Annotated in this window: 55 protein-coding genes, 3 tRNA genes and 2 riboswitches (1 of these 60 cut by a window edge); of the genes, 37 read left to right on the top strand and 21 right to left on the bottom strand. The window is 63.6% G+C overall.

Annotation, left to right across the window (positions count from 1 at the left end; genetic code table 11):
• Positions 1-202 precede the first annotated feature (202 nt).
• Positions 203-293, top strand: a riboswitch (glycine riboswitch).
• Positions 294-409: riboswitch (glycine riboswitch) on the top strand.
• 65 nt (positions 410-474) lie between these two features.
• Genes gcvT through gcvPB form a run of 5 tightly spaced genes read left to right on the top strand, consistent with a single transcriptional unit; the run spans position 475 to position 5,576 of the window.
• Positions 475-1,587 carry a glycine cleavage system aminomethyltransferase GcvT gene (gene gcvT, locus ACTIGC_RS06265; protein WP_439633599.1) on the top strand — a complete coding sequence of 371 codons (1,113 nt, stop codon included), beginning with the start codon at positions 475-477 and terminating at the stop codon, positions 1,585-1,587.
• A 33-nt stretch (positions 1,588-1,620) separates the two neighbouring features.
• The gene (gene gcvH, locus ACTIGC_RS06270; RefSeq protein WP_439633600.1) at positions 1,621-1,986 is read left to right on the top strand and encodes a glycine cleavage system protein GcvH; all 366 of its coding nucleotides are present in this window, start codon (positions 1,621-1,623) and stop codon (positions 1,984-1,986) included.
• 16 nt (positions 1,987-2,002) lie between these two features.
• The gene (locus ACTIGC_RS06275) at positions 2,003-2,647 is read left to right on the top strand and encodes an FMN-binding negative transcriptional regulator (protein ID WP_439633601.1); all 645 of its coding nucleotides are present in this window, start codon (positions 2,003-2,005) and stop codon (positions 2,645-2,647) included.
• Positions 2,647-3,993, top strand: a complete 1,347-nt coding sequence (gene gcvPA / locus ACTIGC_RS06280; protein ID WP_439633602.1) for an aminomethyl-transferring glycine dehydrogenase subunit GcvPA — start codon at positions 2,647-2,649, stop codon at positions 3,991-3,993. Before ACTIGC_RS06275 ends, gcvPA begins: the two co-directional genes overlap by 1 nt.
• Before the next feature lie 2 nt (positions 3,994-3,995).
• Positions 3,996-5,576, top strand: a complete 1,581-nt coding sequence (gene gcvPB, locus ACTIGC_RS06285) for an aminomethyl-transferring glycine dehydrogenase subunit GcvPB (RefSeq protein WP_439633603.1) — start codon at positions 3,996-3,998, stop codon at positions 5,574-5,576.
• A 2-nt stretch (positions 5,577-5,578) separates the two neighbouring features.
• On the opposite strand, the gene ACTIGC_RS06290 is transcribed toward gcvPB, so the two are convergent.
• Positions 5,579-6,709, bottom strand: coding sequence for an acyltransferase family protein (locus ACTIGC_RS06290; RefSeq protein WP_439633604.1), 1,131 nt, complete (start codon positions 6,707-6,709; stop codon positions 5,579-5,581).
• A 340-nt stretch (positions 6,710-7,049) separates the two neighbouring features.
• On the opposite strand from ACTIGC_RS06290, the gene ACTIGC_RS06295 reads away from it, so the two are divergent.
• Entirely contained in the window at positions 7,050-7,325 is a 276-nt protein-coding gene (locus ACTIGC_RS06295; RefSeq protein ID WP_127566139.1) for a hypothetical protein, read from the top strand.
• Between the two features lie 68 nt (positions 7,326-7,393).
• Here ACTIGC_RS06295 and ACTIGC_RS06300 read toward each other — a convergent pair whose 3' ends face one another.
• The 7 genes from ACTIGC_RS06300 to ACTIGC_RS06330 form a co-directional block, all read right to left on the bottom strand.
• Positions 7,394-7,888: a F0F1 ATP synthase subunit B family protein gene (locus ACTIGC_RS06300; protein ID WP_439633605.1), complete on the bottom strand. Its 495-nt coding sequence runs from the start codon at positions 7,886-7,888 to the stop codon at positions 7,394-7,396.
• Entirely contained in the window at positions 7,885-8,418 is a 534-nt protein-coding gene (locus ACTIGC_RS06305; protein WP_233352543.1) for a F0F1 ATP synthase subunit B family protein, read from the bottom strand. Before ACTIGC_RS06305 ends, ACTIGC_RS06300 begins: the two co-directional genes overlap by 4 nt.
• A gap of 139 nt (positions 8,419-8,557) precedes the next feature.
• Positions 8,558-8,785, bottom strand: a complete 228-nt coding sequence (locus ACTIGC_RS06310; protein ID WP_127566146.1) for a F0F1 ATP synthase subunit C — start codon at positions 8,783-8,785, stop codon at positions 8,558-8,560.
• Positions 8,786-8,847: 62 nt separating this feature from the next.
• On the bottom strand, positions 8,848-9,624 hold the full coding sequence (locus ACTIGC_RS06315; RefSeq protein ID WP_127566148.1) for a F0F1 ATP synthase subunit A: 777 nt from the start codon (positions 9,622-9,624) through the stop codon (positions 8,848-8,850).
• 95 nt (positions 9,625-9,719) lie between these two features.
• Positions 9,720-10,022: an AtpZ/AtpI family protein gene (locus ACTIGC_RS06320; protein ID WP_127566150.1), complete on the bottom strand. Its 303-nt coding sequence runs from the start codon at positions 10,020-10,022 to the stop codon at positions 9,720-9,722.
• Between the two features lie 121 nt (positions 10,023-10,143).
• On the bottom strand, positions 10,144-13,581 hold the full coding sequence (gene smc, locus ACTIGC_RS06325; RefSeq protein WP_439633606.1) for a chromosome segregation protein SMC: 3,438 nt from the start codon (positions 13,579-13,581) through the stop codon (positions 10,144-10,146).
• Positions 13,582-13,660: 79 nt separating this feature from the next.
• On the bottom strand, positions 13,661-14,392 hold the full coding sequence (locus ACTIGC_RS06330; protein ID WP_439633607.1) for a DsbA family protein: 732 nt from the start codon (positions 14,390-14,392) through the stop codon (positions 13,661-13,663).
• A gap of 159 nt (positions 14,393-14,551) precedes the next feature.
• On the opposite strand from ACTIGC_RS06330, the gene gatC reads away from it, so the two are divergent.
• The 11 genes from gatC to ACTIGC_RS06385 all read left to right on the top strand — a co-directional run bounded on the left by gatC (position 14,552) and on the right by ACTIGC_RS06385 (position 24,121).
• Positions 14,552-14,839 (top strand): Asp-tRNA(Asn)/Glu-tRNA(Gln) amidotransferase subunit GatC, encoded by a 288-nt coding sequence (gene gatC / locus ACTIGC_RS06335; protein ID WP_439633608.1) that lies wholly within the window; start codon positions 14,552-14,554, stop codon positions 14,837-14,839.
• A gap of 6 nt (positions 14,840-14,845) precedes the next feature.
• The gene (gene gatA / locus ACTIGC_RS06340) at positions 14,846-16,324 is read left to right on the top strand and encodes an Asp-tRNA(Asn)/Glu-tRNA(Gln) amidotransferase subunit GatA (protein ID WP_439633609.1); all 1,479 of its coding nucleotides are present in this window, start codon (positions 14,846-14,848) and stop codon (positions 16,322-16,324) included.
• A gap of 224 nt (positions 16,325-16,548) precedes the next feature.
• Complete coding sequence (locus ACTIGC_RS06345; protein ID WP_439633610.1) at positions 16,549-16,815, top strand: hypothetical protein; 267 nt, start codon at positions 16,549-16,551, stop codon at positions 16,813-16,815.
• A complete protein-coding gene (locus ACTIGC_RS06350) occupies positions 16,808-16,951 on the top strand; it encodes a hypothetical protein (RefSeq protein WP_371394139.1) in 144 nt (47 codons plus the stop codon). The genes ACTIGC_RS06345 and ACTIGC_RS06350 overlap by 8 nt, the downstream gene beginning before the upstream one ends.
• Before the next feature lie 30 nt (positions 16,952-16,981).
• Positions 16,982-17,209 carry a hypothetical protein gene (locus tag ACTIGC_RS06355; RefSeq protein ID WP_439633611.1) on the top strand — a complete coding sequence of 76 codons (228 nt, stop codon included), beginning with the start codon at positions 16,982-16,984 and terminating at the stop codon, positions 17,207-17,209.
• On the top strand, positions 17,206-18,198 hold the full coding sequence (locus tag ACTIGC_RS06360; protein ID WP_439633612.1) for an NADPH:quinone reductase: 993 nt from the start codon (positions 17,206-17,208) through the stop codon (positions 18,196-18,198). The genes ACTIGC_RS06355 and ACTIGC_RS06360 overlap by 4 nt, the downstream gene beginning before the upstream one ends.
• 312 nt (positions 18,199-18,510) lie before the next feature.
• Positions 18,511-20,016 (top strand): Asp-tRNA(Asn)/Glu-tRNA(Gln) amidotransferase subunit GatB, encoded by a 1,506-nt coding sequence (gene gatB / locus ACTIGC_RS06365; RefSeq protein WP_439633613.1) that lies wholly within the window; start codon positions 18,511-18,513, stop codon positions 20,014-20,016.
• A 6-nt stretch (positions 20,017-20,022) separates the two neighbouring features.
• Positions 20,023-20,508 (top strand): GFA family protein, encoded by a 486-nt coding sequence (locus tag ACTIGC_RS06370; protein ID WP_439633614.1) that lies wholly within the window; start codon positions 20,023-20,025, stop codon positions 20,506-20,508.
• A gap of 192 nt (positions 20,509-20,700) precedes the next feature.
• Complete coding sequence (locus tag ACTIGC_RS06375) at positions 20,701-21,663, top strand: LysM peptidoglycan-binding domain-containing protein (protein ID WP_439633615.1); 963 nt, start codon at positions 20,701-20,703, stop codon at positions 21,661-21,663.
• A gap of 61 nt (positions 21,664-21,724) precedes the next feature.
• Positions 21,725-23,596: an ABCB family ABC transporter ATP-binding protein/permease gene (locus tag ACTIGC_RS06380; RefSeq protein ID WP_439633616.1), complete on the top strand. Its 1,872-nt coding sequence runs from the start codon at positions 21,725-21,727 to the stop codon at positions 23,594-23,596.
• Between the two features lie 99 nt (positions 23,597-23,695).
• Positions 23,696-24,121, top strand: coding sequence for a hypothetical protein (locus ACTIGC_RS06385; RefSeq protein ID WP_439633617.1), 426 nt, complete (start codon positions 23,696-23,698; stop codon positions 24,119-24,121).
• A gap of 3 nt (positions 24,122-24,124) precedes the next feature.
• On the opposite strand, the gene ACTIGC_RS06390 is transcribed toward ACTIGC_RS06385, so the two are convergent.
• Positions 24,125-24,916 carry a metallophosphoesterase family protein gene (locus ACTIGC_RS06390; RefSeq protein WP_439633618.1) on the bottom strand — a complete coding sequence of 264 codons (792 nt, stop codon included), beginning with the start codon at positions 24,914-24,916 and terminating at the stop codon, positions 24,125-24,127.
• Positions 24,913-25,806: a diacylglycerol/lipid kinase family protein gene (locus ACTIGC_RS06395; protein ID WP_439633619.1), complete on the bottom strand. Its 894-nt coding sequence runs from the start codon at positions 25,804-25,806 to the stop codon at positions 24,913-24,915. The genes ACTIGC_RS06390 and ACTIGC_RS06395 overlap by 4 nt, the downstream gene beginning before the upstream one ends.
• Positions 25,807-25,905: 99 nt before the next feature.
• Here ACTIGC_RS06395 and ACTIGC_RS06400 point away from each other — a divergent pair, with 99 nt between their 5' ends.
• A complete protein-coding gene (locus tag ACTIGC_RS06400) occupies positions 25,906-27,003 on the top strand; it encodes a hypothetical protein (RefSeq protein ID WP_439633620.1) in 1,098 nt (365 codons plus the stop codon).
• Positions 27,004-27,025: 22 nt separating this feature from the next.
• Here the strand turns inward: ACTIGC_RS06400 and ACTIGC_RS06405 are convergent.
• Positions 27,026-27,101, bottom strand: a tRNA-Asn gene (locus tag ACTIGC_RS06405).
• A 336-nt stretch (positions 27,102-27,437) separates the two neighbouring features.
• Here ACTIGC_RS06405 and ACTIGC_RS06410 point away from each other — a divergent pair.
• Positions 27,438-27,824: an Mpo1-like protein gene (locus ACTIGC_RS06410; protein WP_439633621.1), complete on the top strand. Its 387-nt coding sequence runs from the start codon at positions 27,438-27,440 to the stop codon at positions 27,822-27,824.
• A 26-nt stretch (positions 27,825-27,850) separates the two neighbouring features.
• On the opposite strand, the gene ACTIGC_RS06415 is transcribed toward ACTIGC_RS06410, so the two are convergent.
• Positions 27,851-27,924 (bottom strand) — tRNA-Cys (locus tag ACTIGC_RS06415).
• A gap of 165 nt (positions 27,925-28,089) precedes the next feature.
• Between ACTIGC_RS06415 and ACTIGC_RS06420 the strand changes: the two genes are divergently transcribed.
• From ACTIGC_RS06420 to ACTIGC_RS06450, 7 genes are all read left to right on the top strand, one after another.
• Positions 28,090-28,743: a protein-L-isoaspartate O-methyltransferase family protein gene (locus ACTIGC_RS06420; protein ID WP_439633622.1), complete on the top strand. Its 654-nt coding sequence runs from the start codon at positions 28,090-28,092 to the stop codon at positions 28,741-28,743.
• A 112-nt stretch (positions 28,744-28,855) separates the two neighbouring features.
• Positions 28,856-30,208 carry a TolC family outer membrane protein gene (locus ACTIGC_RS06425; RefSeq protein WP_439633623.1) on the top strand — a complete coding sequence of 451 codons (1,353 nt, stop codon included), beginning with the start codon at positions 28,856-28,858 and terminating at the stop codon, positions 30,206-30,208.
• A gap of 103 nt (positions 30,209-30,311) precedes the next feature.
• Entirely contained in the window at positions 30,312-30,938 is a 627-nt protein-coding gene (locus ACTIGC_RS06430) for a DUF2497 domain-containing protein (protein ID WP_439633624.1), read from the top strand.
• A gap of 91 nt (positions 30,939-31,029) precedes the next feature.
• On the top strand, positions 31,030-31,995 hold the full coding sequence (locus ACTIGC_RS06435; protein ID WP_439633625.1) for a DUF3137 domain-containing protein: 966 nt from the start codon (positions 31,030-31,032) through the stop codon (positions 31,993-31,995).
• Between the two features lie 153 nt (positions 31,996-32,148).
• A complete protein-coding gene (locus ACTIGC_RS06440) occupies positions 32,149-33,033 on the top strand; it encodes an alpha/beta fold hydrolase (protein ID WP_439633626.1) in 885 nt (294 codons plus the stop codon).
• Positions 33,034-33,052: 19 nt separating this feature from the next.
• Positions 33,053-33,457: a hypothetical protein gene (locus ACTIGC_RS06445; RefSeq protein WP_439633627.1), complete on the top strand. Its 405-nt coding sequence runs from the start codon at positions 33,053-33,055 to the stop codon at positions 33,455-33,457.
• 9 nt (positions 33,458-33,466) lie between these two features.
• On the top strand, positions 33,467-33,661 hold the full coding sequence (locus ACTIGC_RS06450) for a helix-turn-helix transcriptional regulator (protein WP_439633628.1): 195 nt from the start codon (positions 33,467-33,469) through the stop codon (positions 33,659-33,661).
• Positions 33,662-33,667: 6 nt separating this feature from the next.
• Here the strand turns inward: ACTIGC_RS06450 and phhA are convergent, their stop codons facing one another.
• The 4 genes from phhA to ACTIGC_RS06470 form a co-directional block, all read right to left on the bottom strand.
• On the bottom strand, positions 33,668-34,552 hold the full coding sequence (gene phhA / locus ACTIGC_RS06455) for a phenylalanine 4-monooxygenase (protein WP_439633629.1): 885 nt from the start codon (positions 34,550-34,552) through the stop codon (positions 33,668-33,670).
• A 96-nt stretch (positions 34,553-34,648) separates the two neighbouring features.
• Positions 34,649-35,608, bottom strand: a complete 960-nt coding sequence (locus ACTIGC_RS06460) for a beta/gamma crystallin-related protein (protein WP_439633630.1) — start codon at positions 35,606-35,608, stop codon at positions 34,649-34,651.
• A gap of 93 nt (positions 35,609-35,701) precedes the next feature.
• Complete coding sequence (gene ggt, locus ACTIGC_RS06465) at positions 35,702-37,474, bottom strand: gamma-glutamyltransferase (RefSeq protein ID WP_439633631.1); 1,773 nt, start codon at positions 37,472-37,474, stop codon at positions 35,702-35,704.
• 111 nt (positions 37,475-37,585) lie between these two features.
• Positions 37,586-39,580 (bottom strand): AsmA family protein, encoded by a 1,995-nt coding sequence (locus ACTIGC_RS06470; protein WP_439633632.1) that lies wholly within the window; start codon positions 39,578-39,580, stop codon positions 37,586-37,588.
• 156 nt (positions 39,581-39,736) lie between these two features.
• Between ACTIGC_RS06470 and ACTIGC_RS06475 the strand changes: the two genes are divergently transcribed.
• The 3 genes from ACTIGC_RS06475 to ACTIGC_RS06485 all read left to right on the top strand — a co-directional run bounded on the left by ACTIGC_RS06475 (position 39,737) and on the right by ACTIGC_RS06485 (position 41,573).
• Positions 39,737-40,555, top strand: a complete 819-nt coding sequence (locus tag ACTIGC_RS06475) for a M48 family metallopeptidase (protein ID WP_233352547.1) — start codon at positions 39,737-39,739, stop codon at positions 40,553-40,555.
• 107 nt (positions 40,556-40,662) lie between these two features.
• Positions 40,663-40,739 (top strand) — tRNA-His (locus tag ACTIGC_RS06480).
• A 159-nt stretch (positions 40,740-40,898) separates the two neighbouring features.
• Positions 40,899-41,573 (top strand): hypothetical protein, encoded by a 675-nt coding sequence (locus ACTIGC_RS06485; protein ID WP_127566208.1) that lies wholly within the window; start codon positions 40,899-40,901, stop codon positions 41,571-41,573.
• Between the two features lie 8 nt (positions 41,574-41,581).
• On the opposite strand, the gene ACTIGC_RS06490 is transcribed toward ACTIGC_RS06485, so the two are convergent.
• Positions 41,582-41,989, bottom strand: coding sequence for a DUF6491 family protein (locus ACTIGC_RS06490; protein WP_127566210.1), 408 nt, complete (start codon positions 41,987-41,989; stop codon positions 41,582-41,584).
• Positions 41,990-42,057: 68 nt separating this feature from the next.
• On the opposite strand from ACTIGC_RS06490, the gene ACTIGC_RS06495 reads away from it, so the two are divergent.
• The 3 genes from ACTIGC_RS06495 to ACTIGC_RS06505 are packed head-to-tail and all read left to right on the top strand — an operon-like array spanning position 42,058 to position 45,310.
• A complete protein-coding gene (locus ACTIGC_RS06495; protein WP_439633633.1) occupies positions 42,058-43,179 on the top strand; it encodes an NAD(P)/FAD-dependent oxidoreductase in 1,122 nt (373 codons plus the stop codon).
• A 42-nt stretch (positions 43,180-43,221) separates the two neighbouring features.
• The gene (locus tag ACTIGC_RS06500; RefSeq protein WP_439633634.1) at positions 43,222-44,052 is read left to right on the top strand and encodes a hypothetical protein; all 831 of its coding nucleotides are present in this window, start codon (positions 43,222-43,224) and stop codon (positions 44,050-44,052) included.
• Between the two features lie 55 nt (positions 44,053-44,107).
• Positions 44,108-45,310: a DUF2336 domain-containing protein gene (locus tag ACTIGC_RS06505; protein WP_439633635.1), complete on the top strand. Its 1,203-nt coding sequence runs from the start codon at positions 44,108-44,110 to the stop codon at positions 45,308-45,310.
• A gap of 27 nt (positions 45,311-45,337) precedes the next feature.
• Here ACTIGC_RS06505 and ACTIGC_RS06510 read toward each other — a convergent pair whose 3' ends face one another.
• From ACTIGC_RS06510 to ACTIGC_RS06520, 3 genes are all read right to left on the bottom strand, one after another.
• Positions 45,338-45,832, bottom strand: a complete 495-nt coding sequence (locus ACTIGC_RS06510; protein ID WP_439633636.1) for an Hpt domain-containing protein — start codon at positions 45,830-45,832, stop codon at positions 45,338-45,340.
• Positions 45,833-45,856: 24 nt separating this feature from the next.
• Positions 45,857-46,342 carry a response regulator gene (locus tag ACTIGC_RS06515; protein ID WP_439633637.1) on the bottom strand — a complete coding sequence of 162 codons (486 nt, stop codon included), beginning with the start codon at positions 46,340-46,342 and terminating at the stop codon, positions 45,857-45,859.
• Positions 46,343-46,446: 104 nt separating this feature from the next.
• The gene (locus ACTIGC_RS06520; protein ID WP_439633638.1) at positions 46,447-47,205 is read right to left on the bottom strand and encodes an NAD kinase; all 759 of its coding nucleotides are present in this window, start codon (positions 47,203-47,205) and stop codon (positions 46,447-46,449) included.
• A 179-nt stretch (positions 47,206-47,384) separates the two neighbouring features.
• Here ACTIGC_RS06520 and egtB point away from each other — a divergent pair, with 179 nt between their 5' ends.
• From egtB to ACTIGC_RS06545, 5 genes are all read left to right on the top strand, one after another.
• Positions 47,385-48,656 (top strand): ergothioneine biosynthesis protein EgtB, encoded by a 1,272-nt coding sequence (gene egtB, locus ACTIGC_RS06525; RefSeq protein WP_439633658.1) that lies wholly within the window; start codon positions 47,385-47,387, stop codon positions 48,654-48,656.
• A gap of 84 nt (positions 48,657-48,740) precedes the next feature.
• The gene (locus ACTIGC_RS06530) at positions 48,741-49,505 is read left to right on the top strand and encodes a class II aldolase/adducin family protein (protein ID WP_127566223.1); all 765 of its coding nucleotides are present in this window, start codon (positions 48,741-48,743) and stop codon (positions 49,503-49,505) included.
• A 26-nt stretch (positions 49,506-49,531) separates the two neighbouring features.
• A complete protein-coding gene (locus tag ACTIGC_RS06535; protein WP_439633639.1) occupies positions 49,532-50,167 on the top strand; it encodes a hypothetical protein in 636 nt (211 codons plus the stop codon).
• 252 nt (positions 50,168-50,419) lie between these two features.
• On the top strand, positions 50,420-51,559 hold the full coding sequence (locus tag ACTIGC_RS06540; RefSeq protein ID WP_439633640.1) for an efflux RND transporter periplasmic adaptor subunit: 1,140 nt from the start codon (positions 50,420-50,422) through the stop codon (positions 51,557-51,559).
• Positions 51,556-54,696 (top strand): efflux RND transporter permease subunit, encoded by a 3,141-nt coding sequence (locus ACTIGC_RS06545; protein ID WP_439633641.1) that lies wholly within the window; start codon positions 51,556-51,558, stop codon positions 54,694-54,696. The genes ACTIGC_RS06540 and ACTIGC_RS06545 overlap by 4 nt, the downstream gene beginning before the upstream one ends.
• 5 nt (positions 54,697-54,701) lie before the next feature.
• Here the strand turns inward: ACTIGC_RS06545 and ACTIGC_RS06550 are convergent, their stop codons facing one another.
• Positions 54,702-55,155, bottom strand: partial view of a c-type cytochrome gene (locus ACTIGC_RS06550; protein WP_439633642.1) — the 3' portion only. 44 nt of this gene lie beyond the right edge of the window; 454 of the gene's 498 nt are visible here — the last part of the coding sequence; its start codon lies beyond the right edge, outside the window; it ends in the stop codon at positions 54,702-54,704.

Raw genomic sequence — 55,155 nt, forward strand, 5'->3', positions numbered from 1 at the left:
CTGTAGTTTGTAATCTGAGAGGCTTACGCATGGGTTATTATTTCGGTTCCGGTGAGAATTCTTTTGGTTGTGCCTGGAATGGTTCCAGATGGAATGAGATGGCCGATCCCGTTCGAATGATGAAAGTGTTTGCCGGGGCCGATTGACTCACGCGCGTGCCGGACTAGTTTGCGCGTCGAACGGGGAGACCTGTTCGACATAAGGCACCCAAGCGGGAGAGACCGGCCGAAGATGCCGGCGCCGAAGGCGCAACCGCCCCGGAAACGCTCAGGCCGCAGGACCGCTGGGATCGCCGACGCTGGAAAGAGGATTTTGCCTTAGGGCAGTATCCCACCGAAGGAGCAAGCGGCACGTGGGGTCAGCCCCGTTGCCGCGGGAATCTCTCAGGTCACGGGACAGCGGGGGCAGGGCTGCCACGCGAGGCAACTCGCGCACGGCAGTGATTGCAAACCCGCGTTCAGGATTTCGTGACCCATGGCCGACACAGCAGACCTTCTCAAAACCCCGCTTTACGATTTGCATGTCGAGCTTGGCGCGCGCATGGTCGAGTTCGCTGGCTACGCCATGCCGGTTCAGTATCCGGCAGGCATCATGGCCGAGCATCTGCACACGCGCGAATTGGCTGGCCTGTTTGACGTCTCCCACATGGGTCAGGCGCACATCACCGGCGATGAAGCCGCGCTGGAAGCGCTGATTACGGCAGACCTCTCGGTGCTGGGCGCTGGCGAGCAGAAATACACCCTCCTCCTGAACGCCGAGGGCGGGATCATGGACGATCTCATGGTCTCGCGGCCCTTCGGCGCGGATGGCGGCATTTTCGCCGTCGTGAACGCGGGCACCAAGGGCAAGGATTTCGCCCATATGCGCGCTGGCTTCGCCGGGCGGGGCACCACTCTCACCGAACTGTCGGATCGTGCTCTGCTGGCCCTTCAGGGCCCCGCAGCGGCGGCTGTGTTCACCGGCCTGGTGCCAGAGGCCGCAAAGCTCGTCTTCATGCAATGCGGCGTGTTTACGCTGGACGGGGTGGAGATCTACGCCTCGCGCTCTGGCTATACCGGTGAGGACGGGTTTGAAATTTCCATTCCGGCAGACAGGGCCGTGCATATTGCGCGCCTGCTGCTCTCTGATGAGCGGGTGAAGCCCATTGGCCTTGGCGCGCGTGACAGCCTGCGCCTTGAAGCCGGACTCTGCCTTTATGGCCACGACATGGACGAGGACCGCACACCGGCCGAAGCGGCGCTGACCTGGGCGATTGCCAAGGTGCGCCGCGAGCGCGCGGACTTTCCGGGCGCGGCCAAAATCCTCAAGCAGATCACGGATGGACCGGCGCAAAAGCGCGTCGGTATCAAGCCGCATGACAAATCGCCCGCGCGCGAAGGCGCCGAGATCGTCCATGATGGCGAAGTCGTCGGCATGGTCACCTCTGGCGGGTTTGGACCGAGCTATGGCGCGCCGGTTGCCATGGGCTATGTCCGCGCAGACCTTGCCAAGCCCGGCACCCCGCTGGAGCTGATGGTGCGCGGCAAGGCGCGCGCCGCCGAAGTCGCCAGCCTGCCCTTCACGCCGCACCGCTTCTACCGGGGCTGATTTTTTCTTTCTTTCTGACGGGGAGTTACCGCCATGACCACACGCTTCACCAAAGACCATGAATGGGTCCGCCTCGAGGGCGATATCGCCATTATCGGCATCACCCAGTACGCAACCGAACAGCTGGGCGATGTGATCAGCGTGGAGCTGCCTGATGTGGGCAAGAGCTTCAAGAAGGGTGACGAGATCGCCGTGGTGGACTCGGTGAAAACCGCTGCCGAGGTGTATGCGCCGGTCTCTGGCGAGGTTGTCGAGGTCAATGACGGCATTGAGGACGCGCCCCAGATCGTCAATGACGAGCCGCTGGCCGGTGGCTGGTTTGCCAAGCTGAAGATCGCTGACAAGGGCGAGCTGGACGGGCTGATGGACGAAGCCGCCTACGCCAAGCATATCGGCTAGGGGTGCGCGCAAGCTGATGGTCTACCCGCCTCGCCACTTTGCCGTAACGGACCGGGCCGAGGCCGAAGCGGTGATGGCGGCCTATCCGTTTGCCACTCTGGTGGCGAGCGGAGCAGGCGGGCTGGTGACGGCGCGCACGCCGGTCGTGCTGGAGCGGGATCGCGAGGGGCGTGTAACCGCGCTGCTCGGCCATGTGTCCCGCGCCAATCCGGTCTGGCAGGCGTTGGGCGAGGGGGCTGAGGCTGTCGCGCTCTTTTCAGGGCCGCACGCCTATGTCAGCGCGTCGGCCTATCCGTCCAAGTCCGAGCATGGCCGGGCGGTGCCGACCTGGAACTATGTGGCCGCCGAAGCCCATGGACGCCTGACGGCCTTTGACGGTGCGGACGATCTTCGGGCGCTGCTGGAAGCGCTGACGGGCCGGTTCGAGGACGGACGGGCCGAGCCCTGGGCCGTGTCGGACGCGCCGCAGGACTATGTCGATGCGCTGCTGCGCGGGATTGCCGGCCTGCGGCTGGCGGTCAGCAGCGTGACGGCGGTGAAGAAGCTCAGCCAGAACAAGGCTGGGAAAGATTTTGACGGGGTTCTGGCGTTTCTGGACGCCGAACCTGAACCCGATGCCCGCCAGACGGCGGGCCTGATGAGAGAGTTGGAGCGAGGTTGATGCGCTATCTGCCGCTTACCCCTGAAGACCGCACCGAAATGCTTGGCGTGATCGGCGTCAGCTCGGTCGATGCGCTGTTTGCCGACGTACCTGAGGCTGCGCGCCTGGATGGCCCGGTCAATCTGCCCCGCCGGGCGACCGAGCTGGAGGTGGAGCGCGCCTTCGCGGCCATGGCGAAGAAGAATGTCGCCGCCAGCGACACGGCTTTCTTCGTGGGGGCAGGGGCCTACAAGCACCACATCCCGGCCAGCGTGGATCATCTGATCCAGCGTTCGGAATTTCTCACCGCCTACACACCCTATCAACCGGAAATCAGCCAGGGCACGCTGCAGACCCTGTTCGAGTTCCAGACGCAGGTGGCGCGCCTGACTGGCATGGATATCGCCAATGCCTCCATGTATGACGGCTCGACCGCGTGCGCGGAGGCCGTGCTGATGGCGGCGCGGGTGACCAAGCGTTCGCGTGCGGTGCTCTCTGGCAATCTGCATCCGCACTATGCCGAGGCGACGCGCACGCTCGCGCGCTACATGAATATCGACGTCGCGGCAGACGCGCCGGTGCCGGGCGGTCTCGATGATGTCATCAGCCAGATCGACGATGAAACCGCCTGCGTCGTGGTGCAGAACCCGGACGTGTTTGGCGGCATCCACGATCTGCGCCCGATTGCCGAGGCGGCCCACGCCAAGGGCGCGCTGCTGATCGCTGTATTTACCGAGATCGTCTCGCTCGGCCTGATTGAAAGCCCCGGCGCGATGGGCGCGGACATTGTGGTCGGCGAAGGCCAGTCCATCGGTGTCGGCCTGCAGTTTGGCGGACCTTATGTGGGGCTTTTCGCCTGCCGCAATGACAAGAACTTCATCCGCAACATGCCGGGCCGTCTGGCGGGTGAAACCATCGATGCCGACGGACGGCGCGGCTTCGTGCTCACCCTCTCCACGCGCGAGCAGCATATCCGCCGCGACCGGGCCACCTCCAACATCTGTACCAATTCCGGGCTGATGGCGCTCGCCTTTACCATCCACATGACGCTGCTGGGGGAGAAGGGCCTGAAACACCTTGCCGCCCTCAATCACGAGCGGGCGGTGGAGCTGGCCGATGCGCTATCCGCCGTACCGGGCGTCACGGTCGAGACCGGCGCCTTCTTCAACGAGTTTACGGTGAGACTGCCGAAAAATGCTGCTGCCGTAACAGAGGCGCTGATCGCCAAGGGCGTGCTGGCAGGCGTTCCGGCCAGCCGCCTCTGGCCCGATGGCGGGCTGGATGACCGGCTGATCATCGCTGCGACCGAAACCAATACCGATGCCGATATCGCGCTCTTCGCGTCCGCCCTCAAAGAGGTGCTCTAACCATGGCCATGAACCAGCAGGGACGTCCCACCCGTCCAAACACCAATGCCGCTACGGGCGGCTATGCCGACACCATCTCCGGCAGCAGAGGCCTCGATCAAGCCGAACCGCTGATCTTTGAACGCGGGCGCACCGATCTGACCGGCGTTGATCTTCCCGAGCTGAAAGGCGGCAAAACGCGCCTTGGCGGACTGGAGCGCAAAAGCGAGATTGGCCTTCCCGGCCTCGCCGAGCCGGAGGCGATGCGCCATTATGTGCGCCTCAGCCGCAAGAATTACGCGATCGATCTGGGCATTTATCCGCTCGGCTCGTGCACGATGAAGCACAATCCGCGCCTGAATGAGAAGATGGCGCGCCTGCCGGGCTTTGGCGATGTCCACCCGCTGCAGCCGCAATCGACTGTGCAGGGCGCGCTGGAGCTGATCGGCGAGCTGGCCCACTGGCTGATGACGCTGACCAATACGCCCTGCGTCGCGATGAGCCCCAAGGCCGGTGCCCATGGAGAGCTGTGCGGCATGATGGCTATCCGCGCGGCGCTGGATGCGCGCGGCGAAACCGGCCGCCGCCGCGTGCTGGTGCCTGAAAGCGCGCACGGCACCAACCCGGCAACGGCGGTGCAGTGTGGTTTCTATTGCGATGAAATCCCGGCCAATGCCGATGGCCGCGTCGACATGGAAGCGTTCAAGGCGAAGCTCGGCGATGATGTTGCCGGCATCATGCTGACCAACCCCAATACGTGCGGCCTGTTCGAGCGTGACATCAAGGAAATCGCCGACCTGATCCACGAGGCGGGCGGGTATTTCTACTGCGATGGCGCGAATTTCAACGCCATTGTTGGCCGCGTGCGCCCCGGCGATCTCGGCATCGACGCCATGCACATCAATCTGCACAAGACCTTCTCCACCCCCCATGGCGGCGGCGGTCCGGGCTCCGGCCCGACCGTCTTCTCCGAAGCGCTCGCCCCGTTTGCGCCGGTGCCGTACGTGGTGAAGAAGGGTGAGACCTGGCACATGGTCGAGCATGAGGCAGAGGCCCGCGCCGACGGCGCCGAGCCCTTCGGCCGTATGGTCGCCTTCCACGGCCAGATGGGCATGTTCACCCGCGCGCTCTCCTACATGATGAGCCATGGCTCTGACGGGCTGCGCCAGGTGGCAGAAGACTCTGTCCTCAACGCCAACTATGTGCTGGCGCGCCTGAAGCATGTCATGACGCCCGCCTTTGAGGGCACGTGCATGCACGAAGCGCTGTTTGATGACCGCTTCCTGAAAGACACCGGCGTCACCACGCTCGATTTCGCGAAAGCGATGATCGATGAGGGCTATCACCCGATGACCATGTACTTCCCGCTGGTGGTGCATGGCGCGATGCTGATCGAGCCGACCGAGACGGAGAGCAAGTCCGGCCTCGACCGGTTCTGCGACGTGCTGGAAGGCCTCGCAGAGGCGGCCAAATCCGGCGATACGGCGCGGTTCACGTCTGCCCCGGTGCATGCTCCGGTCAAACGCCTCGACGAGACGCGCGCGGCCCGCAATCCGGTGCTGGTCTGGCAGGAGAGCGAAGACCAGCCGCAAGCGGCCGAATAGGCTCAGCTATCCCTGGATCCGGTCTGTCCTGCCTGGACAGCCGGATCCTCGTGGGCCGCGGGCGCACGCCTTGGCCTGTGCGGCCCCTCAAACAGGCGGTCGCCCAGCCAGCGTGTGGCTTTCAGCGCGGGGAATTCCAGCAGACGGAAGGCCGCGCCCGCCACGCCAATCGATAGCGCCATTGCCACGATCAGGAAGGCAAGGCTCGCCATCGGCCCGAAATCGGGCAGAGCACTCACCCAGACCCGCACCAGCCCGGACAGGACCAGCAGGTGGCAGAGATAGAGCGCGTAGGACCAGTCCCCGACGATCACCAGCCAGCCCGGTGGTTTCAGCCTGCCCTGCATCTCCAGACTTATCGCGCCATAGACAATCAGCATTGAGGGCACACCGAAAGCGGCAACGCGCGCCCAGCCGGCCGGGAAGGCCTCGGCATTTTCCGGCCATATCAGCAACGTAGCGCCGGCCAGCCAAACTGCAGCGAGTACGAGGGCAGCGCGGGCCAGCCGCCGCTCACCCGAACAGATCAGCATGCCAGCCATGGCACCCAGAATGAACTCGATGGTCAGCGGGTTGACGATGAGTGCGCCTATGGCAGGCAGGTCCTGCAGCCATACCGACCCGGCAATCACCAGCCCGCCCCAGAGGGCGAGCAGGGCGGGCAGCCAGCGCTCCGGCAAGGCAAGAAACAGGGTGAAGGCCAGGTAGAAATATATCTCGTGCGTCAGCGTCCAGCCGACGTGCAGGACGGGCAGGTCGCCCTCTATCGGCCATAGCGTGAAGGACTGCCATATCTGCAGGTCAGCCAGATCGCGGTTGAGCGCGCCGGGTATCGCGATATAGGCAGCGAGCGCGAGCGCCGTGAAAAACCAGTAGACGGGGTAGATCCGGGTGAACCGCGCATAGGCAAACCGGCCGATAAAGTGTGCATCTCCGCGCGGCTTGTTGTGGGTGATGTAGACCATCACGAAGCCGGAAATCACGAAGAACAGGTCCACGCCGGCAAAACCCAGTATCCACTGCCCGCTACTGACAGGTGCGCTGAAAAACCGCGCGTCGATCTGCGATGCATGAGCGGCCAGGACCAGCAGCGCTGCCACAGCCCGCAGGGACTGCAGGGAATGAAGTGGCATGATGGCAGAGTGCATTCCGGCCCCGTTTCTGGCCCCGTGTCTGGCGTTGTGTGGACGCTATAGAAGCCGCCATGGGCAGGCAATCGGCGAGCCCGGTCAACGGCCGCGCCGGGGGACTGTTCCACACCCGTTTGGGAACCGGCATTCATGCGGGCGGGTTATTTCGGGGTATGCGTTGAACCAGCTGGCCCGTCCGCAATTGCGCCATAATTGGCATGCGGATGATCGCCATAATACAACACCTGCCGGGAATCGGCTGCGCGCGCCCTTGCAGCTTCAATCCGGCGGCTCACATAAGCCGCGTTATCCGTTTCGCGCCCCCGGGGAGACAGCCTTGGTCATGAATGATGCAGTCAACGAGTTCAGCAAATCCCGCATTGGCGGGGTAATCGTACTCGTGCTGCGTGCGATCGGGGTAGCGCTCGGCCTGTTCCTGATGGCGGTGGCTATTCCGCTTTTCTTCCTGCCGATCCCGCTGGGTATCCCGCTATTCATTCTCGCGGCCCTGTTGCTGGCAGCCTCGTCGCGGACGGCTCATGGCGTGGTCACGGGCATTCTGAGACGCTTTCCGTGGGTGTGGAACCGGGTAAAGCGCATGTTCGGCGAGAAGGACTAGAAGCCCTCAGGCACAAAAAAAACGGGGCCGTCAGGCCCCGTTTTCATATCCTGTATGGCGCATCAAAATCAGTTGATGCGCTCGGCCAGTTCGCCGGCAGCGTCCTTCACAAGCGCATTGCGCTGGGTCTTGGTGAGCTTCTCGGACAGAAGCTTCGCGGCCGCTTCCACAGCGATGTCAGCGGCGAGCGCTTTCACGTCCTTGGCGGCTTGGGCCTCGGCCTGCGCGATGCGCTGCTCGGCCAGGGCGGTGCGGCGTTCAATGCGCTGCGCCAGTTCCTTGCGAGCCGTTTCGCGGATGAACTCGGCATCCAGCTTGGCTTTTTTCACGATCTCTTCGGCTTCGCTGGCTGCATCGCGTTGCTGGCGCTCGTACTTTGCCAGCATTTCCTGGGCTTCCTCGCGCAGGCGGCGCGCCTCGTCCAGCTCGTTGCGAATGGCATCGGCACGGGCATCAAGGCTCTTGGCCAATACCTTATGCACGCCAAAGCGCCACAGTATGGCAAAGAAACCCAGAAGGCCGATGAATGCCCAGAAAGACGTGTCCTGAAGGAGATAGTTCATCGGGCCGCCTCCTGGCTGCGCACGGCATCGACAGCCGTTTCCGCTTCGTCACGCTTGACGGTGAGACCAGCCAGATGCTCCGTCACCGCGCCGGCCACGTCAGCAGCCACATTGCGGACTTCGGAGAGCGCTGCATTGCGGGCCGACGCAATGCGCGCTTCGGCTTCGGCCTGACGGCCTTCCAGTTCGGCTTCCATGCGCGCGATCTCGTCGGCGCTCTGGCGTTCCGCCTCGGCCCGGGCTTCTGCCCCGACCGCTTGTGCCTTGGCGCGCGCATCGGCCAGAGACTTCTCGTAAGCCTTCACGGCCTCGTCGGCTTGAAGCTTCAGCCCGGCGGCTGCATCCAGATCGTCCGCGATGCGGTCTTTACGTTCCTCAATCGCCGATCCGATGCGCGGCAGCAGCCAGCGCGACAGAAGGAAATAGAGAACAGCAAAGCTGATCGCGAGCCAGAAGAGCTGCGAGGCAAAATAGGTCGGATCGAAAGGCGGGAAGGCCGCTTCCGCGGCGTATCCGGCGCCTTCTGTCATGTCCGTCTGGGACTCTTGCAAGCGCAAGGCGTCCTCCCTTCAATCAAGTCGTCGAAACCGAAGGCTTCAGGCGCCCCGCGCCGGACCGATGCGCAAGGGCAGGTCCGGGCGGAACGCGGTACTCAGTCCGGCGTCTGTTTTAGACGACGAACAGCAGCAGCAGGGCGATGAGCAGCGAGAAGATGCCCAGCGCTTCGGTCACGGCGAAGCCGAAGATCAGGTTGCCGAACTGGGCCGGCGCAGCCGACGGATTGCGCAGGGCGCCCGTCAGGAAGCTGGAGAAGATGTTGCCCACGCCGAGCGCAGCGCCCAGCATGCCGAAGGTGGCCAGTCCAGCGCCGATGTATTTTGCGGCTTCCGCTTCCATGTCGATACTCCTCGAGGATGAACGGTTTCAGTTGATGCGGGTTGAAGTCGGGTCCGTCGCGCCTAGTGGTGACCCGGATGCAGCGCGTCGGACAGATAGATGCAGGTCAGCACGGCGAACACGTAGGCCTGGAGGAAGGCCACCAGGAATTCCAGCGCGGTCAGTGCGACGACCATGATGAGCGGGGCAACGGCGCCGACAGCGCCAAGGGCGCCAACCGAGCCGAGCATGATGATGAAGCCGGCGAACACCTTCAGCAGGATGTGGCCGGCCAGCATGTTGGCGAACAGACGAACGCCAAGCGTGACCGGGCGCGAAATGAAGGAGATGATCTCGATCACGATCACGAAGGGCAATATGGCGATGGGTACGCCCGACGGCACGAAAATCTTGAAGAATTTCAGGCCGTTCTTGAAAATTCCGAAGCCTACCAGAACGGACATCACGGCGAGCGCGAGCGCAAACGTCACGATGATGTGGCTGGTGAAGGTGAAGCCGTGGAAATCCGGCGCCGGGAAGTAGGGCATCATCCCGAGCATGTTGCCCATCAGGATGAAGATGAAGAGCGTGAACACGAAGGGGAAGAAGCGCAGGCCGTCATTGCCGGCCGTGGAGCGGATCATGCCTGCCACGAATTCGTAGAGCAGCTCGGCAACCGATTGCGCCCGGCCCGGCACCAGGGTGGCGCGCGAAGTTGCCAGCGCCAGAAGGCCCACGGTCAGCGCCACAGCGGCGACCATGAAATAGCTGGAGTTCGTGAAAGACAGGTCCAGCCCGCCCACGCTGAGCTCAGCGATGGGATGGATTTCGAACTGCTTGATCGGGTTGGTGTCAGCCACGCCCGGCCCCTCGATTGTGTTGCGGCGCTCCGGTTGCCCGGCGTGCCTGGAAAACGTGACGTGCGCCTATCGCGCCGGAGCGCGAAGCGCAAGAGCTAGTTCTGCATCGACTTCACGGCACGCACGATATTGAGCGAGCCAGCAGCGAAGCCGAGCACTACTCCGATCAGTAGCCCGATGGGCGACCAGCCGAAGAAATGATCTGCCATCAGACCCACAAATACTCCGGCAATGACGCCGCCGAAGAATTCCGATCCGTAGCGCAGTCCGAGTGCCCAACCCGATGGAGCCGCATTTTCCTTGGCTCTCTGAGCTTCCCTTGCCTCAAGCTTGCGGGCAAGACGGTGCTCGAAATCATCCGGGTCTGGAGGGCTCGTATGGTCGCTTGGATAGGACATGAGGGCCTGTTTGCTCCCGCAGGACACCCCCCGGAAAGCGGGCGCACACTATAAGCGCGGTATAGGCAAGTCAAGTGACCGGGCTTGCGCTCCAAGCATCAGAAAAATTTGATGTTTTTGGCTATTCGGCGGCAAGGAGCGCTTCTGCCGCACGCAGGTTCACCGAGACAAGCTGCGAGACGCCCTGTTCGCCCATTGTCACGCCGAACAGGCGGTCCATCCGGCTCATCGTCACCGGATTGTGGGTGATGATGAGGAAGCGCGTGTCGGTCAGCTCGCGCATCTCTTCCAGCATCCGGCAGAAGCGGTCGACATTGGCGTCGTCCAGCGGCGCGTCCACCTCATCGAGCACGCAAACCGGGGCCGGGTTCGACAGAAACACCGCAAAAATCAGTGCAGTAGCGGTCAGCGCCTGCTCGCCGCCAGACATTAGCGACATCGTTTCCATCTTCTTGCCGGGCGGGCAGGCCATGATTTCCAGCCCGGCTTCGAGCGGATCGTCATGCTCGGTCAGGCGCAGCTCGGCTTCGCCCCCGCCAAAGAGCGTGGAGAAGAGTTGGCGGAAATGCCCGTCCACCACCTCGAATGCAGCAAGAAGCCGCGCCCGGCCTTCGCGCGAGAGTGTATCGACCGCCTTGCGCAGGCGCGCCACCGCCTCAACCAGATCATCCCGCTCGGAGGTGAGCCGGTCACGCTCGGACGTAAGTTCTTCGGCTTCCTCGTCTGCGCGCAGGTTGACCGCGCCAAGGCGCTCGCGCGACAGGCGGGCCTCGTCCAGACGGCGCTCCAGTTCAGCAGAGGACAGGTTCACATATTCGCTCTGGCTGGACCGGGTCTGCAATGCTTCTGGCGTTTCCCCGGTAGCATCGGCAAGGCGCTGGGCGGTCTCGGCGATGCGCGTCTGCGCCCCCTCCAGTGTGGCGGCGGCAGCGGCCCTTGCCTCGCGCGCGCTGCTGGCTTCGCGTTCGGCAGCGCGCAGGGTTGAATCGGCCTCGCGCAGCGCCGTTTCGGCCGCTTCGACCTCGGAACGCGTCAGGCGCGCACGCGATTCGGCTTCGCCCAGCTGGTCGAAAATGACGCTGCGGCGCTCTTCCAGCTGAGCTGGCGCGGATTCGGCCTCGGCAAGGGCGCCGCGCGCATCAGTTTGCGCTGTATTGATCTCTGTCAGGCGTTCGGCGGCGCTTTGTGCGCGGCGGGACCATTCGGCTTCCTCGCGCTCCAGCCCGGCAATCCGGTGGCGGCGGCTCTGCGCGTCCCGGCGGACCGATTCCACGGCAGCGCGGGCATCTGCCGCGTCGGCCCTGGCGCGCTCCGCCCCGGTGCGGGCGGTCTCCAGCGCGACACTGCCATCATCGGCGTCCATGGCCGCTTTAAGCGCGGTTTCGGCGCGTTCCAGCGCGTCTCTCGCCGTGCCGGCTTCGCTGTCGAGCCGGCGTGCCGTATCCACCAGATTGGCGCGGCGTGCCTCCGCGCGTACTGCCGCTTCCCGGCCATCGCTCAACGCCCGCTCAGCCTCACGCACGCTACGTTGTGATCCGTCCCGCGCCTCGCGGGCCGCACGTACGGCATTTGCCGATTCGGCGCTGCGCTGCGCGGCTTTCTCATGTACGCCGCGTGCAAGCGATTCCCGCTCGCGGGCGGCGTCCAGCTCCGCAAGGATGGTCTCCAGCCGATTGCGCGTCTCCAGACGTATGGCCGCGCTAGACGGCGCACCGGCATTGGCAGCGAACCCGTCCCAGCGGCGCAGCGCGCCTTCCAGAGTGACCAGCCGCTGGCCGGGTTTCAGGAAACCGGCAAGCCGGTCAAGATCCGCCTCGTCAACAAGGCCAATGGATTCCAGCCGGGCTTTCAGCTCGGAGGGCGCCTCGATGACATCGCTCAGCGCGGTCACACCGGACGGCAGGGCCGGGGGCAGGGCGCTGGTTCCCGTCCAGCGGCGCGCCGCCTCTGCTGACAGGCCGGCCTCCAGATCATCGCCCAGCGCGGCGGCCAATGCCTTTTCGGTGCCGGGCTTTGCGCGCACCTGTTCAACCAGCCCGTCATCATCGCCGCCCGAGGCGACGATGCGGCGCAGGCTGTCGGCCTCGCGTGAGAGAGATTGCGTTTCGGCCTCCGCAGCGCGCAGCGCATCGCGGGCCGTGTTAGCGGTCTCGGCAAGCGCTTGCGCGGCCTCTTCAGCTTTAGCCAGCGCCTCGGCGGCTTTGTCAGCGTCCATGCCAGCCTGGGTGACGGCGCTTTCCAGATCTTCGACGCTGGGGCCGTGATGGTCTGGCAGTTCGGCGGCGCGGGCCGCGGCTTCGTCTGCCTCCCGGCGCAGGGTTTCGTGGCGGCGGCGGGCATTGTCAGCATCGCGCCGGGCGGTGTCGCGCGCGGCCTTCACCTCGGCGAGGCGCGCACTGGCAGCGTCAAGTTTCTGCTCTGCTTCGCTGCGCCTTGCTTCAGCCTCCGCCATCGCGGCTTCGGCCTTGGCTTGCGCTTCAGCGTCACCTGCCAGCTCGTCGTGCAGCGTTTTGAGCGAGCTGCGAACCCGCTCCAGCGACTGGGCAGCTTCCTGGGACAGCTCGGTCTCGCGCGCCTTGCTGACGGCAAGCTCCTCAAGGCGCATGGTCAGGCGCGCAATACTGGCTTTCGCCTGATCTATATCGCGTTCCAGCGTGTCGCGCTCGCGCTCCAGCAGGCGCAGCGCGGCGGAGGCTTCCGCCTCCCGCTCGCGCAGTGGCGCAACCGCATTGGCGGCAGCTTCAGCGGCGCTGGTGGCGGAGGCAGCAATCCGCGCGGCGTCCGCGACGAGGGCTTCGCAAGCGGCCAGGTGATCGCGCGCGCCGGACTCGGCCTCGCTCGCCTCCTGCCAGCGGCGCAGCCAGAGCACGGCTTCCAGCTCGCGTATATCGGCCGACAGCTTGCGGTAGCGCCCTGCCTGCCTTGCCTGCTTCTGCAGGCCTTCATAGCGGCTCTGCAGCGTGTCGACGACTTCCTGCAGCCGATCCAGATTGGCCTCTGCCGCGTTCAGGCGTAATTGCGCTTCGTGGCGGCGGGCCCGCAGACCCGCAACGCCGGCGGCCTCTTCGAGCACGCGGCGGCGGTTTTCCGGCTTGGCGTTGATCAGCTCGCTGATCTGGCCCTGACGCACGAGGGCGGGCGAGTTCGCGCCGGTGCCTGCATCGGCAAAGAGCAGCTGCACGTCCTTTGCGCGCACTTCCTCGCCATTGATCTTGTAGTCAGAGCCCTTGCCGCGCGTGATACGCCGCGTGACTTCCAGAATGTCGGCGTCGTTGAAGCGGGCGGGCGCGCGCCGGTCGGAATTGTCGATAGTCAGGATGGCTTCGGCGCGGTCGCGGGCCGGGCGCGTGGCAGTGCCGGAGAAGATGACATCTTCCATGCCGCCGCCGCGCAGCGATTTGGCAGAGGTCGCGCCCATCACCCAGCGCAGGGCTTCCAGCACGTTGGACTTGCCGCAGCCATTCGGGCCGATAACGCCGGTCAGCCCAGCATCAATGCGCAGCTCCGCCGGGTCGACGAAGGACTTGAAGCCCGTAACGCGCAGACGGGTGAACTTCACCAGACGCCTCCTGAAGCCCGCGCCGCTGCTTTGCAGTCATCCGCTGTGGGCTTCACCATGCCACCAAAACGCGCCTTGGCTACTCCTCTGCGCGTGACCGGAAATACTCGATGATTCGCGCGAAGGTGTCGCCGGTGAATTGTGCAGGTACGAAGCCCTGCTCGTCCTCAATGGCGGTGTTGCCGGCAAAATAGACCACACCGGACCCGTCCGGGGCACGGTTCGGCTCTACCCGTTCGCCATTGATGAAGAAGCTGGGCGTGGCGTTGATGCCATCACGCGCGGCGCGCTGATTGGACTCGTTGATGGCGTCCACCGCGCTCTCATCGGACATGCAGGCGCGAAATTCCTGGTCTGAGAGGCCGGCAGAGCGGGCGATGGTCTGGAATTGCTGACGGGCCTGACCGCGCTGTGCCGCCATGAAGATGGCCTGCTGCTGCTCGAAGAGGACGTCTAGCACGTCGAAATAGCGCTCTTCGCCCGCGCAGCGCGCCAGCATGAAGCCGGCGAGCGCCAGCTCGGCCGAGCCGGTCAGCATTTCGCGGAACACCAGGCGCACCGTGCCGTCTTCGACATAGCGGTTCAGCGTGGGGTAGACGCCCTGATGGAAGGCGGCGCAGCCGCCACAGGCCGTCGAGCCGTACTCGATGAACACCACCGGCGCATCGACCGAGCCACGGGCAAAGTCGCCTTCGCGTTCGAACTCGGTGCGGCCATCGGCGGCCCCTGAATTGCCGCCGCAGGCAGCGAGCGCCAGCGCTGTAGCGGCTGCAAAGGCGGGAATGAAGGAACGGGCGAAGTTGAAAGCCATGGCGAATGCTCCATCCGGTGCGCGCGGTGTTCAGGTTGGCGGCACTCTACTCATAGGGCGCGCCCCAGCGCCAGACTTGAGGGCAGGGCGCTTGCGCGCGGGCATGCGCATTGTTACTCAGGCCGCTCGTTTTCCTGACCCATGTGGAGTACGCGTCTCATGTCCGTTACCGAGGACGATGTCCGCCGGATCGCCCGGCTCGCCCGTATCGCCGAACCTACAGACCGTGTGGCCAAGCTCACTGGCGAGCTGAATGGTATTCTCGACTGGGTCGAGATGCTGAACGAGGTGGATGTCCAGGGCGTAGAGCCGATGACCACGCCGGTCTCCACTCCGCTGCCCATGCGCGAGGACAAGGTGACCGACGGGGAAATCCCGGAAAAAGTCCTGAAGAATGCGCCGAAGGCCGAAGAAGGCTTTTTCGTCGTCCCGAAGAGCGTGGAGTAGGCGGGTATGTCTGACGTGTTTTCTATGAGCCTGCTTCAAGCCCGCGACGCGCTTAGCCGTGGTGATGTTTCCAGCGCCGAGCTGACCGAGGCCCATGTGAAGGCCGCTGAAGCCGCGCAAGGCGCGCTCAACTGCTTCACCGTGATCGATCCCGAGCATGCGCTGGGTATGGCCAAAGCCTCCGATGCGCGCCGGGCCAGGGGCGAGGCGGGCGTGCTGGAAGGCGTGCCGCTGGTCATCAAGGATCTGTTCGCCACGAAGGGCGTGGACACCACCGCCTCCTCCAACATCCTCAAAGGCTTCAAGCCGGAATACGAATCCAGCGTTACGCAGAATCTGTGGGACGCGGGCGCGGTGATGGTCGCCAAATCCTCCATGGACGAGTTCGCCATGGGCTCATCCAACGAGACCGCCGCCACCGGCCCCGTGGTCAATCCGTGGCGCGCCAGGGGTTCCGATGAAAAGCTGGTGCCGGGCGGCTCGTCCGGCGGGTCTGTGTCCGCGCTGGCCGCCGATATAGGCTATGGCGCGACGGGCACAGACACGGGCGGCTCCATCCGCCAGCCTGCGGCCTTTACCGGCCTTGTCGGCGTGAAGCCGACCTATGGCCGCTGCTCGCGCTGGGGCGTGGTGGCGTTCGCCTCCTCGCTGGATCACCCCGGCGCGTTCGGCAAAACGGTGCGCGACAGCGCGCTGCTGACGCAAGTCATGGCGGGTCATGATCCGAAGGATTCCACCAGCTATCCCGGCGCTGTGCCGGACATGCTCGGCGCGTGTGACAAGCCGGTCAAAGGCCTGCGCATTGGCGTGCCGAAGGAATACCGGGTTGATGGCATGCCGGGCGAGATCGACGCGCTCTGGGAAAAGGGCGTGGAGTGGTTGAAGGCGCAAGGCTGCGAGATCGTCGATATCTCCCTGCCGATGACCAAATACGCGCTGCCCGCCTATTACATCATCGCGCCAGCGGAGGCCTCCTCCAACCTCGCGCGCTATGATGGCATGCGCTATGGCCTGCGCGTCGAGGGTGAAGACCTGATCGACACCTATGAGAAGACGCGCGCGGCCGGTTTCGGCAAGGAAGTCCAGCGCCGCATCCTGATTGGCACCTATGTGCTCTCTGCGGGCTATTACGACGCGTATTACGTGAAGGCGCTGAAAGTCCGCCGCCGCATCTATGAGGATTTCCAGGCCGCGTTTGAGAAGGTGGACGCCATCCTCACCCCCACCACGCCCAGCGCCGCGTTCGGCATTGGTTCGAAGTCCAAGGCCGACCCTATCGAGATGTACCTGAACGACATCTTCACGGTGACGGCCAATATAGCCGGTATCCCGGCGATGAGCGTGCCTGCGGGCCTCGATGCGCAAGGCCTGCCGCTGGGCCTGCAGGTCATCACCCGCGCGCTGGACGAGGAAACCATGTTTTCCGTTGCTGCCGCGATTGAAGATGCGGCAGGGTTCACGGCCAAGCCGGAGAGATGGTGGTAGTTTGCGCAGCAACCCAAAGCTGATAGTTTTGATCCCATGGCATATCGCGTAATCGGGTTGGCGATACTATCGGGCGGAACCGGTGTTCTGCTGTTAGCGGCTGCGCTATTTCTACCTGAGTCCCTCAGAACCATGGGCTTGCCCGAAGGGCTTGTGTTGTCCGGCGTACTGGGTGTGGTGTTTGCTGTAATGATCCCGCGCCTTATGGCACCATGCGAAGAGGAATGGAGCGCGAGCTTCGCCGCTCGCCAGAGGAAAGTCCGCTTGCCGCGTGCGGAGCGGCGAACCCGGTAATGGGCCCTCACGCCCAGCTTTTCCGCGATGCGCTGCACGCTTTGTCGCTTGGCGCTGCCGCTTTCGCATTGTTTGGTGATGGTGCATTGGGCACCAATATCGCTTATATTATCGGTGCGGCGGTGCTGCATTTTCTCGCGCACGTCGTGATCGAAGTGGACCGCACGATACAGCAGGAGCGAGCCGGACATGGATGACCTGACCGCCTGGATCGTACTGGGCTGCATGCTGGCCTTCGGTATTGGCGTGGCCGTCTTCTATGGCGAGCAGGCCCGTCAGCTGAAGAATGAGCTGCGCCGCCAGCGCGAAGAGCGTGAGGGCAAGGCGGGTTAGTCCCCGCCGCTTGTTGCAGTCCTGATTTTCATGAACCCCACAGTCATCCTCATACCGCTTTGCGGCCTTGTCATTCTTGGCGCGGCGATCCTGTCGGGCCGGTTTGGCGATGAGACAGGCTTGCGTGCCATCGGGCTCGCTCTGCTGCTATTTGGCGCAGCCGGGATAGGCACGCTCCTGTTTGCCCGGCGGCTCAAACTGTGGGTTGATGGTCTGGCAGAGAACGCACGCAAAGCCGATCAGGACAAGTCCGAGTGAAAGCCATCTGGTATGAAACGCAGGGCGCAGCCAGCGATGTGCTGACGCTGGGCGAGCGGACCGAAGCGGTGCCCGGCCCCGGCGAAGTCGCCGTCACCGTGCAGGCCTCCGGCGTGAACCCGTCTGACGTGAAAATGCGTGGCGGCGCGCGCGGGCCGATGGCCGTGCCGCTGCAGATTCCCCATTCCGATGGCGCAGGGATCATCAAGGCGGTGGGCGAGGGGGTCGACCCCGCCCGCCTTGGCGAGCGTGTATGGCTGTTCAGCGCAGCCTACAAGCGTTCGGGCGGCACATGCGCCGAAGTCTGCGTGCTGCCAGCCGGGCATGCGGTGCCCTTGCCTGACCAGGTATCGGTGAAGGCGGGTGCGGCGCTGGGCATTCCCGCCATGACGGCCCATCGCGCCCTGTTCTGCGATGGCGGTGTTGCGGGCAAGACGGTGCTGGTCACCGGCGGAGCGGGCGCGGTCGGTCACAGCGCCATCCAGATCGCGAAATGGGCAGGCGCGGAGAAAATCATCACGACGGTCTCCAGCGCCGCCAAGGCCGCCATCGCCATGGCCGCCGGCGCGGACCATGTGATCAATTACCGCCAGCAGGATGTGGTGGAAGCGGTTCTGGCCGATACGCAAGGCGCGGGCGCGGATCACATTGTCGAGGTGGAGCTGGGCGGCAATCTGGCGCAGTCAGCGCAAATGATCGCCGAGCATGGCACTATTGCCTGGTATGGCTCGGAAAGCGCGCGCGAGCCGGTGTTCGCCGCCTATCCGCTCATGTTCAGAAATGTCACCTTGCAGGGCATCTTCCTCTACGCGATCACGCCCGAACAGCGCGCCAGCGCCATTGCCGACATTACCAGTGCGCTGGAAGCGGGGCTTTTGCGTCCGCTCATCGATTCTGTCTGGCCTCTGGAAGACACCGTGAAGGCCCATGAGCGCGTGGAGAGCGGCGAGCGCTCCGGCGCCGTCATCGTCCAGCCGGGCGGGGGGTAGCTTGATCACTTGTCATGGCCCGGTTTATCCGGGCCACCCATGCCTGAGAGGCAGCTTTTCCCTCGTCCTTCGAGACGTTCGCTACGCTCACCCTCAGGATGAGGGGAAAAGCGCACTCCAAAGCCCTCATCCTGAGGGGCTTCGTCAGAAGCCGTCTCGAAGGACGAGGGCTGCTCAGGCCTGGGTCCCCCGGATCGCCTCACGCCCCGAGGATGGCAGTCCGTGAGCTTCTGAGCAAAAACCCTAGCCAAACGCGCGCCGTCGCGACATTACATGCGTTGAAAACCATTCCTTCACCCGATGAGACTTGCCATGCCGCTTGATGATGCCACCCACCGCTACACCCTGCCCGGCGCGACCGGGGAGTGGGAGATCGTGATCGGTCTGGAAGTCCACGCGCAGGTGCTCTCCAGCGCCAAGCTGTTTTCTGGTGCGTCCACCGAGTTCGGGGCGGCGCCGAACACCCATGTGAGCCTCGTTGATGCGGCCATGCCCGGCATGCTGCCAGTGATCAACAAGCACTGCGTGGAGCAGGCGGTGAAGACCGGGCTGGGCCTCAACGCGCAGATCAACCGTTTCTCGCGCTTTGACCGGAAGAATTACTTCTACCCCGACCTGCCGCAGGGCTATCAGATCAGCCAGTTCCAGTTCCCGATTGTGGGCGAAGGCGAGATCGTGTGCGAGCGCGATGATGGCTCGCGCTTCACGGTGGGTATTGAGCGGCTGCATCTGGAGCAGGATGCCGGCAAGTCGATCCACGATCTGGATCCGAACGCAACCTATGTGGACCTCAACCGCTCCGGCGTGGCGCTGATGGAGATCGTCTCCAAGCCGCATGTGCGCTCGCCCATCGAGGCAGCCGCCTATGTGCGCACGCTGCGCACCATTGTGCGCTATCTCGATACGTGCGGCGGGGACATGGAAAAGGGCCAGATGCGCGCGGACGTGAACGTGTCGGTCTGCAAGCCCGGCCAGTACGAGAAATTCCGCGAAACCGGCGATTTCAAGCATCTGGGCACGCGCTGCGAGATCAAGAACGTGAACTCGCTGCGCTTCATCATGCAGGCGATCGAGTATGAGGCCCGCCGCCAGATCGACATTATCGAGGAGGGCGGCAAGATCGAGCAACAAACCCGTCTGTTTGACGCCAATACCGGCGTCACGCGGGCCATGCGCTCCAAGGAAGAAGCCCACGATTACCGCTACTTCCCCGATCCCGACCTCTTGCCGCTGGAGCTGGAAGAAAGCTTCATCGAAAACATCCGCGTGAACCTGCCGGAACTCCCCGAAGCCAAGCGCAAGCGCTTTGTCGAGGTGCTGGGCCTGTCCGAATACGACGCCTCGGTGCTGACGGCAGACAAGGACCGGGCGGATTATTTCGAAGCCGTGATCGCGGGCGCGGACGCGAAGCTGTCGGCCAACTGGGTCAACAATGAGCTCTTCGGCCGCCTGAACAAGGAAGGCCTTGGCATCACCGAAAGCCCGGTCAGCCCGGCGCAGCTGGCAAAGCTCGTCAGCCTGATCACCTCCAACGTCATCTCCGGCAAGATCGCCAAGGACGTGTTCGAGATCGTCTGGGCCGAGGGCGGAGACCCCGAACAGATCGTCGAATCCCGGGGTATGAAACAGGTCACCGATACCGGCGCCATCGAGAAGGTGGTGGACGAGCTGATCGCCGCCAATCCTGAGCAGGCCGAGAAGGTGAAGGTCAAACCGCAGACGCTCGGCTGGTTTGTCGGTCAGGTGATGAAGGCGACGGGCGGCAAGGCCAACCCGCAGGCGGTCAACGAGATACTGAGGAATAAGCTGGGGATATAGCGGCGTATGGGCACAGTGCGAACAGGTGGATGTCAGTGCGGTGCGGTCCGGTTCCGGGCCGCTTCGATCCGCGATAATGCCCATGTCTGCCATTGCCGCATGTGCCAGAAAGCCTACGGCAACTTCTTCTCGGCGCTGGTCGGTGTGCCTCTGACGGATTTCGAGTGGACGCGCGGCAAGCCGTCCGTGTTTTCGAGTTCTGAAGACATTGAACGCGGCTTCTGCGCGGCGTGCGGCACGCCCATGAGCTTTTTCCGCGAGGGCAATGCCCATATTTCGCTTTCCATCGGCGCGTTTGACGATCCGGCCTCCGTGCCGCTGGATTTCGAGCTGGGGATTGAAGGCCGCTTGCCGCAAGTGGACCAGCTTGCCTCCCTGCCGAACTTTGGAAGCACCGAGGAGGACGATCCCGAGGGCGCGGAGCTAGCCCGCCGGTCGTCGCACCAGCATCCCGATCACGACACGGATATCTGGCCGCCGGCTGAGCAGTAATGGTCCGGTCAGGCCTGCCGGCGCGCGGGCGCAGGGCATTACTGCAGCCTCTCCCTATTTTTGCCACGCATGGTGTGCATGAATGTCCGGGCAGGGGATGCATTAAGCGGCCCACACCTTGCAAGGGTGTGGGCGACGATACTCACCGAAGTCCCCGCCACTCCGCAGGGACGCGCGTTTGTGGAGACATGCATGGCTGCCACGCGGTCTTTCATCATAGCGGCTGTCCTGCTGGTCGCGGCAATTGCGGCAGCGGGCGTCTATATCGCCACGCGGCCTTCCGCAGACCCGGCCCCGGCGGCGCCTGAGGCTTCCGAGCAGGCCGAACGTGAGGCGCCGCGCCAGCCCGCGACCAGCCTTACCCCGCCCAGCTTTGATGTCGTACGCGTGGATGCACGCGGCAATGCGGTGATTGCCGGGCGCGGCGCGCCGGGTGCCGAGGTGGCTCTGCTGGCCAATCAGAGCGAGCTGACCCGCACCGCCATCACGTCAGCGGGCGAATGGGTCATCATCCTGCAGAACCCGCTGCCCACCGGCACGGTCGAGCTGAGCCTTCTCATGCGCACACCGGATGGTCAGGAAGTGCGCTCCGACCAGGTTGTGGTCGTGTCCGTGCCTGCGTCCCGCGATGAGACGCCTCTGGTGGTGCTCGGCCGGCCGGGCGAGGCCAGCCGCGTGCTGCAAGGTCCTCAGGACGGCGTAGGCGTGGGGCCGCTGGTTCTGGAGACCGTGGATTACGACGAGAATGGCGCCGTTATTTTTTCAGGACGCGCCGAGCCCAATGCCGGAGTGAGAATCCTGGCCAATGGCGAGCTGATTGCCGAAACGCAGGCCGACAGTGCCGGCCGCTGGAGCGTTGCGGCGAGTTCGGGGCTGGAGCCGGGCGTGTACGACCTTCAGCTCGACCAGCTTGATGACGAAGGCCGGGTGACGGCTGTCATCGCCCTGCCGTTCGAAAGGGCTACCCGCGAAGCGCTTTCCATGGGCGGCGAGCGCGTGATTGTACAGCCAGGCAATTCGCTTTGGCGCATCGCTCGCCGGCTTTACGGTGACGGCTTCCAGTACACGGTCATCTACCAGGCAAATCGCGACCAGATTCGTGACCCTGACCTGATTTATCCCGGTCAGGTGCTGGCTGCTCCTGGTGAAAACTGAATTACGCCGCGATTGGTCAAAAGACATTGTTGCGATTGGCTAATCAGCCTATGCATTAAGCATGGCAACACCTAGTGACGTCGTCAAAACGCCCGACAGCCAGCAGCCCGAAGGGCGGCTTGACGAGGCCATTGTCCGTGTAGCGGGGATACTCGCCTCCAGGGACATGGCGCGCTGGCGCTTTCGTATGGTGCTGGCGTTTTTCCTCACGCTCATCGCGAAACTTTTCGCCGTGGCGGCACCTGTCCTGTTCGGACAGGGAATCAATGCGCTCACTGACAGTATCAATACCGGAGTGACGCTCGCCTTCTGGGCTTTTGGCGGCGCCTTTGTAGCGAATGCCCTGGCCCGTTTTGCGTCGACGTCCGCGCCGCAATTGCGCGATTCGCTTTTTGCGCCGGTGTCACAGGACGCCCAGCGGATCATGGCGCTTAAGGGCTTCCTTCACGTCCAGTCGCTCTCTCTGCGCTATCACCAGACGCGCCGGGCCGGGGCGGTGAACCGTATCATTGATCGCGGCGCGAACGCCGTAGACTTCCTGCTGCGTTTCCTGGTTTTCAACATCGTACCGGCTGTGGTGGAGCTGATCCTGGCTGCCACCGTCGCGGCGCTGCTCTATGGCTGGATATTCGCTGTCATTATCGTCGTAGCGGTGGTCGCCTATGCGCTTGTGACGTGGTTCCTCACCGAATGGCGGGTGAAACTGCGCCGCCAGATGAACGAGGCCGACAGCGAGGTAAACGCCCGCGCGGTCGATATTCTCGCCAATTTCGAGACCGTGAAGGCGTTTGCTGCCGAGCGCCGCGAGGCCGAGCGCTACAACGATGCCAAGGGCCGTTACGCCAAGGCGGCGGCCAAGTCCGACCAGAGCCTGAACACGCTCAATATAGTGCAAAGCGCGATCATGAATGGCGGCCTGCTGGCCGTCATGCTGATGGGCGCGCTGCTGGCGCTCGAGGGCCGGTTACAGGTGGGCGATGTGGCCGCGCTGACACTGATGCTGATGAGCGTCTATCAGCCGCTTAACATTCTGGGCTTTGCATATCGCCAGATACGCCAGGCGGCCGTTGATCTGGAAAAGCTGTTCCAGACGCTGACACTGGTGCCAGATGTACAGGACCGGCCTGGCGCAGCTGAACTTGTTGTCACCGATGGCGGCATGGTGTTCGAGAATGTGTCGTTTGCCCATGAGGGACGCTCCCGCTCGGTCGCCAATCTGAGTTTCGAGGTGAAGGGCGGCACGTTCGTCGGCATTGCCGGCCCATCGGGTTCGGGCAAGTCCACCACGCTGCGCCTGCTCTTGCGCTTTTTTGATCCCGATAAGGGCCGTGTGCTGATCGACGGGCAAGACATCGCGCATGTCACGCAGGAAAGCTTGCGAAACGCGATGGGGCTCGTCCCTCAGGATGTCGTGCTGTTCAATGACACGCTGCGCCAGAACCTGCTCTACGGCCGCCCCGATGCGACTGAAGAGCAGTTATGGGACGCGATTGACCGGGCGCGGCTGCGTCAGTTCGTCGAAGACCTCGAAGAAGGCCTGGAGACGCGTGTCGGCGAACGTGGCCTAAAGCTGTCAGGCGGCGAAAAGCAGCGTGTCGGCGTGGCGCGGGCAATTCTGAAAGACCCGCCCATTCTGATCCTTGACGAGGCTACATCTGCGCTGGATTCTGAGACCGAGGGAGACGTGCAGGAAGCCCTCAATGAAGTGATGAAGGGGCGCACGGTCATCTCTGTTGCGCATCGGCTCTCTACAATAGCCCGGGCAGACAAGATCTATGTCCTGCACGAAGGCGGCATTGCCGAGCAGGGAACGCACGACGAGCTGGTGGCTCTGGGCGGCAAGTATGCGACGATGTGGGACCGCCAGATCAAGGCCGTCGATGCGGCCCGCAAAGTGCGTGACGCCACCGCAGCTCGCGAGCGCGCACTGTAGTTGCCAGACCGCCATTCCCGGCCGGTTCAGTTCCTGTAAACGCCTTTTTCCTATGGTCGCCGCGATTTAGTGACTGAGGGATCGCGCGTGGGACGCTCTGTGGAGACTCGGAATTGGCGTATTACCTCCGAGCGGGTGGGCAGCGTCGACTGGCAGGATGCCATGGAATCGTTCGCGCTCTACGCGGCTCTGGTCGAGGACGAGGGCGCACGCGAAGTTCTGATGAACATGAGCGGGGCCGAGATACTCATCTCGCATTCGGAAGCCCCTGAGCTTGCCCGTATGTTTGCCCGCGAGACGCCGCCAACCCTTGCCATAGCCATTGTCCGCCCCAGCCATAGCAATGACGCGCGCTTCATCGAGGTGTTCACTGAAGAACTGCGGCGCGCGGGACGTATAGTCGGTCTGTTTGAAACGCTCGCCGAAGCCGATGCCTTTCTGCTGGCTCAACGCCAGGAGGGGGCAGCCGGTGAGCCGGCCGCGCCCGGTCCGCTGGCCTGGCTGAAAAAGCTGATAGCCGGTTAAGCTTCAACCCGTTGCGGTGATCCTGCCATCAGGCCCGGTTTTAAACTGGCCAAGTGTTTCAGCGCGAAACCGCTTGCCGTCAAAGCGGTGTGCGATAACGTCGATCTCATCGCCGGACAGGATGATTTCGCTGAATGAGGGCTGGCCCTCACGCAGCCGCGTGGACAGCGTTCCGGCTGTCAGCGACAGGTACGAGCCTTGTGAATAGCTGTGCAGATCCGCCGATGCGCCGTGCACGTGACCTGACAGGACTAGCCGAACCGGGCTGGGTGCCACCATGGCGCTTGCCTTGATTCCACGGGCAGTTCGGGTGTGCAGGGGGGCGGTGACAGGCGGTTTGAAGGGATGGTGGCATACCAGTATGCCCGGCTGCTCGCCGATTTCATTCAGCGCGATTCTCAGCTGGGTGGAACTGATCGAGCCTTCAGCCCAATTGGAGCGCGCCTGCCACCCCCGCGCCGAGTTCAGCCCCGCCGCCCGCCATGGGCCAATGTCGAGAGAAGCGCTGCGGTCAGAGAAATAGCGGGCAAACCGCGAAAACGGCCGAGACACGCGTGAGACCGCATTCAAGAGAGGCGTGTCATGATTGCCGGGCACGACAAGCTGAGGCACCTCGAACTGGTCCAGCCAGTTGCGTGCGGCCTCAAACTCGGAGCGCTTCCCGCGCTGGGTGAGGTCGCCGCAGATCATCAGGGCAGCGGGCGCACTGTCCGCGATAATCCCCGCTGCAGCATTCATGGCGCCGGGGTCCTCGGTGCCGAAGTGAAGGTCGGCCAATTGGAATAGACGTATCATGCCTTGCGAGCTGTCAGCACCCTTGCTGCTTTCCGGACCAGCACAAAACGGGCGTTTCGCGGCAGGGTCACGGGTTCACCGTCCAGTGTGGCCTCAATTCCTGTGGATTCAAGGGCCTCGACATCCACCCGGGATGCAAAGTCGCGTTCAACACCCCATGCGTGGCGCCAGTCGGCCAGCAGGCCGGTAAGGCCGGTATAGGCAAGATCAAGCAACCCCTCGGGCGCCGTCGCAAGCACATCAAAGCCTGGCCGGCCCGGATCCTCTGACAGGAATATTCCCAGGGCCTGCGCGTCATGCTGGTTGCCCGTGTCGGCGATGCAGCGCATGGGCGTATCCAGCCCAAAGGCATTGGCCTCGCCCAACTCGGTGACGGCCTGAAAAATGTCAGCCTTGCGAAGCGCCTCGCGGGGGGCAGCAAGGCGCGTCAGCCCGCCTAGCAGTGCACCGACATAAAAGCGGTGCTCCAGCACTTCGCCAGCGGCGATATCCATCTCGACCGGGTTTTCCAGCACCGACCTGAGACACGTGCCGGCGTCCATATCGCCACCGTGCACGAGTTTGTGCAGCATGTTCATCGTGCCGCCGGGCAGTGGCAGTATGGGCGGATCATCCGGGCCAAGCGTGTTGAGTGCACACGCTGCTGTGCCGTCTCCGCCCCAGACGATTATCGTGTCTGCTTCCTGTTCGAGAGCGCGCTGGCACGCCGCCTCGCAATCATGGTCGATGACCTCAAAGCTGGCCGACACGCCAAGGTCTACCAGCAGCGCCTCCAGCATATGATGTCCGTCGGCAGGCACGCTTCCGCCATTGGGGTTGAGCACCACGCATGCGCGCGTGATCTGTCTGACGTTCGCCGGCCGGATGGCAGTCTCTGTGTTCGGGGTCATGCTGCTCCATAACGCTGCGCGCCGGGTGAGGTTCCTCTCGTGATGTAAACCATTTCTCATTCAACGCCCCTTAATTCATTTGCGCGAAGGGAACAGGCCATGACAGCGGCAACGGCAATCAGAGCGGTCACGCAAGAGGACCTTCCCGACATTGTCCGGCTGGTGAATTCATGTGGTTTTCCCGCCCGCTCGGCAGAAGGATGGCGCTGGGTGCTGTTTGGCAATCCGCAGCAGGGCGATATCCCGTCCGGCTGGGTTTATGAAAAGGCGGGCAGCGTCACCGGATTCCTCGGCAATTTCGTCAATCGCTATCGCTGCGGTTCTGCGCGCTACGCCATTGCGACAGGTCATACTGTGATTACCGATCCGGTCAGAGGACGCCAGTCCGGTCTCAAGCTCATTCGTCACGGCATGGCTCAGCCGGACGTTGATGCCTTTGTCACGCTGAACAATAACGCTCTTTCTGCTCCGCTGCTTCCTCGGGTCGGAGCGTTGCCCTGGCTGGGGCCCTCGGGGCGCGAATGGGCCGAGTGGATATTGCGCCCCTCGCGTGCCGTGCGCGCCCTCCTGCCGTCTGCCGGACAGGCAGAGCGTTTTGATTGTCATCCCGGCTTTGCTTTCCCCGTCGAGGGAAGGCGCGGCGGCATCATGTTTGTCTCGCTGGACGATGTGGGCGATGACGAACTCGCGGCGATCACGGCGGACGATGTTCTGGTCCGGCAGATTGATTCTGTATCGCTGCGCTATCGCCTGTCTGACCCTGACCGGCGCGGCGGCATGAGCTATGTCATCGCCAGGTCGGGCGGACGGGTGTTGGCGCTGGCGGCCCTGCTGATCACCAAACCATCGCCGGAGCGGCTGGACCATGCGGAGATCGTCGACTGGGCGGGTTCTGCGTGCCAGGCCGGCGTCAGGGCGCAACAAGCCCTGCTGCGCCATCTGGCGAGAACGGCCCGGCAGGCGGGTGCCTCAAAGTTACGCCTTCACTTTCCGTCAAGCGTCCCCGCAGCTGTTCTGCAGGCGGCAGGGCCTTATTTGCGGCGCTCGCACGGGCATGACCCCTGTCATGGACATATGAAAAATGGCGCGCTTGCCGGATGGCAGCCTGGCCCCGGCGATGCGGACTATTTCTTCGCGTACAGGATACCGCCCGCGCTGTTCGCAGCGGGGGAACAGCCAGATGACATCATGCGCTGATCTGTAGGGAAACTCGCTGCGATGGCTCCCCGGGCCGGGCTCGAACCAGCGACAGGCGGATTAACAGTCCGCTGCTCTACCAACTGAGCTACCGGGGAACACTCTCGCAAGCGAGGTGGGGTCTTTAGCAATACGGGTTGGGTCCCGCAAGGCGCTTTTGCCGTTAATTCCGGCAGAAGTTTCAGTCCCTGAAACCGGAACAAAAAAATCGGGAGCCGCAAGGCTCCCGAAAAGGCATGGGTGGATGGTGGGGTGTCTTCAAGAAGAAGACGAGATCACATTAACGATTCGATGGTTAATATCTCGCTAACGCTATCGGCCGGGCGATATAAATGACTCATCGCTCTGACCGGGAGCTTAACGGATGGCTCGCGGTTCGTCCTGATCTGGGCTAGGCTTGTCAGTCAATGCGACGTCACACGGGAGACAGCGCCATGAGCGACACGCACGACAACCCGGAAATGGTCAATGGCCGATATACGAGCTTTTCGGCCTTCTTTCCCTTTTACCTGCGCGAACACGCCATTCCGGCGACGCGCTACTGGCACTTTGTCGGCACGGTGCTGGCGCCGTTGGTGCTGATCTGGGCGCTGGCCACGCAGACCTGGTGGGCGCTGCTGCTGGTGCCGGTCACAGGATATTTCTTCGCCTGGGTCAGCCACGCCTTTATCGAGCGCAACAAGCCGGCGACATTCACCTATCCGCTCTGGTCGCTGATAGGCGACTACAAGATGTTCTGGCTGTGGGTCACGGGCCGTCTGGACGCCGAGCTGGAAAAGGCCGGTGTGACAGACCACCCGCATGCGCGTCAGGGCGCATAGCCCCGTTCAGAGAGCAGGGGGGCAGTTGGAGGCGCCACCCGGAATCGAACCGGGGTACAAGGATTTGCAGTCCTCTGCGTCACCACTCCGCCATGGCGCCTCTTGTGGTGGGCGTAGAGCTATAGCGAGGCGGCTCGCCGGCTGCAACGCGCTTTGCAGAAAGATGCGCACCAGTGCCGCATATGAGGCTCAGCGGCAGCGTTGCACATTGTTGGCGGGCCACGATATAAGCGCGCGTCTTTGATTTATAGCGGACGGTCATCCCATGAGTGAGCTCGCCGAAGCCAGACGGCAAATGGTTGCCTCCCAGATTCGCCCTGCCGATGTCACCGACCGGCGCCTGCAGGATGCGATGCTCGCCATTCCGCGTGAACGATTCCTGCCCCGTTCAATGGCCGGATCGGCGTATGCCGATATGGAGATTGATCTGGGTGAGGGGCGCCGTTTCATGCGGCCGCGTGATTTTGCCAAGCTGGTGCAGGCACTTGGTGTCAAGCCGGGCGAGTTGGTGCTCGACCTGGCGTGCGCCCGTGGCTACTCCACGGCGATCCTGTCCCGGCTTTGCGAAACCGTTATCGGTATAGAGTCCAACGAGTCCTTCGCCTCCAAGGCTGAGGGCGCGCTCAGCGATATCGGTGCGGACAATGCCGTGATTGTGACTGGCGACATCAAAAAAGGTGCGCCGGAACAGGGCCCGTTTGACGTTATACTGGTGAACGGTGCTGTTGAGCTGGTACCGGACGCTTGGTTGTCGCAGCTCGCAGATGATGGCCGTCTGGGCGTGATTGTGAGGGAAAACGGTGTCGGCCGGGCAAGAGTTTATACGCGCAAGAGTGGCGTAGTGGGCAGCCGTGTGGTCTTCGATTCGATGACCTCGCTTCTTCCCGGCTTCGAGCGCGAACCCGAGTTTTCGCTTTAAAAAGTGAACGGTGTTCACTTTTTTCTTGGCAATTTACGTGCGGGGATGGAATTTCAGGGCGTAGCGCCCATGTAGACGGGGCCGGGGTGGTCGTGAACCGTGAGAGGGACGCATGAAATTTCCGATAGGCTTTATGCTGGCCGCCGGGCTGGGGCTGAGCGGTCTGGCAGCCGGCGCGAGCGCCCAGACACTCAATGAAACACTTGAAGCGGCTTACCGCACCAGCCCCGTGCTGGCTGCAGAGCGCGCCCGTCTGCGTCAGGCAAGTGAAGGCGTGGTGCAGGCGCGCGCAGCGCGGCTGCCTACACTGTCTGCCAGCGCCGGCATCTCTGACGGGGAGAGCTGGGGGCCGGGAAGCGGCGCGGGCGGAAGTGGCGGTGATGTCAGCTATTCGCTCAGCGCCAGCCAGAGCCTCTATTCCGGCGGTAGCATTGATGCCTCTGTCGATCAGGCCCTGAACCGTATCGAGGCCAGCCGCTGGAATGTGGTCAGTACTGAACAGGACGTCATCCTGTCGGCGATTGCCGTTCACCTGGATGTCGTACGCGATACCGCCATTGTGGATATCCGCCGCAACAATGTGGACGTACTCGCCGAGCAGCTGCGCGCCGCGCGTGACCGTTTCGAGGTGGGTGAAATCACCCGCACGGACGTTGCACAGGCCGAGGCGCGCGTATCAGGTGCCCAGGCACAGCTCTCTGCGGCGCAGGCCACGCTTGCCGCCTCAAGGGCAGGTTATGAGCGGGTAACGGGCGTTACGCCTCTGGATGTCGAGCAGCCTGAAAGCCAGCCCGATGTGCCTGAAACGCTGGCCATCGCCGCTGACGTGGCGCTGGAAAGCAATCCGCTTTTGCTCTCGGCCCTGTTTAATGAGCAGGCAAGCCAGGCGGGTATCCGCCTTGCCCGTTCGGCCCTGCGTCCGGATGTGGCTCTGTCTGCTTCAGCGTCAGAATCGCGCGAGTCCGATTTCACGGGCCGTGGACGCGGATCGGTCACGGTTGGCGCGCGCGTCTCCATGCCCATCTTCACCGGCGGGCTCAACGAATCGCGGATCCGTCAGGCCGTCGCTGCGGCGGATGAATCCCGCCTTCAGGTACTCAATGTGCGCCGCGCAGTGGCTGAAGGCATCTCCAACGCCTGGAACAGCTATCTGGCGGCAGAAGCGGTGATCATCTCCAGCCGTGAAGCGGTGCGCGCCAACGAGATTGCGTTCGAGGGCGTGCGTCAGGAGGCTTTTGTCGGCCTGCGCACCACGCTGGATGTGCTCAATGCCGAGCAGGAATTGCTCAATTCCCGCCTTGAGCTGGTACGGGCAGAGCGGGACTATCAGGTTGCCGCCTACGCGCTGTTGCAGGCTATGGGGCGGCTGACCGCCGAGCAGGTGGGGCTTGAGCCCTATGAAGAGGCCAATGCAGGTGAAAATCGCCGGTTCTGGCCTAACTTCCCTTTAACGGGCGGTAATTAGGGTCTGTTCCAGCACACGCAGTGCTGGACATCCTGGCAAGGGCATTCCAAGCTTGGCCCAGCGTCAAGCTAACCCCCTCGTGACCATCCGAAGGACCTGTTTCATGGCCCAGAGCAACGCAGAACAAGAACCGACCATGGAGGAAATCCTGGCCTCCATCCGGCGTATCATCAACGAGGATGATGAGCCGCAAGCCGAGGCTGCGCCTGCCGCTCCCCAGCCTGCAGCAGAACCGGAACCCCAAGCTGAGCCCGCGTTCGAGGCCGCGCCCGAACCCGAACCTGAGCCTGAGCCGCAGGCTGAGGAATCGGTTTTTGATGATGATGTTCTGGAACTCACTGACCGGGTCGAGGAAGAAACCGAAGGCACCTCGCCCATGGCGATTGCCGACGATCTGATGATTGTGGACCGCGAGGAAGAACTTGCGTCAGCGCCCGAACCTGAACCCGAGCCGGAGCCCGAACCCGTAATGGCCGAAGCCCCTAAACCCTCCCCTGCCGAGGACGATGAAAGCCTGCTTGCCGAGCCGGCCGCCAGCGCGGCTGCCGGGGCGTTTGCGGCCCTGACCGAGAATCTGCGTGTCAGCAGTGACAATGGCCAGACGCTGGAAGGTATTGTGCGTGAGCTGATGCGCCCGATGCTCAAGCAATGGCTTGATGAAAACCTGCCCTCCATCGTTGAGGCGAAGGTGCAAGAAGAGATCGAGCGCGTGGCGCGCCGCCGCCGCTAGTCTGCATTGGTTGATCCGCCCCCGATTGGGGCTGGCACCTGTCACAGACGCCCCCTAAAAAGGGCGTCTGTTTCGTTACGGGGTAGGTGTTTTGCGTGATTTTGACACTGTCTGGGCTGAGCTGGAGCCTTGGCTTGCGGGGCTGGAAAGCCGGCGCGAGGCGGTGGTGCGCCGGCTGATTACCGGGCTGTCGATAGCCATTCCCGGTGGCATTGTGGTGGCACTGATCCTGCTGGCTGCCGGTGCGCCGGGCGGCTTGGCGATGTTAGGGGGCGTTGTTCCCGCAGGGGCCTTTGCGGCTTTCATGTCGTCGCCGTTCAACGCCCTTCGCACCGAGGTCAAGCACGGGCTCAATAATCGCCTCGCTGAAACGTTTTCGCTGCGCTATGCGCCCAAGCCGAACAATCCCGCGCACTTTGACAGTTTCCGCAGCCACGGCCTGATCCCCCGCTCTGACCAGCGCGAGTTTGAGGACCATTTCTCGGGCGAGGCGCATGGTGCCGGGTTCGAGCTCTACGAAGCCGAGCTGAAGCAGCGCCGGCGCAGCCGCAAGCGCACCTATTACGTTACCGTGTTCCGCGGCGTGCTGATCCGCATCGCCTTCCCGCGCACGATTGAGGGCGTCACCCTGATCACTCGCGATCAGGGCATATTCAATGCGCTGGACGGGCTTATGCGGTCAGCCAATGGCCGCAGGCTGGAGCGCATCGGCCTGGTCGACCCCAAGTTTGAGCGCATCTTCCAAGTCTACGGCACCGATCAGGTCATGGCGCGCTATCTGATGACGCCAACCTTCATGGAACGGGTGCTGGCGCTGGAGACGGCGTTGAAGGGCAAGAATGTACGCGGCGTCTTTGACGAGGCGCTGGCTGACGGGTTCGGCAGAGGCGAGCTTCTGCTGGCCGCCGAGACGGGCAATCTTTTCGAGCCGGGCTCGCTGTTCAAGCCCCTCAATGTCCGCAGCCGGGTCGAGACGCTCTATCGCGATTTCGAGCTGATCGAGGAGATTATCGCTCTGGTGCTGGCGCCGGACGAAAAGCCCGAATGGATGGCCTGAGCCCGGCCGCGCCTGTCCGTCAGCCCGCCTGCAAATCCCCATAAAAATCAGCTACACACGACATTATGTCAGGTGTGGTTGACATGTTTGCGCGTTGATGTCAGCTTTGCCTTACAAATAGGGTGCTGAACCTGACACAAAGGATGTGGGATTATGAAGAAAGCAATGTTGAAATCGCTGGCCGCCGCGCTGGCTGTTGCCGTCACGGCTGTTGCAGCCAGTGCGCAGGACCGTTTCGTCGTGGAGCGCCATGGCGATGCCGGCGCGCAGACCGTGCTGTTCGTGCCGGGCCTGGCATCCTCCGGTCAGACGTGGGACGGCGCTGTGGGCGATCTGGGCGAAAGCGCGGATATTCACGTTTTCACGCTGGCGGGTTTCGCGGGCGTGCCGGCGGTTGAAACGGGCAGTGACGGTTTTATCGCCAGCGCTGCCGGGGCCATCTCGGACTATATTGCCCAGGGCGGATACTCCGATGTCGTCCTGGTCGGGCACTCGCTTGGCGGGCAGGTGGCGCTGCAGGTCGCGGCGCGCTCCTCGGATGCCGTGAGCGCCGTGATGGTGGTCGATTCGGTGCCCTTCTATGCGCGCCTGTTCAACCCGGCCGCCACGCCGGAGCAGGCAGCGGCGAGCGGCGAGATGTTTGCTGCACAGATGAGCAATCTGCCTCGTGAGCAGTTTCTTGCGATGATGGGGCAGGGGCTTCCCGTGCAGAGTCTCGATACCGGCTTTCACGCTACGCTGACCGAATGGTTCGCCGCTTCCGATCAAGCCGTTATCGCTGCAGCGTTCGCTGAAGTGTCTGGCTCGGACTTCTCGCCCGTACTGGAAGGGGTCGATGTGCCGGTTCTGGTGCTCGCGCCGTGGGCACCCGGCGCGCCTGTGGATGCTGAAACCCTGCAGACGATGTATGCAGCCCAGTATGCGCCACTGGAGAACGGCAGTGTCGAGATCGTCGAGGGCGCACGCCATTTCCTGATGATCGACCAGCCTGCCGCGTTCAATGCGCGCCTTGCGCGCTTCCTTGCTGACAACCGCTAGAGACAGGGAGAAAGCTCCGATGACTGGTACACCCAATCCCCACGCCCGCCGCTACATGCTGCATATGTTGCTCGCCATGATGGGCTATACGGCGGTGCTGTTCGCTTCCATCACGGTCTTGCGCGGAGACATGATCGGCGCCGACTGGCTGCGTATCCTTGTCGCCATATCGCCCGTGTTTCCCGCGCTCTACGGCCTGCATGCCATGATCGTCTTCATCCGCTCCATGGATGAATTCAACCGGGCGGTGATCGCCGAGGCCACGATGATCTCCGCCGGGGCGGTGGCGTTCATCAGCTTCGCCTACGCCTTCGCCCAGCAGGCAACGGACCTGCTCCCCGAGATCGGCCTGATCTGGGTTCTTCCCGCCATTATCGGCGGGCAGGGGATAGCAGCCTGCTTCGTGCGCGGACGCTACCGCTAGGAGGGCGAGATGAAGAACCGCCTCAAGGTCCTGCGCGCAGAGCGCAACTGGAGCCAGGCTGATCTCGCGGATCGGGCAGGTGTGTCGCGCCAGGCGATCAATGCGGTGGAGACGGGCAAGTTCGACCCGTCCCTGCCGCTCGCCTTCACGCTCGCCGAGGTGTTTGGCCTCAGGATCGAGGAAATTTTCGATCCCAAGGGGTGAGGCGGATCAGACCCACTTCGCCCCTTTGGCCAGACCGCCTGCCTTTGCGTATTCCTGCGTGCCCCTGGTGTAGACCTTCTCACCATCAATGATGTCACTGGCCTTGAAGTCCGGCTGGCCTTTCAGGCGGGCATAGATCGGATCGAAGTCCTGCCCGGCGGTCGCCTCCATCAATTCCTCGTAGGAATCGATGACGAAATAGGTCTGCTGGAAGTCGTCATAGCGGTAGTCGGTGCGCATCACGCGCTCGAGATCGAAATGGACCCGGTTGGGCGAGCGCCCTTCCAGCGAAAACACCGACTCAGACTGGCTCGAAACGATGCCCGCGCCGTAAATACGCTGGCCTTCGGGCGTGTTGATGAGGCCGAACTCCACCGTGTACCAGTACAGCCGGGTCAGGTTCTCGATCATGTCGTGCTTGGCAGCCTTCGCGCCGCCCTTGCCATAGGCCTGCATATAGTCGGCAAAGACTGGCTGGGTCAGCAGCGGCACATGGCCGAACACGTCATGGAAAATGTCAGGCTCGGGCAGGTAGTCCAGCTTGTCGGCGTCGCGGATGAAGCGCCCCGCGACAAACCGCCGGTTGGCCAGATGGTCGAAGAAGACATCGTTGGGGATCAGCCCGTGAACGGCGATGACCGTCCAGCCGGTGAGCTTTTCCAGCTTTTCATTCATGCGGCGGAAGTCGGGAATGCCGCCCTCATTGAGGTTGAGCAGTTCCAGACCCTTGAAGTGCTCCGGCGCGGCGCGGCCCTGCAGCACCTTCATCTGGCGCTTGTAGAGCGTGTCCCACACGCCGTGTTCCTCAGGCGTATAGCGGTCCCAGCACTGGTCAATCGAATGATCTGCGGCGGGGGTCTGTTCGGCGACGACGGGATCCTGGACAGGCATGGCTCGCTCCGGATTCGATAAACTTCTCCGGCAAGATAAAGCACGGCCCCCCGCTTGCGCGAGAGGCCGCACTGCATGGCGCATGCTTTTTATCCGCTAGCGGACGCAGAGCACGTCGGCGAGGGCGCCATTGGACGGCGCGGTGCGCCCCTGACCGATGAAGTAGTGATTGCCACGGCCCTGATCGGTGATGGCGTAATAGGCAGCGCCGCGGAAGCCCTCGCCCCGGCACAGCGCATCCGCTGTCACCTGGTCACAGGCGCGCTGGTCAAGGCTGCTCATGCAGCGGGCGACCGGAGCGCCGCTAATGCGCGGATTGGCAAAATAGGTGCTCTGCGCGCCGCGCGTGCCGCCAAACACCGATCCCGGACGCAGGTTGGAGCCAGGCCCCGGATTGAAGCCGGGGTTGGGCCCCGGATTGGCTGTTCCCGGCGGGGTATACTGGGAGGTAGGCGATGCCGAGCTGATTTCCCGGTCAAGGCCCATCCGGCGCAGATCGGATGCATCGTTACGAAGCGTTTCGCAGCGACCGCCAAAGCTGGCGTGCTGGCAGACGATCCATTCACCGCCGAGCACGCGCAGCGAGCGGGGGCGGTCGTTGAACTGGATCGAATTGAAGTTCGCTACATTGTCCATGATCAGGCGCGCTTCGCCGCCAAAGTTCGGCTCGGAGAACATCATCAGCGCTTCGCGTCCGCCCCGGCGGAAATCAACCGGACGGGCCGAGCTGATCTGGCGGTGCCAGCCGCCGGTCAGCTGGGGGGTATCTTCCCAAAATATTTGGCAGCGGCCTCGATAATTGATGTCGAAGCAGAGCTCCCAATAGCCGCTCTGGATACGGAACGAGCCGGGAATGTCGTTGAAGTTCATGCGGCGGAAGTCTGGTGCATCACCATCCACCCGTATCGAACGGCCCGTGTAATTCGGTCCTTCAAAGAACTCGATGACCGGCGTGCCGCTGCCCGGACGTCCGCGCTGTGCCTCCGCGTCCAGCGGAATGAAAATGAACGCGATTGCGGCCGCTCCCAGAGCGGCAATGCCTTTGGCCAGGTTCATGATGGTACTCCCTTTCCAGCCTGTTCACTGCGGGAAAAGTGACCTTTTCGCCGTGAACCCCCGATGAAAGCCCTGAAGGGCTTTCGTTCATCATCAATACCCTTGTGCGGCGCCGTCCGTGCGCATTTCCGAAGCCGCTGACAGAACGCCGGTCACGGGATCGCGCCTTATTGCCTGATAACCGCCAAATCCGCCATCGCTGTTGCCGAGCACATGGCCACGCTGCTCCAGCGCATCGCGTACCGCCTGCGGGACACCGCTTTCCAGATGGACAACGCCCATGCCCGCCGGCGCGCCCAGTCCGTCAGTCGGCTCGGTCGAACCTTCATGACGCCAGCGCGCTGCATCGCCCGCCTGCTGAATGTTCAGGCCGAAATCGATCATGTTGCTGAGCACCTGCACATGCCCTTGCGGCTGCATGGCCCCGCCCATCACGCCAAAGCTCAAGTAGCCCTGACCTTCATAGGTCACCATGCCGGGGATAATGGTGTGGAAGGGGCGCTTGCCCGGCTCGTAGACATTGGGATGCCCTTCATCAAGCGAGAAGGCCTCGCCACGGTTCTGGAACATGAAGCCCAGCCCGTCGGCCACGATGCCCGCGCCCATGCCGCGATAGTTCGACTGGATCAGCGACACCATCATGCCGCTGGAATCGGCGGTGGTCAGATAGGTCGTGTCATTGTGCTCGATCTGCGGCGGATCGCCCGGACCCACCTGGTCCATCGCCCGCTCCATGGAGATCAGGGCGCGCCGCTCGGCGGCGTATTCGTCAGAAAGCAGCCACTCCACAGGTGCGGGCTGGTAGGCCGGGTCAGCATAGAAGCGCGCCCGGTCCTCGAAGGCGAGGCGCTTGGCCTCGATCATGACGTGCAGCGTGTCCGCGCTCATAAAGCCCATCGAGGCAAGGTCATAACCTTCCAGGATCTGCAGCATTTGCAGGACGCTCATGCCCTGGCCCTGCGGGGGTATCTGCCAGACATCATAGCCGCGGTAATTGACCGTGACCGGCTCCACCCATTCGGACGTGTGGGCGGCGAAATCCTCATAGCGCAGCCAGCCGCCAATCCGGCGCATATAGGCGTCTATCGTGCGGGCGATCTCGCCCTCGTAATAGGCATCACGCCCCTGTTCGGCGAGCAGGCGGTAGGTGCGGGCCAGGTCCGGATTGCGGAACACCTCGCCCTCTGCAGGCGCGCGCCCTTGTGCGTTCAGATAGGTCGCGCGGGCATTGTCAAACTCGTTGAAGGCACCGGCATCATAGCGCGCCTGCAGGATGCGCATATTGCGCTCCCAGTAATAGGCAATCGTCTGGCTGACAGGAAAGCCCTCCTCCGCGTAGCGGATGGCAGGGGCCAGAACCTGCTCCATCGGAAGGCGGCCAAAGCGCTCATGCAGGGCAAACCAGCCATCAACCGCGCCGGGCACCGAAACGGGCAGGGGACCGACGGGCGGGATTGTCCCCTCCGGCGTCAGATTGGCGCGAACGGTCTCGATATCGAGGCCCATGGGCGAGCGGCCCGCCCCGTTCAGCCCGTAAACCTGCTGCGTCTCCGGGTCATATACGAGAACGAAAATATCGCCGCCAATACCGTTGCCGACCGGTTCCATCAGGCCCAGAACGGCGTTCATTGCGATGGCGGCATCGACCGCATTGCCGCCAGCTTTGAGTATGTCGATGCCGACCATGCTGGCCAGCGGCTGGGCGGATGCTGTCGCGCCATTGACCGCCTGAATGGGCGAACGTCCGGCGTAGTGGTCGCCCGTGATCCGGTCTCCGGGATAAAAGGTCTGGGCGGCGCTCGCCGGTATCATATGGGTAAAGGCCATGACGGCTCCTGCGGCCAGAATTGCGTTCAGCGTTTTCATGATGCTCCCCTTCGCCCCGCAAGCTAGGACCGGGGCTTCTTCTTGAGCGGCATCATGGCGTTGGCTCGCGCTGACGCAAGCAAAACCGCGGGCGTTCACACGCGTGTGACGTCAATCATTGCCATCATTCCCGCTGCGGCGCTGGCGGTCGAGCAGGCCGCGCAGGAGGTCGGCCGGCGTGGGTTGTGATTGCTCCTGTTCCTCTTCGCTTTCGCCTTGCCGCTGGCCCGGAAGGATGCGGTCCAGCAGGCCGCGCGCCTGTCCGGTGGCCAGTTCCCGCGCAACCGCCTCGAAGTCGACGCTGAATGAAGGATTGCCGAAATTGCCCCGGATACGCACAGGCACGGCAATGCCGTTCAGCTCCGGCGTGCCGCCCTGGCCTGCAAGCGACGCGACGGCGCGCGGCGAAATGCGATAATCCACCGACTGCTCCACGAGATTGAATTCACCCGCACCAGTAACCCGCAGAAGCGGGCTGAGCATGGACAGGTCGCTGTTGGACAGCACACCATTGCGGATGGTGAAGCTGCCACCCAGCTCGCTGAAATCGGTTTCTTCCTCCGGTCCGAAGCCCTGCGGCAGCTGGCGGGTCGTGATCGCGGTCTGCACGCCGCGCAGTATCCGCGCCAGATTGAAGCCTTCAATCGCGCCATCGGCCAGCCGCAGATTGCCGTTGCCCGACAGCGAACGCATGATCGCCGCCGTGCTGGCGCCCGAACTGGTCAGGTCAATCGTGAAATTGCCCAAGCCGCGCAGTGCCGAGAAATCCGCTGCTGCACTCAGGAAGGGCTGGGTCTGCAGCCCTTGCAGCCGGGCGTTCAGCGTATAGCTGGGCGTCGCGCCCCGGGCGTTGACGACGAGCTGGCCCGATCCGCTGCCGCCATAGAGGGTAAAGCGGGACAGATCCGCCACCAGCCGCCCATTGGTGAGCTGGGCCCTGACATCGGCCTCGGTAACTTCGACATCGCCGAAAATCAGCCGGCCGGCGCTCAGCCGCAAATCGGCATCGACCAGCCGCAGCGCCGCCAGATCAATCTCCTCGGTGCTCCATTCGCTCTGCCCGCCTGACGGCGCCGTGCCTGCTTCCTCCTCCGGCATGTAGGGATTGAGATCGAGGCGCGGGATGACCAGTTGGCCGGTCAGAAATGGCCGTTCACCCCCGGTGCGGACGGTAAGGCCACCCGTTGCCGTGACCTCGTCGAGGCGCAGCCGGGCACTCTCGAAGCGCATCTCGCCCGGTATGCTGGTAAAGCGGCCCGAGGCCGCCGCGCTGCGCAGAGCCGATCCCGGGGGCAGGGGCTCGCCGGCAAGCCGGGCCAGGCCGGGAATGTCGGCTTCAACGCTGGCATCGCCCGCCAGATCGAACGTTCCGCTTTCCAGCGCATTGCCGTCAAAGCTCATGTTCAGCGGGGCTGACCGGACCTCCAGCGTCAACGGTGTCTGGCGTCCTTCCATGAAGGGGCGCAACCCCCCAAGCCCGGCGTTGAGCGAGATGGTCTCGCCGCGCAGCACGAAACTCCCGTTCAGGCGTGCATCCCGGTCCAGATCCGTGGCCTGCAGGCTGATATTGAGCTGCGAAACCTCCCAGGTCTCCGTCCCGTCGGAAAAGCTCACCGCGCCGTTCTCGATGCGGATATTGGAGAAAGTGCCGTCAATCGGCAGCGCGCCCGGCTGGCGGAAACCGCCATTATCGTCAGACGGCGGCGGCGCAGGAGCGTCAGCGGACGCAAACGTCCAGTTATTGCCGCGGGCATTCTGGCGCAGGCGGATGACCGGATCGACCAGAACGAACTCGCTCACCTCCACCCGGTTGGAAAACAGTGGCCACAGGGCGAGGCCGAGGCGCAGCTCGGACAATTCGGCAAATGCCTCCTCGCCAAAGCCGTCCGCATTGCCGATGGAGACATCACCTGCGCTGATCTGGATGGCCGGCAGGATGGACAGGCCAATATCGCCGCCAATGCTGACCTCTCGGCCCAGCTGCTCGCTTGCGCGCCGCTCGATCTCGCCGCGCCAGTTCTCCGGTGTCAGCAGCATGGGAATGAGAAGGGCGGCGGCGATGGCGATCCCGCCAAGGACCAGGAGAATCACAAGCAGGCGGCGCATGGCATCAGCTCCGGTGTGTCAGGGCGTAAGACGACGGAAACAGTTCCGCCGCCGGTCCGGTTATGTTTAACTTCTCAAGGCAACAGTTTCCATCACCCGTGCGCCAGTATAGCGCCGCCGGGGAGGGGAGTGGATATCTTGAAGGGAGATACCGGAATGTCTGACATGGTTGATACGTCTGCAGGGCGCCTGCCGGTGGTGAAGATGGACCGGCGCGAATTGCTGATGGGACTGGCCGCGGGCACGGTCGTGCCGCTGGTCGCCGGATGTACGGCACACAACGAGGCGCTCGGCCGCAGCCAGCTGATGATTGTGTCTGATGCGCAGATCGCCCAGCTCTCCCAGCAGACCTGGCAGCAATCGCTGCAGCAGGAGCGTGTGAGCCGCGATGCCAACAAGCGCCGTCAGGTAGAGCGCGTGGGCACCCGGATCGCGCAAGGCTCCGGCCTCACCCAGTATGACTGGGAATTCGTCGTGTTCGAGAATGACCAGATCAATGCCTGGGTGCTGCCCAACGGCAAGGTCGCGATCTATTCGGGGCTTCTCGATGTGGTGGACAATGACGACCAGCTGGCCACGGTCATCGGCCACGAGGCCGGGCACGTGGCCGGGCGCCACGCCCAGGAACGCGCCTCCCAGCAAATGGCCGCAGGCGTTGGCACGGGTCTGGCGGCCATCGCACTCGATCAGGGCGGGGCAAGCAATTCGGATATGTGGGCCGGCGTGCTCGGCGCGGGGCTGACCTTCGGCGTGCTGCTGCCCTATTCGCGCCGCCATGAATACGAGGCAGACCGGCTGGGCGCCGACTTCATGGCACGCTCGAATTACCGGGCGAGCGAGGCGCTGACCTTCTGGAATGGCATGATGGCGCGCAGCTCTGGCGGCTCACAGCCTGCCTTCCTGTCCACCCACCCGTCCGATGCCCAGCGCATGCAGGCCCTGCAGGCGCATATCCGCTCGTCCGGCTACGCCTGATACGCACGATACGTCACATGGCCGCCGGTCTTGCATCGCAACTCCGGCGGCGCTATGTCAGCGCTCCCGCCGCCTTGAGGCTTCGCCCTCGCGCCGGGTGAAAGCGTGCCGCCTTAGCTCAGTTGGTTAGAGCGCTAGATTGTGGATCTAGAGGTCCCCCGTTCGAGCCGGGGAGGCGGTACCATTTTTCTCCTCCCGCTATTCCTCCACCCCCATTTTCCACAGGAAAGTGCTGGCCGCCTGCGCGCTGCAGGGCGCGGCTTGCTTAACAATGGGTTAATCTGTCACAGAGGGCAGCCCTAAAGTCACAATGCCGGTTGAGGGGCCGGGGCAGGGAACACGCATGGCAAGACTGACCAGCACAACCGGCACCAGCTTCATCATCCTTGATGATGGCGAGCTGTATGACGAGGCCGATATCGACCGTATCTGCGAGCGGCATGCTATCGCGGATGCTGACCAGAAAATGGCGCTCTGGCGCCTGCTGGAGGAGTGCGGCCGCGCCCTGATCGATCAGAAACGGCTGCAGACCCGGCGCACCCAGATCGCCCGTCTGCGCCAGGATCTGCAGATGGGCCTGCGCCTGACCGGCCAGCTGGCAGGCCTTGTGCCGGACGCAGCCCAGCTGCGCGACGACACCCCCACCATGACGCTGACCCGCCGCCATCTGGCCGCGCTGCGCGAGGCCGAACGCCGTCTGGACTCCGGGCGTGAGGGCAGTGCCCGCACCCGTCTGGAGGATGCGGCTCCGGCGCTGGAATGCCTGCAGCGCGTGTTCGAAATGGCGCTGGAAGCGTGCGGCGAGCGTGAAGATGAGGAGGGGCCGGACGATGCCTGGCGCGCCGCGGTGACGGCGTTTTACTCGCGCACGCTTTCACGTCCCTGGTCACGCCAGGGCGATAATGCCGGGGAGCGTTTTCTGGCCGATTGCCGGATCGCGCTGGATCGCGCCGATGAGGACGTTGAGGGCGCCGAACGCGTCAGCCCCGTGCGCCTGGCGAGCCAGACACAGGGCTGATTGGCGTATCAGTTTGCGCTCTGACGGCGTTCCTCGACGAGGGCGCGCGCGGCGTCCTCGTTTTCAACCGCCTCGATGGACGCTATGCGGCAGCGCCAGCCATCATCGGGGATGACGAACTCGCTCATGGGCTGGCAGATGCGCTGATTGCCCGTGATCGAGGTGGCAATCTCCACCCCGAAATTCAGGCCCGAGCACCGCGTCGCCGTGGTGACGAGGAAAAAGCTGCTGGCGCCTGAACGCAGGATCAGGTGCCGGTCATCAATGACCGAATAGCCGCTAATGCTGCCGATCTGCACGCAGCGCTCTGACTGTATGGTCCCGCCGGCCAAAGCTGCGCCGGACAGGGTGATTGCAGCGCCTGCAGCCGCTATAGCTGCGGCGATCCGAGATTTGGCTCCGAATTTCACCACCATGGTAATGCGAACCTTTCCTGTCTTCCTGCGTCTCGCCCTGAACCTGAGGTTCTTCGAGCGAGGCTGGTATGCGTAACAGTGCTTCACGCGTGTGCATTATCGGTGCCGGGGCAGCCGGGCTGGCACTCGCGCATGCGTTGACCTTACGCGGAATTAATACCGTTATTTGTGACGCTGGTAAGGCAGGTCAGGGCGCTTTGGCGGCATCTGCAGGCATGATCGCCCCCGGCGCTGAAATCTGGGAAACCAGAAGCAGTGCTCACCCGCTTGCCGGCGCCTTCGGTGCGCTCGCCCGTCACAGCGCTGCACTATGGCCAGCCTGGGCGGGCAGGCTGCAGGCGCAGACGGGTATCGACATCGGTTATCGCGCCAGCGGCGCGCTGCTGCCAGCTTCGCCCGGCATGGCAGAATGGCTGGCGCGGCATGGCGTCGACGTGCTGGCGCTGGACGCTCATCAGGCACGTTCACGCATCCCTGGCCTTGCTTTGCAGGAAGGGGCGCTCTTCCTGCCCGGCGACGCTCATCTGTCCGCGCCGATGCTGGCCTCGGCCCTGATCGAGGCCATCACGGCCCGCGGTGTCACCCTGAATGAGAATGCCCGCGTAACGCGGCTTGAACGGAAGGAAGATGGCGGCTGGCGCGTCAGGCTTGCGGCCGGCGGCGTGATCGAGGCCGACATCGTGGTGCTGGCTGCCGGCTGGGCCGCCGCAGAGCTGCACCCGGCCGCGGCGGACATCTACCCGGTAAAGGGGCAGGCCTTGATGCTGGATGCGCGCGCTCCGCTCGACTGGCCGCTCCTGCGTGGCGGCGATGTGTATATGGCCACCAAGCCGGGAGGACGGTTGCTGGTCGGCGCCAGCACGGAACCGGGCCGCAGCGATGACCGCGCCGAACCGGACATGGCAGGAGCGCTGCTGGCGCGCGCGGCGCGCCATGTGCCGGACGTCGCTGATATGGCGCAGCTGGCGCACTGGGCGGGTGTGCGCCCGGCGCTGCCGGGGCTGATGCCACGCGCGGGACTGGCAGAGCCGGGCCTTGTCGTGTCGCTTGGCGCCTACCGGCACGGTGTCATGCTCGCTCCGGCGCTGGCCGAAGGGCTCGCAGAACTGATTGCCGGGGGCAGGGTGGATGACGCCCTTGCGCCTTTCGCACCCGGTACGGTTAACGAAGGCTTATCCTCCGCTGAGTGAGATAGGACGCAAGCGATTCTTTTTTCGGAGCGTCCCGTTCTCATGCCCGACCGCATCGGTAATGCCCTCGCGGGCCAGTTGCAGAATACCTTCTCGCCGTCGCGGCTGATCTCCGATGCGGCCAGTGCCACCGGCGCGAACTTTGACTTTCTGATGCGCACGGCGGCCCGGGAAAGCAATTTTGATGCGGGCGCGCGCGCCAGCACGTCCAGCGCATCGGGCATGTTCCAGTTTATCGAGCAGACCTGGCTGGCCATGGTTGCCCGCCACGGCGAGCGGCATGGCTATGGCGACATGGCTGCATCGGTGCGCCAGGACGGCAGCCGTTTTGTCGTGGATGATCCTGCCCGTCGCCGGGAAATTCTCGACATGCGCTTTGATCCGCGCGCGGCCAGCCTGATGGCCGGCGAGCTGACGGCGGAGAATGCGGCAATCCTGCGTTCGGCCACTGGCCGCGAGCCGACAACCGGCGAGCTTTATGCCGCGCACTTTCTGGGCGCGTCACGCGCAGCACGCCTGATCGAGACCGCTCATACCAATCCGGACATGCGCGCCGATGCGCTGTTTCCCGATGCCGCGTCGGCCAACCGGCGCGTGTTTTTTGATGGTGCCCGGCCGCGCAGCGCTTCCGAGCTTTTGTCTTTCCTGACACGGGAGCGTCCGTTGGCCAATGTGCCTGATACGGTTACGGCGCCGCGTACGGTGGCAGATGCGCAGGCCGGTGCCAGCCTGCAGCGTGTTCGCGAAAACCTCCGTGCCGGAGTGTCGGGCTATGCCACGGGCGGCGCTCCGGGCGCCGTGCTGTCGCCGGCTGTGGTGGAAATCCTCAACACACTCGACATGCCGTTGCGCAGCCGCGGGCGGCGTCCCTGATCCTTGCGCGATGCCGCAGCAATAACCCGTTAAGATTTCGGGCGCACGCTTGTGTGTGCCGGGTATCCTTGTTGTCTGGGAGTTTGAGGCCATGAGCGTAAAGGCTTTAAGAGCGCGTCTCACCCGTGAGGATGTAGCCCGCCTTGCCAGTGCGCAGGATGACGAGGGCAGGGCCCTTGCGGCACGGAAGATTTGCGCCCGTATCTCCATGCCCGGCCTGACACAGAGCGAGCGGACCGCCGCCAATGCCATTCTGGAAGTGCTGGCGAGTGATGCGGCGGACATTGTCCGGCGCGCGCTGTCGGTGACGCTGGCCCGCTCGCCGAACCTGCCGCGCGACGTCGCGCGCAAGCTGGCGGCCGATATCGACTCTATTGCAGTGCCCGTGATTGCTGGTTCGCCCTCGCTGACCGAGGAAGATCTTACTGAAATCATCCGCTCCGGGACGGTCATCCGCCAGCTGGCGATTGCCGGGCGCGCCGAAGTGCCGGGCAGTGTGGTGCGCGAGCTGGTCTTGCGTGGTGCAGACCCGGCTGTGCAGCGCGTGATCGCGAATGATGGCGCGTATTTCGATGCCGGATCCTACGCGCTGACGTTTGAGCGCTATCATGATCAACCCGCCATGCTCGAGCAGTTCGTGGAACGCGCGAGCTTGCCAATGGAAGTCACTGAAAAGCTGATAAATGTGATTTCCGAGACGGCTGTGGAGCGTCTTGTTTCACGCCACGCTTTGCCACCGCAGCTGGCGGTAGAACTAGCCGAAACCACCCGCGAGCGTGCGACGGTCGACCTTGTTGAACAGGCTGGCCTCAGCCCGGACCCGCGCCGTTTTGTCCAGCAGCTGCAGATGAACGGGCGCCTGACGCCTTCCCTGATCCTGCGCGCCCTGTTCCGTGGTCACATGAGCTTCTTTGAGCACTGTATGGCCGAACTGGCGGGCATTCCCCATGCCAAGGCCTGGCTGCTGATCCATGATGCCGGCCCGCTTGGGCTGGATGCCGTGTTTGAGCGCTCTGGTCTGCCGCGCCGGATATTGCCGGCGGTGCGGGCGTCGGTCAGTGCCTACCATTCGCTGGAACTTGGCGGGCAGGGCCCCGGCGATGTGTTGAAGTTCCGTGCGGCGCTCACCCAGCGCATATTCACGCAGTTTCAGGGTGCGCCGGAGGCCGACCTCGAATACTGCATGTCCCGGCTGGAAGCGGATATGCGCGCCGCAAATGAAGCCTCGCCTGCCGGAGCCGCCCGTCAGGCGGGCTGATCCGTTTTCAGGTAAAACTGTGCCGGCTCAGGCCGGCGCGCCAACCAGCGCGATAACGCGTGTTTCCAGCTCTTCTGCCAACGTGCGGCCGACAGCATGCTCGTCTGTACGGATGTTCTGGCGCAGGGCTGCGCGGATTGCCCCGACATGGGCCTCCACCAGCTGCACAGGGACCAGTTCGCGCTTCTCGCCGGTCTCCACCAGGCGGGAAAGGGAAGCCGCCATGCGCGTTACCAGTGGAAACTCGTAGGTGGCGCCAAGCCCGCGCAGATCATGGGCGACGGTGAAAAGCTCATCTCCCGCTTCGCTGGTCAGCCCGTTGGCCTGCACCTTGGCGAGGGCGGCTTCCAGCTTGTCGACCTCTTCGGCCAGCCAGTCGGCAAACTCATGCTTCATTTCGGCAAGCGCGGCCTCGGCGCGCGCAATCGCCGCCGGATCAGCGGGGGCTATCCGGCCGCCCACCTTTACCTTGAGCATGTTGGGCGGGTTGATGATTTCGATGGGTCGTTCGCGTTGCGTCATGGCCTTGTCCCTTCCCCTGTCACACTAGAGTGCCGCGTCTTCGCGGCGTTCCGGCCCTTCGTATTCATTGTTCAGACGCCGCCGGTCCGGTCCGAAAAACGCCTTGGTGCGGACAAACGGGCGTGGGCGGTTCACGATGACCTGCAGCCGCTTGTAAAGTTGTTCAGCCGAAAACGGCTTGACGAGAAACTCGGTGACGCCGGCATCGCGCGCTTCGCGCACGCGAGACGGCTCGGCATAGGCGGTCAGCATCACGATAGGGATGAACGGATTGCTGCTTTTTTCGGGGTTGCGCAAATGGCGCACCATCGCCAGCCCGTCCACAGGCGACATCTTCCAGTCAGTGATGATGACATCGATCTGCTCTACCGACAGTATGCCCAGTGCGCGCTTGACATCTGCGGCTTCAAAAACGTTGTCGCAGCCAAACGCGCCCAGCACGGCACGCACGAGCCCGCGCATGGCTGCGTTGTCGTCGACAAGCAATACGCGCAGCTTGGTGAAAGCCATGTTGGCAGGAAGTTCGCCAGCCAAAGCGCTACCTCTTTCGCAGTGTCCCCCATCTGGAGACAAACCCTACGCGGCACTTGCTTAATATACGGCTAAGCGAACTTTCAGGACGTGAATTGCTCGAGAATAATGCGCTCATCCAATGCCCGGCCGACATCGAACAGCATGGTGAGCGTCACGTCATCGGCTTCCGCAATGGTGACCGAGCTGACATCACGGAACTCGCGATTATCCGCCACCGCTGCCACCGGGCGCCGTACCGGCTCTATCACCTCGAACTTCACGGTGCTGGCATGGCTCAGCAGCGCCCCTCGCCAGCGTCTTGGCCGGAAGGCGCTGATGGGGGTAAGGGCCAGCAGGCTGGCATCAATCGGCAGGATGGGCCCGTGCGCGGAAAAATTATAGGCGGTCGAGCCGGCAGGGGTGGAGACAAGTACGCCGTCCGCTGCCAGTTCCTCCATACGCTCGATCTCGTCGATGAATATGCGGATCTTGGCCGTCTGGCGGGTCTGGCGCAGCAGTGAAACCTCGTTGATGGCAAGGGATTCGAAGGCCTCGCCCGAAACGCTGGTCCCTTTGGCGCGCAAGGGATGGATGATTGCCTGCTCAGCCGCCTGCAGATGCGCGGGCAGATCATCGTGTACCGGATCGTTCATCAGGAAACCGACTGAACCGAAATTCATCCCGTAAACGGGTATGTTGTGGCCCATCACGGCGTGCAACGCGTCCAGCATGCAGCCATCTCCCCCCAGCGCCACCACGCAGTCCGCTTCCAGAAGCGGGCTGTCGCCATAGCGCTTTACCAGCGCATTGCGCGCGCTCAGGGCATCGGGCCGGTCGGCGGCATGGAAGGCCAGGCGCATGGGAAAATCCGTAATCGGGACAAGCGGGGAATCCCATTGAAGCGGTGCCGGTGGCGCCGTGCAAGGGGCGAAAACGTCAGTGGAACCCCTTGCGTGTCTTTCCGTAACCCTGCGGGGTGTGCCAGAGTTGAATGCAAGCAGACGGAGCCGGGTTTGAAATGGCTATTGAAACCGCAGTAATGGCGCCTGACAATGTCTCTGTTCTCACCCGCGCTGGCCTGCTGGACCGCTTTAATCGCCTGCGGATGCGCTCCACGGCGCTGACATCACGCCTGTCTGACGAGGACATGGGCGCCCAGACCATGGAGGATGTCTCTCCGTCCAAATGGCACCTGGCCCATACCAGCTGGTTCTGGGAGACCTTCCTGCTGGAGCCATACCTGCCCGGCTATGAGGTCTTTGATCCGCGCTTCGGATTTCTTTTCAATTCCTATTACGAGGCTCTGGGGGAGCGGCAGCCGCGCGCCGCACGTGGCCATATCACCCGGCCGGGCGTCGCCCATGTCATGGCCTATCGTGCGCATGTGGACGGCGCGATGGAGCGCCTCATCGAGACCTGCGATGACGCCGGGCTGGAACAGATCGCCGCGCTGATCGAAACTGGCATCGCCCATGAAGAGCAGCATCAGGAACTGATCCTCACCGACATCAAGCACGTGCTCAGCGTCAATCCGTTTGGCGAGATCTATAGCGAGGCCTTGCCACCGCCTGCCCAGCCCGGCCCGGCCGCAGGCTGGATCGAACATGCTGGCGGGCTTGAGGATTTTGGTGCGGAGGCAAACGGCTTCGTGTTCGATAGTGAAGGCCCGCGCCACAAGGCATGGCTTGCGCCCTTCGCGCTGTCCACCCATTGCGTGACGAATGGCGAGTACGCCCGGTTCATCGCAGAAGGTGGATATGAGACCGCCTCGCTCTGGCTTTCCGATGGCTGGGCGCGGGTGCAGGCAGAGGGACGCAAGGCCCCGCATTACTGGCGTGGCGCGCCCGGCGAATGGCGCGAGTTCACCCTGCATGGCGAGCAGGAGATGGACCCGACAGCGCCGGTAAGCCATCTCGACTATTTCGAGGCCAGCGCCTTTGCCGAATGGACCGGCTACCGCCTGCCCGAGGAACGCGAATGGGAGCTGGCCGCGCGCCAGTTCAATGCTGGAAGCGCGCGCCCCATGACGCCTGATGGCTGGCTGCATCCAGCTTCAGCTGATCAGGCAAACCTGTTTGGCGGGGTGTGGCAGTGGACCCGCTCGGCTTATGCGCCCTATCCGGGCTATCGCGCGCAAAGCGGCGCACTGGGCGAATACAATGGCAAATTCATGTGCGGGCAGTTCGTCCTGAAGGGTGGCTCTGCCCTGACGCCGCCGGGCCATGTCCGGGCCAGCTACCGCAATTTCTTCCCGCCGCAGGCCCAATGGCAGATGACGGGCCTGCGTCTGGCGAAGGATTTGCCGAGTTGATTTGACCTGCGTGCATGGTCGCGCAATTCTTGACGGAGCAAATAATGAGAGGCCCGCCGGACGGGGCCGCACGGGAGAAATGCCATGGATGACCGCGCCCAGCTTTCAGTAAAAGATCAGGTCTCGGCCGAGGAATGGAAGGCGCGTTGTGATCTGGCCGCGCTTTACCGGCTCATCTTCATGCATGGCTGGGACGATCTGTTCTTCACCCACATCTCCATGCGCGTGCCGGGCCCGGAGGAGCATTTTCTGCTCAACCCGTTCGGCCTTTTGTTTGAAGATGTTACGGCCTCCAATCTCGTGAAGGTTGACCTTGAGGGTAATGTCCTGCCGCCCAGCCAGTACGGCATCAACCCGGCCGGCTTTACCATCCACTCGGCGATCCATCATGCGCGCCCGGACGTGAAAGTGGCGATGCACCTGCACACCGATCAGGGTGTCGCGGTGTCGGCGCAGAAGCGCGGCCTTCTGCCCATTTCGCAAAGCGCCATGACGGTGATGAAGGATGTCGCCTATCACGGCTATGAGGGCATTGCCCTGGAAGAGGACGAGAAAGAGCGTCTGGTGGCCGATCTTGGCGACAAGAACCTGATGATCCTCAACAATCACGGCACGCTGACCACGGGCGACCATCCCTTCTCGTGCTATGTGCGCATGTACATGCTGGAGCGCGCCTGCAAGATGCAGACTCTGGCGCAGGGCGCCGAGCTGGTCGAATGGGGCAAGGACATGCAGGACCGTGTCTACGCCCAGGGCGAGCAGGCCTTCACCAACGAGTTTTTCAAGGAAATCGCCTGGGCGGCCTTGCGTGGCCGGGTGGACAGGCAATCTCCGGGCTACGACGTTTAGGCGTCTTTGCTTTGCGCGGCCCATGGGTGATAGCCGCCTGTGTGCCGCTGCTGGCAGGTGTTCTGGCCGGAGAGGCGCAGGCCGGCGCATGGACCCAGAAACGCGGCGAGGGCGTGCTGCTGACCGGCTACTCCACGCACTGGCTTACCGCGCCGGGCGGGACACAGTTGCGCAAGTCGGAAATCAGCTTTTATGCTGAGTATGGGCTTGTGGATCGGGTGACACTGGTCGGGCGTTTTGCGCTGCAATCGCTCAGCGAAACCCGCGCCGCGCCGGATGAAGTGGCAGACACCGCGTTCAGCAATGCACTGGTCGCTGTTGGCGGCACCGAGGCTGGCGTGAGGCTGAGGCTTCTCGAAACCGGCCCCTGGGCTCTCTCCGCGCAGCTTTCACGCACCTTTGAATCGGGCGGCGAGAACCGCAACAATCAGCGCTTCGGGACCGGCGGAGCTGATGTGGAGACCCGGCTGCTTGCCGGGCGCGCATTTGGCCGGGATGGCTTTGCCGACATTCAGCTGGCCCGGCGGTCGCTGGCCGAACGCGGCGGCGAGGAATGGCGCTTTGACAGTGCGGTGGGTGTGCCTGTCTCGCCGCGCTGGCGTATCATCACCGAGACTTTTTCGGTGCGGGCCAGCAGGCGGCCCGGAGCGCCGGCCTATTAAGGCCATCGGGCCCAGCTCAGCGCCGTCTATGATGCGCCTGCCGGGTTTTCGGTCTCCGCGGGCGTGCTGGGCACGCTACAGACTGACAACTCCGCCCGTGAGAGAGCGGCGTTCATACGCCTCTGGCGGCGCTTTTAGACCGTGTAAGCACGCCGTTGAAAGGCTGCGGTGATGTGCTCATCACGGCTAATTCATTTTGCTTTTTGTCACTCGCAACGCATATCGCTACGCAAAAGAAAAAGAGAGACCGCCATGCGCCGCGCCATGTTCCTCATCATTGTTGCCATCATCTTCGCCGGGATGGCGGCTGCGGTTGTTGTGCGGGCGGTGTCTCAGAACTCCGGTGGCACCGGGCAGATGCGCGGCATGGCGACTCCGGTGGCCCTTTACGAGGTCGAACCGCGCAGCTTTGCCGATATCGTCGAGGCACTTGGCACTGCCAATGCCAATGAGTCGGTGCTGGTAACGGCCAAGATTTCCGACACGATTTCACGGATCCATTTTGATTCCGGTCAGCGCGTCGCGGCTGGCGATCTTCTCGTTGAGCTACGCGACGCCGAGGAGGTGGCTGGCTTGTCGGAAGCGCGCGCCTCCCTGCGTGAGGCACAACAGGAGCTGGAGCGCATCCGTGATCTGTCTGAGCGCGGGGTTGCGCCGCGTTCGCGCCTTGATGAGATACAGGCCAACGCTGAACGGGCCCGCGCGCGCGTCGCCGCGCTGGAGGCCCGCGTGGATGACCGGCTTATCCGCGCGCCGTTTAACGGCGTGGTGGGGCTGCGCGCGGTCAGCCTTGGCCAGCTGGTGCGCCCAGGCGACACGATTGCCCAGCTCGATGATACCAGCATCATCAAGCTTGATTTCACATTGCCGGAGCGCTTCCTTGCCACTGTGTCTGCCGGGATGGAGATTGCCGCCCTTACGTCGGCATTCCCCGGCGAGGAATTCACCGGCCAGATCACCCAGGTCGACAGCCGCATTGATCCGGCCACCCGCGCCGTGACGGTCAGGGCCGAGATTGATAATGCAGACGGCAGGCTGCGCCCCGGCCTCCTTATGACAGTGCAGGTCCGGCGTGATCCGCGCACCCGGCCATCAGTGCCGGAAACGGCTATCACCCGCCTGCGCGATCAGGTCTTTGTCTACACGGTGGCGCAGGATGAAGCTGGCCATTATGCGGTACAGCGCGAGATCCGTGTCGGCGCGCGCTCGGAGGGATTCCTCGAAGTGCTCGAAGGCATAGAGACCGGTACGGTCATCGTGCGTCAGGGCGTGCATCGCATTCGTGACGGCGCGCGCATTGCACCACGCGGGGACGGCAATGACCGGCGCACCGCCAGCAATGCGGTTGCCGCAGCGCCTGCAGGCACTGTGGCAGGGAGCGCCAACCCATGACGCTTTCCGATATTGCCGTCCGCCGCCCGGTCATCGCGTTTGTTGCCAGCGCCCTGATCGTGGTGTTCGGCATTCTGGGCGTTCGCGACCTGCCTTTGCGCGAGCTGCCTGATGTCGATCAACCTGTCGTATCGGTGCGCGCCGACTTCCCGGGCGCAAACGCCGAGGTGATGGAAAACCAGGTGACGCAGCCCATTGAGGGCGCGCTCGGCGGCATTGAGGGCGTCGATATTATCCGTTCAAGTTCGCAGGACGGCGAAGCGCGTATTTCCATCACCTTCCGGCTGGGGCGTGATCTCGAAGCGGCGGCGAACGATGTCCGCGAGGCCGTATCGCGCGCAAGGCGCCAGTTGCCGCCGGATGTAGAAGAAGTTGTCGTCACCAAGCAGGACTCCGACGCGCGGCCCTTCCTCTGGTACAATCTCATGTCGGAGTCGATGACAGCCGAAGAGCTGACAGACTACGCCGACCGTTTCCTCGTCGACCGCTTTTCGGTGATTGACGGCATCTCCCAGGTGCAGATCGGCGGCCAGCGCCGCTACGCCATGCGCATCTGGCTCGATCCGCAGGCCATGGCCGCCCGCCGGCTCACGGTCGCTGACATCGAGAATGCGCTGCGCGCCGAGAATGTCGAGCTGCCCGGCGGCTCTCTGGAGACCGCGTCCAGCCAGCTTGTTGTGCGTGTCGAGCGTCTGTTTGCCACCGAGGACAGCTTCCGACGCTTGCCGATCACCCGCGGTGACGGCCACATCATCCGGCTTGGCGAGATTGCCGATGTGGAGCTGGCTGCAGAGCAGGAGCGCGCCCTGTTCAGGGGTAATGGCCAGAACATGATCGGCATCGGCTTTATCCGCCAGAGCCGGTCGAACGCGGTGGCCGTGGCCGACTCGATCCGCGCGGAGGCAGCACGAATCGCGCCGCAATTGCCTGAAGGCATGCAGCTGCTCAACGCCTCGGACGACACGGTTTTCATTCGCGAGTCGATCAACGAGGTGTGGCGCACGCTTGCTGTCGCCGCCACGCTGGTCGTGCTGGTCATCTATCTGTTTCTGGGCAGTTTCCGCGCGGCGGTCATTCCTGCGGCTGTGGTGCCGGTCTGTCTGATCGGCGTGTTTGCCGTGCTCGCGGCCTTCGGCTTCTCGATCAACATCCTCACCCTGCTGGCGCTTGTTCTGGCAATCGGACTGGTGGTCGATGACTCGATCGTGGTCATGGAGAATATCCAGCGCCGCGTCGATCTGGGCGAGCCGCCGACACTGGCCTCGCTTCAGGGGGCGCGGCAGGTCTTCTTTGCGGTTATCGCCACGACTGCCACGCTGGTGGCGGTTTTCGTGCCGCTGGTCGTGTTGCCGGGCTTGATCGGCCGCATCTTTACAGAGCTGGCCGTCGCGATCACCGGGGCGGTGGTGCTGTCCAGCTTTGTTGCGCTCACCCTGTCGCCGATGATGAGTTCCAAGCTTGTCCGTCCGAGCGAGGGCGTGCGCGGCCCGGCACGATGGGTGGACAAGGGCGTAACGAAGCTCCGCAATGCCTATAAGGAATCGCTGGATGTCGTCCTGTCGCTTCCCTGGCTGATTATCCCGTTTGTGGTCGCCGCTGTTGGCGGGTCGATCTTCCTTTTCAGCCAGTTGCCCAGCGAGCTGACGCCGCCGGAGGATCGCGGCAATTTCTTTAGCCGGTTCAGCGCCGCAGACGGCGCAAGCTTCGAATATACTGCCGAGCAGGCCGCGATCATCGAAGACATTCTCATGGAGTATGTTGAAGCAGGCGAACTACGCCGCGTGCTGGTGGTCGTTCCGGGCTTTGGCGGCGGCGCCGGTTTTTCCAGCGGCATTGTGGTCGGCACCATGACACCGTGGGGCGAACGCCGTCCCGGCATGGAGATTGTAAATGAGGTCAACCAGCGTCTGGGGCAGCTGACGGGCGTGCGCGCCTTTGCCTCCATGCGTTCCTCCCTTGGCGGCGGGGGCGGTGGCGGAGATGACATCCAGATCGTCCTGCAGGGACCAGACTACGATCTTATCGACCGTGAGGCAGACCGGCTGATTGCCACACTTGAGGAGACCAATCCCGGCCTTCTGCGTGCCCGCAAGGATTTCGAGCCCAGCTCGCCGCGGGTGGTCGTTGACATCGACCGCGAGCGCGCAGCCGCGCTGGGCGTATCGGTGTCCGATATCGGGCGCACGCTGCAAACCCATCTGGGCTCCCGCCGCATGGGCCAGTTCATCGACCGGGGCGAGGCCTATAACGTCATTGCGGAAAACCGCCGCGAACAGCGCTCCAGCCAGTCGGACATGGAAATGCTCTATGTGCGCGGCGGGGCTGGCGAGCTCATTCCGCTGTCGAACCTCGTATCCTTGCGGGAAACTGGCGAAGCGCAGCAACGCAACCGCGTGAACCGTCAGCGCTCGATCACCGTGTCGGCCACCCTGGCCGACGGCTACACGCTGGGTGATGCCATTGACTGGCTGGACAGCTATGCGCGCGCCGAACTACCCGCCGACATGGCGACCGAATATGTCGGCAGCGCACGCGAGTTTCTGGAATCCAACAACGCCATGCTCTTTGCCTTCGGCATGGCACTGCTGATCGTGTTCCTGGTGCTGGCGGCCCAGTTTGAAAGCTTCATCCAGCCACTCATCATCATGCTGACCGTGCCGCTGGCAGTCGCCGGCGGCCTGTTCGGCCTGTACATGGCCGGCTCCTCGCTGAACATCTATTCCCAGATCGGTTTGATCATTCTTGTGGGGCTGGCGGCAAAGAACGGCATTCTCATCGTGGAATTTGCCAACCAGCTCCGCGAGGAGGGGATGAGCGTTGCCGAAGCGACGCTGGAAGCGGCGGCCACACGCTTCCGCCCGATCCTGATGACTGGCATCTCCACGGCAATCGGCGCGTTTCCGCTGGTCATGGCCTACGGTCCGGGCTCCGAAAGCCGCATCACCATCGGCGTCGTGATCTTTACCGGCGTCATGGTCGCAACCCTGTTCACGCTCTTCGTGGTACCGACGGCCTATGCGGTATTCGGCCGGTTCACCAAGACACCGAACTGGGTATCGCGTCAGCTGGAGAAGGAAGCGCGTCAGGCCGGTCAGAGCCTTGGCGGCTCAGACACCATACAGCAGCCAGCTGAGTAGGGGATCTAGCGGCCGGTTTCCACCGCGAGGAACGCGATCAGGTCGTTGCGATCGGCTTCATCGCGCAGGCCGGCAAAGCTCATGCGGTTGCCGGGCAGATAGGTGCGCGGATTGGCCAGCCATTGATCCAGCTCTGCCTTGGTCCAGACGAAATCGGCCTGTTCCAGCGCGCGTGAGAAGCGGAATCCCTCTGCCTCGCCAACCCGCCGCCCGAACATGCCGTGAAGGTTAGGGCCGACCAGATGCCGGTCACCGGCGCCCAGCGTGTGGCAGGAGGCGCAGCGGCGGAAAAGCCGCCGGCCATTATCCAGATTGGCAGACGCGTAAGGCTCGCCAAGCCCGGCAAGGATGGCCTGGCTCTCCTGCGCGCTGGCTGTGAGTTCGGGCGCGCCGCCATGGGTCTGGGGTTGCGGTGCCGCACCGGGCGTGTCGCTGCCGGGGTCTCCGCAGGCCGCCAGC

It is taken from the genome of Glycocaulis sp. (genome assembly GCF_051859565.1).
Lineage (GTDB): Bacteria > Pseudomonadota > Alphaproteobacteria > Caulobacterales > Maricaulaceae > Glycocaulis.

Coding starts and splice junctions, on each gene's coding strand:
- ggt (WP_439633631.1), bottom strand. CDS start 37,474: ATGAAAACGCTGAACGCAATTCTGGCCGCAGGAGCCGTCATGGCCTTT.
- ACTIGC_RS06380 (WP_439633616.1), top strand. CDS start 21,725: ATGGCAACACCTAGTGACGTCGTCAAAACGCCCGACAGCCAGCAGCCC.
- ACTIGC_RS06510 (WP_439633636.1), bottom strand. CDS start 45,832: ATGACGCAACGCGAACGACCCATCGAAATCATCAACCCGCCCAACATG.
- ACTIGC_RS06545 (WP_439633641.1), top strand. CDS start 51,556: ATGACGCTTTCCGATATTGCCGTCCGCCGCCCGGTCATCGCGTTTGTT.
- gatB (WP_439633613.1), top strand. CDS start 18,511: ATGCCGCTTGATGATGCCACCCACCGCTACACCCTGCCCGGCGCGACC.
- gcvT (WP_439633599.1), top strand. CDS start 475: ATGGCCGACACAGCAGACCTTCTCAAAACCCCGCTTTACGATTTGCAT.
- ACTIGC_RS06520 (WP_439633638.1), bottom strand. CDS start 47,205: ATGCGCCTGGCCTTCCATGCCGCCGACCGGCCCGATGCCCTGAGCGCG.
- ACTIGC_RS06540 (WP_439633640.1), top strand. CDS start 50,420: ATGCGCCGCGCCATGTTCCTCATCATTGTTGCCATCATCTTCGCCGGG.
- ACTIGC_RS06460 (WP_439633630.1), bottom strand. CDS start 35,608: ATGAACCTGGCCAAAGGCATTGCCGCTCTGGGAGCGGCCGCAATCGCG.
- ACTIGC_RS06370 (WP_439633614.1), top strand. CDS start 20,023: ATGGGCACAGTGCGAACAGGTGGATGTCAGTGCGGTGCGGTCCGGTTC.
- ACTIGC_RS06350 (WP_371394139.1), top strand. CDS start 16,808: ATGGATGACCTGACCGCCTGGATCGTACTGGGCTGCATGCTGGCCTTC.
- ACTIGC_RS06440 (WP_439633626.1), top strand. CDS start 32,149: ATGAAGAAAGCAATGTTGAAATCGCTGGCCGCCGCGCTGGCTGTTGCC.
- ACTIGC_RS06395 (WP_439633619.1), bottom strand. CDS start 25,806: ATGACCCCGAACACAGAGACTGCCATCCGGCCGGCGAACGTCAGACAG.
- gatC (WP_439633608.1), top strand. CDS start 14,552: ATGTCCGTTACCGAGGACGATGTCCGCCGGATCGCCCGGCTCGCCCGT.
- ACTIGC_RS06400 (WP_439633620.1), top strand. CDS start 25,906: ATGACAGCGGCAACGGCAATCAGAGCGGTCACGCAAGAGGACCTTCCC.
- ACTIGC_RS06530 (WP_127566223.1), top strand. CDS start 48,741: ATGGATGACCGCGCCCAGCTTTCAGTAAAAGATCAGGTCTCGGCCGAG.
- ACTIGC_RS06300 (WP_439633605.1), bottom strand. CDS start 7,888: ATGAACTATCTCCTTCAGGACACGTCTTTCTGGGCATTCATCGGCCTT.
- ACTIGC_RS06355 (WP_439633611.1), top strand. CDS start 16,982: ATGAACCCCACAGTCATCCTCATACCGCTTTGCGGCCTTGTCATTCTT.
- ACTIGC_RS06320 (WP_127566150.1), bottom strand. CDS start 10,022: ATGTCCTATCCAAGCGACCATACGAGCCCTCCAGACCCGGATGATTTC.
- ACTIGC_RS06500 (WP_439633634.1), top strand. CDS start 43,222: ATGCCCGACCGCATCGGTAATGCCCTCGCGGGCCAGTTGCAGAATACC.
- gcvH (WP_439633600.1), top strand. CDS start 1,621: ATGACCACACGCTTCACCAAAGACCATGAATGGGTCCGCCTCGAGGGC.
- ACTIGC_RS06470 (WP_439633632.1), bottom strand. CDS start 39,580: ATGCGCCGCCTGCTTGTGATTCTCCTGGTCCTTGGCGGGATCGCCATC.
- gatA (WP_439633609.1), top strand. CDS start 14,846: ATGTCTGACGTGTTTTCTATGAGCCTGCTTCAAGCCCGCGACGCGCTT.
- ACTIGC_RS06275 (WP_439633601.1), top strand. CDS start 2,003: ATGGTCTACCCGCCTCGCCACTTTGCCGTAACGGACCGGGCCGAGGCC.
- ACTIGC_RS06330 (WP_439633607.1), bottom strand. CDS start 14,392: ATGGCTTTCAACTTCGCCCGTTCCTTCATTCCCGCCTTTGCAGCCGCT.
- ACTIGC_RS06485 (WP_127566208.1), top strand. CDS start 40,899: ATGGCAAGACTGACCAGCACAACCGGCACCAGCTTCATCATCCTTGAT.
- ACTIGC_RS06305 (WP_233352543.1), bottom strand. CDS start 8,418: ATGACAGAAGGCGCCGGATACGCCGCGGAAGCGGCCTTCCCGCCTTTC.
- ACTIGC_RS06475 (WP_233352547.1), top strand. CDS start 39,737: ATGTCTGACATGGTTGATACGTCTGCAGGGCGCCTGCCGGTGGTGAAG.
- ACTIGC_RS06450 (WP_439633628.1), top strand. CDS start 33,467: ATGAAGAACCGCCTCAAGGTCCTGCGCGCAGAGCGCAACTGGAGCCAG.
- ACTIGC_RS06515 (WP_439633637.1), bottom strand. CDS start 46,342: ATGGCTTTCACCAAGCTGCGCGTATTGCTTGTCGACGACAACGCAGCC.
- ACTIGC_RS06495 (WP_439633633.1), top strand. CDS start 42,058: ATGCGTAACAGTGCTTCACGCGTGTGCATTATCGGTGCCGGGGCAGCC.
- ACTIGC_RS06290 (WP_439633604.1), bottom strand. CDS start 6,709: ATGCCACTTCATTCCCTGCAGTCCCTGCGGGCTGTGGCAGCGCTGCTG.
- ACTIGC_RS06410 (WP_439633621.1), top strand. CDS start 27,438: ATGAGCGACACGCACGACAACCCGGAAATGGTCAATGGCCGATATACG.
- egtB (WP_439633658.1), top strand. CDS start 47,385: ATGGCGCCTGACAATGTCTCTGTTCTCACCCGCGCTGGCCTGCTGGAC.
- ACTIGC_RS06430 (WP_439633624.1), top strand. CDS start 30,312: ATGGCCCAGAGCAACGCAGAACAAGAACCGACCATGGAGGAAATCCTG.
- ACTIGC_RS06445 (WP_439633627.1), top strand. CDS start 33,053: ATGACTGGTACACCCAATCCCCACGCCCGCCGCTACATGCTGCATATG.
- ACTIGC_RS06425 (WP_439633623.1), top strand. CDS start 28,856: ATGAAATTTCCGATAGGCTTTATGCTGGCCGCCGGGCTGGGGCTGAGC.
- ACTIGC_RS06490 (WP_127566210.1), bottom strand. CDS start 41,989: ATGGTGGTGAAATTCGGAGCCAAATCTCGGATCGCCGCAGCTATAGCG.
- ACTIGC_RS06390 (WP_439633618.1), bottom strand. CDS start 24,916: ATGATACGTCTATTCCAATTGGCCGACCTTCACTTCGGCACCGAGGAC.
- ACTIGC_RS06310 (WP_127566146.1), bottom strand. CDS start 8,785: ATGGAAGCGGAAGCCGCAAAATACATCGGCGCTGGACTGGCCACCTTC.
- ACTIGC_RS06375 (WP_439633615.1), top strand. CDS start 20,701: ATGGCTGCCACGCGGTCTTTCATCATAGCGGCTGTCCTGCTGGTCGCG.
- ACTIGC_RS06420 (WP_439633622.1), top strand. CDS start 28,090: ATGAGTGAGCTCGCCGAAGCCAGACGGCAAATGGTTGCCTCCCAGATT.
- gcvPB (WP_439633603.1), top strand. CDS start 3,996: ATGGCCATGAACCAGCAGGGACGTCCCACCCGTCCAAACACCAATGCC.
- ACTIGC_RS06295 (WP_127566139.1), top strand. CDS start 7,050: ATGAATGATGCAGTCAACGAGTTCAGCAAATCCCGCATTGGCGGGGTA.
- ACTIGC_RS06345 (WP_439633610.1), top strand. CDS start 16,549: ATGGAGCGCGAGCTTCGCCGCTCGCCAGAGGAAAGTCCGCTTGCCGCG.
- gcvPA (WP_439633602.1), top strand. CDS start 2,647: ATGCGCTATCTGCCGCTTACCCCTGAAGACCGCACCGAAATGCTTGGC.
- phhA (WP_439633629.1), bottom strand. CDS start 34,552: ATGCCTGTCCAGGATCCCGTCGTCGCCGAACAGACCCCCGCCGCAGAT.